The organism is Kineococcus terrestris (assembly GCF_041020755.1).
Lineage (GTDB): Bacteria > Actinomycetota > Actinomycetes > Actinomycetales > Kineococcaceae > Kineococcus > Kineococcus terrestris.
The window spans coordinates 1-55,306 of sequence record NZ_JBEUEI010000026.1; the positions used below are offsets into that span (position 1 = coordinate 1).

48 protein-coding genes and 2 tRNA genes are annotated in these 55,306 nt (G+C 78.4%); 24 read left to right on the top strand and 26 right to left on the bottom strand.

All coding sequences use genetic code 11. The features are described 5' to 3' along the window. Positions 1 to 160: 160 nt before the first annotated feature. Positions 161 to 937 (top strand): YflT domain-containing protein, encoded by a 777-nt coding sequence (locus AB8M62_RS14920; protein WP_373694958.1) that lies wholly within the window; start codon positions 161 to 163, stop codon positions 935 to 937. Positions 938 to 998: 61 nt separating this feature from the next. On the opposite strand, the gene AB8M62_RS14925 is transcribed toward AB8M62_RS14920, so the two are convergent. Further along, complete coding sequence (locus AB8M62_RS14925) at positions 999 to 2,522, bottom strand: aminopeptidase P family protein (protein WP_373694959.1); 1,524 nt, start codon at positions 2,520 to 2,522, stop codon at positions 999 to 1,001. A gap of 192 nt (positions 2,523 to 2,714) precedes the next feature. Here AB8M62_RS14925 and AB8M62_RS14930 point away from each other — a divergent pair, with 192 nt between their 5' ends. From AB8M62_RS14930 to AB8M62_RS14940, 3 genes are all read left to right on the top strand, one after another. Further along, complete coding sequence (locus tag AB8M62_RS14930; protein WP_369056347.1) at positions 2,715 to 3,392, top strand: DUF6758 family protein; 678 nt, start codon at positions 2,715 to 2,717, stop codon at positions 3,390 to 3,392. A gap of 89 nt (positions 3,393 to 3,481) precedes the next feature. Further along, positions 3,482 to 4,345, top strand: a complete 864-nt coding sequence (locus AB8M62_RS14935; RefSeq protein WP_369056346.1) for a PHP domain-containing protein — start codon at positions 3,482 to 3,484, stop codon at positions 4,343 to 4,345. After that, positions 4,342 to 4,947 carry a MarC family protein gene (locus AB8M62_RS14940; RefSeq protein ID WP_369056345.1) on the top strand — a complete coding sequence of 202 codons (606 nt, stop codon included), beginning with the start codon at positions 4,342 to 4,344 and terminating at the stop codon, positions 4,945 to 4,947. Before AB8M62_RS14935 ends, AB8M62_RS14940 begins: the two co-directional genes overlap by 4 nt. Before the next feature lie 9 nt (positions 4,948 to 4,956). Here the strand turns inward: AB8M62_RS14940 and AB8M62_RS14945 are convergent, their stop codons facing one another. From AB8M62_RS14945 to AB8M62_RS14955, 3 genes are all read right to left on the bottom strand, one after another. Further along, positions 4,957 to 5,715 carry a hypothetical protein gene (locus AB8M62_RS14945; protein ID WP_369056344.1) on the bottom strand — a complete coding sequence of 253 codons (759 nt, stop codon included), beginning with the start codon at positions 5,713 to 5,715 and terminating at the stop codon, positions 4,957 to 4,959. Between the two features lie 72 nt (positions 5,716 to 5,787). Beyond that, on the bottom strand, positions 5,788 to 7,617 hold the full coding sequence (locus AB8M62_RS14950) for a DEAD/DEAH box helicase (RefSeq protein ID WP_369070073.1): 1,830 nt from the start codon (positions 7,615 to 7,617) through the stop codon (positions 5,788 to 5,790). A 342-nt stretch (positions 7,618 to 7,959) separates the two neighbouring features. After that, positions 7,960 to 8,184 (bottom strand): DUF3107 domain-containing protein, encoded by a 225-nt coding sequence (locus tag AB8M62_RS14955; RefSeq protein ID WP_369056348.1) that lies wholly within the window; start codon positions 8,182 to 8,184, stop codon positions 7,960 to 7,962. Between the two features lie 162 nt (positions 8,185 to 8,346). On the opposite strand from AB8M62_RS14955, the gene AB8M62_RS14960 reads away from it, so the two are divergent. The 5 genes from AB8M62_RS14960 (at position 8,347) to AB8M62_RS14980 (ending at position 17,635) form a co-directional block, all read left to right on the top strand. Beyond that, the gene (locus AB8M62_RS14960; RefSeq protein ID WP_369056342.1) at positions 8,347 to 9,189 is read left to right on the top strand and encodes a DUF3152 domain-containing protein; all 843 of its coding nucleotides are present in this window, start codon (positions 8,347 to 8,349) and stop codon (positions 9,187 to 9,189) included. A gap of 87 nt (positions 9,190 to 9,276) precedes the next feature. Beyond that, positions 9,277 to 9,723 carry an MGMT family protein gene (locus AB8M62_RS14965; protein ID WP_369056341.1) on the top strand — a complete coding sequence of 149 codons (447 nt, stop codon included), beginning with the start codon at positions 9,277 to 9,279 and terminating at the stop codon, positions 9,721 to 9,723. Further along, on the top strand, positions 9,720 to 10,661 hold the full coding sequence (locus AB8M62_RS14970; RefSeq protein ID WP_369056340.1) for a methylenetetrahydrofolate reductase: 942 nt from the start codon (positions 9,720 to 9,722) through the stop codon (positions 10,659 to 10,661). The genes AB8M62_RS14965 and AB8M62_RS14970 overlap by 4 nt, the downstream gene beginning before the upstream one ends. Before the next feature lie 93 nt (positions 10,662 to 10,754). Next, a complete protein-coding gene (locus AB8M62_RS14975) occupies positions 10,755 to 14,078 on the top strand; it encodes an ATP-dependent helicase (protein ID WP_369070074.1) in 3,324 nt (1,107 codons plus the stop codon). Continuing rightward, positions 14,075 to 17,635, top strand: coding sequence for an ATP-dependent helicase (locus tag AB8M62_RS14980; protein ID WP_369070075.1), 3,561 nt, complete (start codon positions 14,075 to 14,077; stop codon positions 17,633 to 17,635). The genes AB8M62_RS14975 and AB8M62_RS14980 overlap by 4 nt, the downstream gene beginning before the upstream one ends. A 44-nt stretch (positions 17,636 to 17,679) precedes the next feature. Here AB8M62_RS14980 and AB8M62_RS14985 read toward each other — a convergent pair whose 3' ends face one another. Further along, positions 17,680 to 18,528, bottom strand: a complete 849-nt coding sequence (locus tag AB8M62_RS14985; protein ID WP_369056337.1) for an endonuclease/exonuclease/phosphatase family protein — start codon at positions 18,526 to 18,528, stop codon at positions 17,680 to 17,682. After that, positions 18,525 to 19,442, bottom strand: coding sequence for a macrolide 2'-phosphotransferase (locus AB8M62_RS14990; RefSeq protein ID WP_369056336.1), 918 nt, complete (start codon positions 19,440 to 19,442; stop codon positions 18,525 to 18,527). The genes AB8M62_RS14985 and AB8M62_RS14990 overlap by 4 nt, the downstream gene beginning before the upstream one ends. A gap of 114 nt (positions 19,443 to 19,556) precedes the next feature. Here AB8M62_RS14990 and nudC point away from each other — a divergent pair, with 114 nt between their 5' ends. Next, positions 19,557 to 20,555, top strand: a complete 999-nt coding sequence (nudC, locus tag AB8M62_RS14995; protein ID WP_369056335.1) for an NAD(+) diphosphatase — start codon at positions 19,557 to 19,559, stop codon at positions 20,553 to 20,555. A gap of 64 nt (positions 20,556 to 20,619) precedes the next feature. Here the strand turns inward: nudC and AB8M62_RS15000 are convergent, their stop codons facing one another. Together AB8M62_RS15000 and AB8M62_RS15005 are read right to left on the bottom strand one after the other, a co-directional pair. After that, the gene (locus AB8M62_RS15000) at positions 20,620 to 21,282 is read right to left on the bottom strand and encodes a nucleoside/nucleotide kinase family protein (protein ID WP_369070076.1); all 663 of its coding nucleotides are present in this window, start codon (positions 21,280 to 21,282) and stop codon (positions 20,620 to 20,622) included. A gap of 40 nt (positions 21,283 to 21,322) precedes the next feature. Next, positions 21,323 to 21,577, bottom strand: a complete 255-nt coding sequence (locus AB8M62_RS15005; RefSeq protein ID WP_369056333.1) for a mycoredoxin — start codon at positions 21,575 to 21,577, stop codon at positions 21,323 to 21,325. A 166-nt stretch (positions 21,578 to 21,743) separates the two neighbouring features. On the opposite strand from AB8M62_RS15005, the gene AB8M62_RS15010 reads away from it, so the two are divergent. From AB8M62_RS15010 to AB8M62_RS15025, 4 genes are all read left to right on the top strand, one after another. Beyond that, positions 21,744 to 23,852, top strand: coding sequence for an ATP-dependent DNA helicase UvrD2 (locus tag AB8M62_RS15010; protein WP_369070077.1), 2,109 nt, complete (start codon positions 21,744 to 21,746; stop codon positions 23,850 to 23,852). A 175-nt stretch (positions 23,853 to 24,027) separates the two neighbouring features. After that, positions 24,028 to 24,261 (top strand): hypothetical protein, encoded by a 234-nt coding sequence (locus AB8M62_RS15015; RefSeq protein ID WP_369056331.1) that lies wholly within the window; start codon positions 24,028 to 24,030, stop codon positions 24,259 to 24,261. 110 nt (positions 24,262 to 24,371) lie between these two features. Next, positions 24,372 to 24,740 (top strand): WhiB family transcriptional regulator, encoded by a 369-nt coding sequence (locus tag AB8M62_RS15020; protein ID WP_369056330.1) that lies wholly within the window; start codon positions 24,372 to 24,374, stop codon positions 24,738 to 24,740. A gap of 26 nt (positions 24,741 to 24,766) precedes the next feature. Then, the gene (locus AB8M62_RS15025; protein ID WP_369070078.1) at positions 24,767 to 25,006 is read left to right on the top strand and encodes a hypothetical protein; all 240 of its coding nucleotides are present in this window, start codon (positions 24,767 to 24,769) and stop codon (positions 25,004 to 25,006) included. Positions 25,007 to 25,029: 23 nt separating this feature from the next. Here the strand turns inward: AB8M62_RS15025 and AB8M62_RS15030 are convergent, their stop codons facing one another. Both AB8M62_RS15030 and AB8M62_RS15035 read right to left on the bottom strand, forming a co-directional pair. Then, positions 25,030 to 26,070: a TOMM precursor leader peptide-binding protein gene (locus tag AB8M62_RS15030; protein WP_369070079.1), complete on the bottom strand. Its 1,041-nt coding sequence runs from the start codon at positions 26,068 to 26,070 to the stop codon at positions 25,030 to 25,032. Positions 26,071 to 26,201: 131 nt separating this feature from the next. Then, positions 26,202 to 26,360 (bottom strand): DUF5679 domain-containing protein, encoded by a 159-nt coding sequence (locus AB8M62_RS15035; RefSeq protein WP_369053671.1) that lies wholly within the window; start codon positions 26,358 to 26,360, stop codon positions 26,202 to 26,204. Between the two features lie 72 nt (positions 26,361 to 26,432). Between AB8M62_RS15035 and AB8M62_RS15040 the strand changes: the two genes are divergently transcribed. Then, positions 26,433 to 27,227, top strand: coding sequence for a M48 metallopeptidase family protein (locus tag AB8M62_RS15040; protein ID WP_373694956.1), 795 nt, complete (start codon positions 26,433 to 26,435; stop codon positions 27,225 to 27,227). 16 nt (positions 27,228 to 27,243) lie between these two features. On the opposite strand, the gene AB8M62_RS15045 is transcribed toward AB8M62_RS15040, so the two are convergent. Continuing rightward, the gene (locus AB8M62_RS15045) at positions 27,244 to 28,920 is read right to left on the bottom strand and encodes a zinc-dependent metalloprotease (protein ID WP_369053673.1); all 1,677 of its coding nucleotides are present in this window, start codon (positions 28,918 to 28,920) and stop codon (positions 27,244 to 27,246) included. 182 nt (positions 28,921 to 29,102) lie between these two features. Here AB8M62_RS15045 and AB8M62_RS15050 point away from each other — a divergent pair, with 182 nt between their 5' ends. Then, positions 29,103 to 30,458 carry a YlbL family protein gene (locus tag AB8M62_RS15050; RefSeq protein ID WP_369053674.1) on the top strand — a complete coding sequence of 452 codons (1,356 nt, stop codon included), beginning with the start codon at positions 29,103 to 29,105 and terminating at the stop codon, positions 30,456 to 30,458. A gap of 19 nt (positions 30,459 to 30,477) precedes the next feature. Here the strand turns inward: AB8M62_RS15050 and AB8M62_RS15055 are convergent, their stop codons facing one another. Continuing rightward, entirely contained in the window at positions 30,478 to 31,110 is a 633-nt protein-coding gene (locus tag AB8M62_RS15055) for a PPA1309 family protein (RefSeq protein ID WP_369053676.1), read from the bottom strand. Between the two features lie 169 nt (positions 31,111 to 31,279). Between AB8M62_RS15055 and AB8M62_RS15060 the strand changes: the two genes are divergently transcribed. From AB8M62_RS15060 to AB8M62_RS15070, 3 genes are all read left to right on the top strand, one after another. Next, positions 31,280 to 34,369, top strand: coding sequence for a UPF0182 family membrane protein (locus AB8M62_RS15060; protein WP_369053678.1), 3,090 nt, complete (start codon positions 31,280 to 31,282; stop codon positions 34,367 to 34,369). Positions 34,370 to 34,625: 256 nt separating this feature from the next. Then, positions 34,626 to 34,699, top strand: a tRNA-Met gene (locus tag AB8M62_RS15065). A gap of 131 nt (positions 34,700 to 34,830) precedes the next feature. Then, positions 34,831 to 34,904, top strand: a tRNA-Met gene (locus AB8M62_RS15070). A gap of 53 nt (positions 34,905 to 34,957) precedes the next feature. Here the strand turns inward: AB8M62_RS15070 and AB8M62_RS15075 are convergent. The 6 genes from AB8M62_RS15075 to AB8M62_RS15100 form a co-directional block, all read right to left on the bottom strand. Continuing rightward, positions 34,958 to 37,330, bottom strand: coding sequence for an ATP-binding cassette domain-containing protein (locus AB8M62_RS15075; protein WP_369070080.1), 2,373 nt, complete (start codon positions 37,328 to 37,330; stop codon positions 34,958 to 34,960). A gap of 40 nt (positions 37,331 to 37,370) precedes the next feature. Further along, positions 37,371 to 37,802: a VOC family protein gene (locus tag AB8M62_RS15080; protein ID WP_369070081.1), complete on the bottom strand. Its 432-nt coding sequence runs from the start codon at positions 37,800 to 37,802 to the stop codon at positions 37,371 to 37,373. Positions 37,803 to 37,807: 5 nt separating this feature from the next. Further along, a complete protein-coding gene (locus AB8M62_RS15085) occupies positions 37,808 to 38,254 on the bottom strand; it encodes a helix-turn-helix transcriptional regulator (protein ID WP_369070082.1) in 447 nt (148 codons plus the stop codon). A 76-nt stretch (positions 38,255 to 38,330) separates the two neighbouring features. After that, positions 38,331 to 39,845, bottom strand: a complete 1,515-nt coding sequence (locus tag AB8M62_RS15090) for a flotillin family protein (RefSeq protein WP_369070095.1) — start codon at positions 39,843 to 39,845, stop codon at positions 38,331 to 38,333. 58 nt (positions 39,846 to 39,903) lie between these two features. Then, the gene (locus AB8M62_RS15095; protein WP_369070083.1) at positions 39,904 to 40,395 is read right to left on the bottom strand and encodes an NfeD C-terminal domain-containing protein; all 492 of its coding nucleotides are present in this window, start codon (positions 40,393 to 40,395) and stop codon (positions 39,904 to 39,906) included. A 64-nt stretch (positions 40,396 to 40,459) separates the two neighbouring features. Next, positions 40,460 to 42,448: an anthranilate synthase family protein gene (locus AB8M62_RS15100; protein ID WP_369070084.1), complete on the bottom strand. Its 1,989-nt coding sequence runs from the start codon at positions 42,446 to 42,448 to the stop codon at positions 40,460 to 40,462. A gap of 229 nt (positions 42,449 to 42,677) precedes the next feature. On the opposite strand from AB8M62_RS15100, the gene AB8M62_RS15105 reads away from it, so the two are divergent. Beyond that, a complete protein-coding gene (locus tag AB8M62_RS15105) occupies positions 42,678 to 44,102 on the top strand; it encodes a glucose-6-phosphate dehydrogenase (protein ID WP_369070085.1) in 1,425 nt (474 codons plus the stop codon). An 85-nt stretch (positions 44,103 to 44,187) separates the two neighbouring features. Here the strand turns inward: AB8M62_RS15105 and AB8M62_RS15110 are convergent, their stop codons facing one another. From AB8M62_RS15110 to hisN, 4 genes are all read right to left on the bottom strand, one after another. Then, complete coding sequence (locus tag AB8M62_RS15110) at positions 44,188 to 44,877, bottom strand: SemiSWEET family sugar transporter (RefSeq protein WP_369053689.1); 690 nt, start codon at positions 44,875 to 44,877, stop codon at positions 44,188 to 44,190. Positions 44,878 to 44,987: 110 nt separating this feature from the next. Then, positions 44,988 to 46,151 (bottom strand): mechanosensitive ion channel family protein, encoded by a 1,164-nt coding sequence (locus tag AB8M62_RS15115; RefSeq protein WP_369070086.1) that lies wholly within the window; start codon positions 46,149 to 46,151, stop codon positions 44,988 to 44,990. A gap of 115 nt (positions 46,152 to 46,266) precedes the next feature. Beyond that, on the bottom strand, positions 46,267 to 47,046 hold the full coding sequence (locus tag AB8M62_RS15120; RefSeq protein WP_369070087.1) for a CPBP family intramembrane glutamic endopeptidase: 780 nt from the start codon (positions 47,044 to 47,046) through the stop codon (positions 46,267 to 46,269). 26 nt (positions 47,047 to 47,072) lie between these two features. Then, on the bottom strand, positions 47,073 to 47,885 hold the full coding sequence (gene hisN / locus AB8M62_RS15125; protein ID WP_369053693.1) for a histidinol-phosphatase: 813 nt from the start codon (positions 47,883 to 47,885) through the stop codon (positions 47,073 to 47,075). A gap of 108 nt (positions 47,886 to 47,993) precedes the next feature. Between hisN and AB8M62_RS15130 the strand changes: the two genes are divergently transcribed. Beyond that, positions 47,994 to 48,647 carry a vitamin K epoxide reductase family protein gene (locus tag AB8M62_RS15130; protein ID WP_369070088.1) on the top strand — a complete coding sequence of 218 codons (654 nt, stop codon included), beginning with the start codon at positions 47,994 to 47,996 and terminating at the stop codon, positions 48,645 to 48,647. Between the two features lie 16 nt (positions 48,648 to 48,663). On the opposite strand, the gene rsgA is transcribed toward AB8M62_RS15130, so the two are convergent. The 4 genes from rsgA to AB8M62_RS15150 all read right to left on the bottom strand — a co-directional run bounded on the left by rsgA (position 48,664) and on the right by AB8M62_RS15150 (position 53,017). After that, complete coding sequence (gene rsgA, locus AB8M62_RS15135) at positions 48,664 to 49,740, bottom strand: ribosome small subunit-dependent GTPase A (RefSeq protein ID WP_369070089.1); 1,077 nt, start codon at positions 49,738 to 49,740, stop codon at positions 48,664 to 48,666. 8 nt (positions 49,741 to 49,748) lie between these two features. Further along, positions 49,749 to 51,185 carry a 3-phosphoshikimate 1-carboxyvinyltransferase gene (gene aroA, locus AB8M62_RS15140; RefSeq protein ID WP_373694957.1) on the bottom strand — a complete coding sequence of 479 codons (1,437 nt, stop codon included), beginning with the start codon at positions 51,183 to 51,185 and terminating at the stop codon, positions 49,749 to 49,751. Between the two features lie 84 nt (positions 51,186 to 51,269). After that, on the bottom strand, positions 51,270 to 51,797 hold the full coding sequence (locus AB8M62_RS15145) for a DoxX family protein (protein ID WP_369053698.1): 528 nt from the start codon (positions 51,795 to 51,797) through the stop codon (positions 51,270 to 51,272). A gap of 26 nt (positions 51,798 to 51,823) precedes the next feature. Continuing rightward, positions 51,824 to 53,017, bottom strand: a complete 1,194-nt coding sequence (locus tag AB8M62_RS15150; RefSeq protein WP_369070091.1) for an amidohydrolase family protein — start codon at positions 53,015 to 53,017, stop codon at positions 51,824 to 51,826. Between the two features lie 164 nt (positions 53,018 to 53,181). Between AB8M62_RS15150 and AB8M62_RS15155 the strand changes: the two genes are divergently transcribed. Genes AB8M62_RS15155 through rsrA form a run of 3 tightly spaced genes read left to right on the top strand, consistent with a single transcriptional unit; the run spans position 53,182 to position 55,150 of the window. Further along, on the top strand, positions 53,182 to 54,000 hold the full coding sequence (locus AB8M62_RS15155; protein ID WP_369070092.1) for an SOS response-associated peptidase: 819 nt from the start codon (positions 53,182 to 53,184) through the stop codon (positions 53,998 to 54,000). Positions 54,001 to 54,050: 50 nt separating this feature from the next. After that, positions 54,051 to 54,866, top strand: coding sequence for a sigma-70 family RNA polymerase sigma factor (locus tag AB8M62_RS15160; RefSeq protein ID WP_369070094.1), 816 nt, complete (start codon positions 54,051 to 54,053; stop codon positions 54,864 to 54,866). After that, positions 54,863 to 55,150, top strand: coding sequence for a mycothiol system anti-sigma-R factor (rsrA, locus tag AB8M62_RS15165; RefSeq protein WP_369053702.1), 288 nt, complete (start codon positions 54,863 to 54,865; stop codon positions 55,148 to 55,150). The genes AB8M62_RS15160 and rsrA overlap by 4 nt, the downstream gene beginning before the upstream one ends. Positions 55,151 to 55,306: the final 156 nt, after the last annotated feature.

Consider the following 55,306-nt stretch of genomic DNA (forward strand, 5'->3'; position numbering starts at 1 on the left):
CCGGGCCCCCCCCCCCCCCCCCCCCCCGCCGGACCCGCCCCACCACCCCCCCCCCCCCCCCCCCCCCCCCCCCCCCCCCCCCCCCCCCCCCACGCCGCCCCAGGGGGAGGCGATCGGGCGCTACGGCACCTACGCGGAGGCGCAGCGCGCCGTCGACTTCCTGTCCGACGAGCAGTTCCCCGTGCAGAACGTCACCATCGTGGGCACCGGCCTGCAGATGGTCGAGCGGGTGACCGGGCGCCTGACGTACGCGCGCGCCGCCGGTGCCGGGGCCGCCTCCGGCGCCTGGTTCGGCCTGCTCATCGGCCTGATGCTCTCCGTCTTCGGCAACGCCGGGACGCCCGGGCTGCTGACCGGCCTGCTCATCGGCGCCGGCTTCGGCATGCTCTTCGGCGTCATCTCCTACGCCCTGACCGGCGGGCGCCGCGACTTCACCTCCGCCAGCCAGATCGTGGCGGGGGAGTACACCGTCCTGTGCCAGCCGCAGATGGCCCAGCAGGCGCGGCAGGTGCTGTCCAAGCTGCCCAACGGCTTCGGCCGCGAGGGCGCGCCCGGCCCCGGGGAGCAGCGCTCGCCGTGGCAGGCGCCGCCCCCGCCGCCCGCCGGCCCGGAGGGTCCCGGCTCCCGCTGGGGCGCGCCCTCGGGGCAGTGGGCCCCGCCGCCGCCCGGGTCCGGCCCGGCCGGTGCGCCGCCGCCCCCGCCGGCCCCCTCCGGCGCCTCGCCCGCGAGCGCGACGGCCACCGGGCCGGAGCGCGAGCCGGAGGTGCAGCACGACCTGTCCGGCCCGACCTACGCCGAGAAGGTCGCCGAGCAGCGCCGCGCCCGCCGCGAGGCCGAGCAGCGCGCCCGCGAGGAGGCCGACGCCGGTGGGGCCGGCGCGGCCGGTGACCGGCCCGTCGGGGGCGGGGGGCCGGACGAGGGGCGCGAGCAGCGCTGACGCGCGCGGGGGCGGGAGACCCACCGGGTCCCCCGCCCCCGCGCGTGCCCCGGTGGTCCGCTCAGCCGCGCAGCGAGGCCATCCACGCCTCGACGGCGTCCGGGTCGCGCGGCAGCGCGGCGGTGAGGTTCTCCACCCCGTCCTCCGTCACCAGCACGTCGTCCTCGATGCGCACGCCGATGCCGCGCAGCTCCGCGGGCGCCAGCTCGTCCTCCGCCTTGACGTACAGGCCCGGCTCGATGGTGAAGACCATCCCGGGGCGCAGCTCGGCGTCCAGGTACATCTCCCGGCGCGCCTGCGCGCAGTCGTGCACGTCCAGGCCCAGGTGGTGGCTCGTGCCGTGCGCCATCCAGCGCCGGTGGTACTGCCCCTCCGGGTCCAGGGACGCCTGCGCGTCCACCGGCAGCACGCCCCACTCGGCCAGGCGGTGGGCGATCACCCGCATCGCCGCCTCGTGCACGTCGCGGAAGCGCACCCCGGGGCGGGCGGCGGCGAAGGCCGCGTCGGCCGCCTCCAGCACGACCTCGTAGACGCGCCGCTGCGCGGGCGTGAAGCGACCGTCCACGGGCAGCGTGCGGGTCACGTCGGCGGTGTAGAGGGAGTCGACCTCCACGCCGGCGTCCAGCAGCAGCAGGTCACCGGGCCGCACCGGGCCGTCGTTGGTGATCCAGTGCAGGGTGCAGGCGTGGTCGCCGGCCGCGGAGATCGTCTCGTAGCCCACGCCGTTGCCGCGCACGCGCGCCGTGCCGTCGAAGGCCGCCTCCACGACGCGCTCGCCGCGCGGGTGGCCGACGGCGGCGGGCAGGGCGCGCACGACCTGCTCGAAGCCCTCGACGCTGGCGGCCACCGCCTCGCGCAGCTGGGCGACCTCCCACGCGTCCTTGACCAGCCGCAGCTCCGACAGCGCCGTGACGAACTCGTCGTCGGCGCGCTCCAGCGCCTCCGCGTCCGGGTCGCGCAGGGGCTCCAGCAGGGACGTCACGGCCGGGTCGGCGTCGGGCACCACGCGCGTGCCGGCCGAGCCGGCGGCCGCGACCGCGAGGTCGTCGGCCATCGCGGCCACGTCGCGCACCTCCAGGCCCGTCGTCGCCGACAGCGACGCCAGGCCCGGGCGCGGGCCCACCCACAGCTCGCCGTAGCGGGCGTCGGCGTAGAACTCCTCCGCGTCGCGCGGGGCCTGCGGGCGCAGGTACAGCAGCGCCCGGTGCTCCCCGCCGGCCGAGGGGTCCAGCACGAGGACGGCGTCCGGCTCGCGGTCGGTGCCCAGGCCCGTCAGGTGCGCGAAGGCCGAGTGCGGGCGGAAGCGGTAGTCGGTGTCGTTGGAGCGGCGCACCAGGGGCCCGGCGGGCACCACGAGCAGCTCGCCGGGGAAGAGGGCGCCCAGCGCCCGGCGGCGCTGCGCCGCCCAGCGCGACGGCTCGGCCAGCCGGTCGTCCTCGGGCGGGCGCGGGCCCCAGCCCTGGGCGATGAAGCGGCGGAAGGCCTCCGAGCGGGGGGTGGTGCGGTGGGACTTCGGGTCCTCCCCGGCCTCCTGCGCGGCGCCGGGGGAGGCCACCGCGGGCGGCACCGTCTCGGGCGCGGCCACGACGGGCTCCGCGGCCCCGTCGGGGGAGGCGGTCGGGGCGTCGGGGTGCGTCGTGCTGGTGTCCACCGCCCCATCATCCCCCCGCGGGCGGTGCGGGGCGGAGCGGTGGGCCGCGCGGTCGCGCACGCACCGGTGTGCACCCAGCGTGACCGCTCTGTTGACGGCGCGGGTGGCGGCGGGGCACGGTGGAGCATGGGTGGTACGGCGTTGTGCCCCCGCTGCGACGGCGCGGTGCGGGCACCCAGCATCTGGCACAGCTCGGCGACCTGCGCCGCCCACGGCGAGGTCGTCCCCCTGCAGCCGCCCCTGCCGGCGGACGCCGACCACCTGCGCTGGGTGGCCGAGCGCTCCGACGTGCCGGTGTGGGTGCCCTGGCCCCTGCCGACGGGCTGGCTCCTGACCGGCACCCGCTGCGTGCGCGACGAGCGGCACGACGCCCAGGCCGTCGCCGTGGCCGTCAGCGGCCCGCGCAGCGCCGCCCCCGGCGGCCCGCCCGGCCTGGCCGAGCTCCTCCTGGTCGCCGAGCAGCCGGGCACCGGGCTGGGCGCGCACCTGGCCGGGCTCAGCGACGTCGACCCCGGCGAGGACCCCTGCCGCGGCGCGCCCGCCGCGCGCGTGCACGCCGACGACGCCGCCGCCCCGCTGTGGACCGTGGCCCGCGACGCCGAGCGCACGGTGCTCGTCGGCGAGGCCGGGGGGGTCTGGCTGTGGGTGCTGCTGTGGCCCGGCGCGGGTGCCGGGCCCGAGCCGCGCGAGGTGCTGGAGGACCTGCGGCTGGTCGACCTGCGCGACCCCGCGCACGCCCTGGACCTGCCCTGCGGGGCGCTGTCGCCGCGGGTGCGCTGGGAGGCCGCCGGCGTCGGCGCCTGAGCCCGCTCCCGGCCGCGCGTCCCCGGGCGCGGGGGCGTCGGCGCAGGTCAGAGCCGGAGGACCCCGCGCCAGGCCGTACGATCGACGCCGTGCGCATCGACCTGCACACCCACTCCAACGCCTCGGACGGCACGCAGCCGCCCGCGGACGTCGTCGACTCCGCCGCCCGCGCGGGGCTGGACGTCGTGGCCCTGACCGACCACGACACCCACGCCGGCTGGGACGACGCGCTGGCCGCCGGCGAGCGCCTCGGGGTGCGCGTGGTGCCCGGGGTGGAGATCAGCTGCCTGCGCGGCGGGGTGTCGGTGCACCTGCTGTCCTACGGCCACGACCCGCACGACACCCACCTGGGCGCGATGCTGGGCGCCTCCCGCACCTCCCGCGAGACGCGGGCGCGCCGGATGGTCGAGCGCCTGGGCCCGGTCACGGGCCTGAGCTGGGAGGACGTGCTCGGCCAGGTCCACGGCGACGCCACCATCGGGCGCCCGCACATCGCCGACGCGCTCGTGGCCGCCGGGGTCGTCGCCGACCGCGACGAGGCCTTCGGCACGCTGCTGTCCGGCCGCAGCCCCTACTTCGTCCCGCACACCGCGCCCGACCCCGTCGAGGCCGTGCGCCGCGTCGTGGCCGCCGGCGGGGTGCCGGTCCTGGCGCACCCGGCCGCCTCCAAGCGCGGCAGCTGCATCACCGACGCCGACGTCGAGACGATGGCTGCCGCCGGGCTGGCCGGCCTGGAGGTCGACCACCGCGACCACTCCGACGCCGAGCGCGCGCACCTGCGCGACGTGGCCCGGCGGCTGGACCTGCTGACGACGGGGTCCAGCGACTACCACGGCACGGGCAAGCGGAACCGGCTGGGCGAGAACACGACCGACCCGGACGTCCTGCAGGCGCTGGACCGGGCGCTGGAGCAGCGGCGGACCGCGAGCGCCGGGCGGGCCCGCGGCGCGTGAACCTGCAGCTGTTCGGCGAGACCTTCGTCACCCTGTTCGTGATCATGGACCCGGTCGGCACCGTGCCGATCTTCCTCGGCCTGACCAGCCCCTTCACCGCCCGCCAGCGCGTGCGCGCCGCCCGCCAGGCCGTCCTCGTCGCCCTCGGCGTCATCGTCGCGTTCGCCGTGTTCGGCCAGCAGATCCTGGACTACCTGTCCATCAGCCTGCCCGCCCTGCAGGCCGCCGGCGGACTGCTGCTGCTGCTCGTCGCGCTGGAGCTGCTCACCGGCAAGAGCGACGAGCCGACCTCCAGCGTCGGCACCAACGTGGCGCTGGTGCCCCTGGGCACCCCGCTGCTCGCCGGGCCCGGCGCCATCGTGGCGACCATGGTCTTCGTCCAGCGCTCGGAGACCACCGCCGACCACGTCGCCGTGGCGGCCGGCATCGTCGCCGTGCACGTCACCCTGTGGCTGTCCATGCGCTTCGCCGGCCTGGTGCACCGCGTCCTGGGGCAGAGCGGCGTCCTGCTCGTCACCCGCGTCGCGGGTCTGCTGCTGTCGGCGATCGCCGTGCAGCTGGTCGCCGACGCCGTGCGCGCGTTCGTCACCGGCGAGGGCTGAGCCCCCCGGTCACCGCGCGCGCCCGCGTCCGGTGCCCCCGCCCGCCGCGAGGGCCGCGGCCGCCCACCGCGCCAGCTCGGCGCGGGCCTCCTCGGCGGTGGCGGCGGCCGGCGCGGGCAGCCGGGCGCGGGCCCAGCCGGGCAGCACGTGCGGGGCCAGGCGCGCCGCGCGCGCCCAGCCCGGGTCGGGCCCGCGGGCGCCCGCCAGGGCGGCGCCCGGCAGGCGCGGGCCGGCGGCGGTCGCCTCGACGTCGGCCCGCACCGCCTCCAGCACGGCGTCCACCGCCGCGGGCGAGGCGGGCAGCTCGTCGGGCTCGGCGCCCAGCAGCACGCCGACGGCCACCTCCTCGCGCACCCAGCGCTCGGCGACCCCGCGCCCCGGCGCCGAGCCCGCCGCGGCGGCCGTCGCCAGCGCGCAGCTGACGCGCAGCGCGTGGCGGGCGCCGTGGACGGCGGAGGGGTCGTGCACGGCGGGCACCGGGAAGAGGGCCAGGGCCCGCTCGCGGGCGGCCAGCACCAGGGCGCGAGCCGGGTCCTCGCGGCGCGCCCGCACCAGCCGCGCGGTGTCCCGCACGCGCTGCCACGGCGTGCGCGGGTCCCCGGCCGACACCGCGCCCAGCACCGGGTGGACCTCCTCCACGGCGGCCGCCGCCAGCAGGGCCACCTCCAGGAGCACCGGGGCGCGCAGCACGGCCGACGCGTCCGGCCGGGGCAGCACGAGCGGTCCCGGGACCCGGGCGCCCGGACCGGACGGGGGCTGGTGCGGCACCCGACCAGCGTCGGGTCGGGCACGGGTGATCGCAGCCCGGCGCGCGGCGGGAGCCGCCGCGCGCCGGCCCGCTCAGGCTCCGGCCGCGTCCTGCGGGCTCGCGCCGTCCCCGGCGTCCTGCGCCGCCGGGGTCCCGGCCCCGCGGCGCCGGCGCCGGCGGCGGGGTGCGGTGTCCGCGCCGGTGTCCGCGCCGGTGTCCGCGCCGGTGTCCGCGCCGGTGTCGGCGTCCGCGGGGGCCTCGGCGCTGTCGCCGCCCTCGCCGGGCCGGGCCGCGCCGTCCGCGCTCACCGACTGCCCGCTGCGGGTGCGCCGGCGGCGACGCGGCCGGCGGGCCGAGCCCTCCGAGCCCTCCGGGACCTCGGAGCCGTCGGCGCCGTCCGGGGTGCCGTCGGGGGTGTCCTCCGCGGTGGCCGTCGCGGTGGCCCGGGCCGGACCGCCGGCGTCCCCGCCGCGGTCGCGACCGCGCCCGCGACCACCCCGGTCCTCCTCGCCGCCGCGGGCACCGCCGCGCCGCCCGCCGCGCCGGCCCTTGGCCGCGCCGACCTCGCCGAGGTCCTCGACCTCCTCGGCGTCCAGACCGGCCCGCGTGCGCTGCGCTCGGGGCAGGCGGCCCGTCGTGCCCTCGGGGATCCGCAGGTCCTCGAACAGGTGCGGGGAGCTGGAGTACGTCTCGACCGGCTCCCCGAAGCCCAGGCTCAGCGCCTTGTCCACCAGCGCCCAGCGCGGCAGGTCGTCCCAGTCCACGAACGTCACCGCGGTGCCCGTGTTGCCCGCCCGGCCGGTGCGGCCGATGCGGTGCAGGTACGTCTTCTCGTCCTCGGGGCACTGGTAGTTCACGACGTGGGTGACGTCCTCCACGTCGATGCCGCGCGCGGCGACGTCGGTGGCCACGAGGACGTCCACCTTGCCGGTGCGGAACGCGCGCAGCGCCTGCTCGCGCGCCCCCTGGCCCAGGTCACCGTGGATGGAGGCCGCGGCGAACCCGCGCTCGGCCAGCTGCTCGGCCACCGAGGCGGCGGTGCGCTTGGTGCGGCTGAAGACGATCGTCAGCCCGCGGCCCTCGGCCTGCAGGAGGCGGGAGAGCAGCTCCACCTTGTCCAGCGCGTGCGTGCGGTACACGAACTGGGTGATCGCGGCCACGGTGGCGCCGTCGTCGGTGGGGTCCACCGCGCGGATGTGCGTGGGCTGGCGCATGTACGAGCGGGCCAGGGCCACGACGGCGCCGGGCATGGTCGCCGAGAACAGCATCGTCTGGCGGGCCGGGGAGGTCTGGCCCAGCAGGCGCTCCACGTCGGGCAGGAAGCCCAGGTCGAGCATCTCGTCGGCCTCGTCGAGCACCGCGCACGTGACGTGCGACAGGTCCAGGTGGCGCTGCTGCGCCAGGTCCAGAAGGCGGCCCGGCGTGCCGACGACGACGTCGACGCCGCGCGCCAGCGCCTCGATCTGGGGCTCGTAGGCGCGGCCGCCGTAGACGGTGAGGATGCGCGCGCGCCGCACGCGGCTGGCGGTCTCCAGGTCACCGGCCACCTGCACGGCCAGCTCGCGGGTCGGCACGACCACGAGGGCCTGCGGCTTGCCGGGGGCGGCCAGCCGCTCGTACGCCTCCTCGCCGGGCACCGCGGTGCGCTGCAGCAGGGGGATGCCGAAGCCGAGCGTCTTGCCCGTGCCGGTCTTGGCCTGGCCGATGATGTCGTGCCCGCTCAGCGCCACCGGCAGGGTCATCGCCTGGATGGGGAACGGGGTGGTGATGCCGGCGCCGGCCAGCGCGCTGACGATGCGCTCGTCGACGCCGTGGTCGGCGAAGGAGGGGGCGGGCCGCTGCGGCGCGGCGGCGCCCTCGACGCCGTCGGTGGCGCCCGCGGTGGTGTCCGGCGCGTCGGGGGTGCTGGTGTCGGTGGTCATGCGTCTCCCTGGCAGGGGCGACGGCGCAGGCGCACCCCTCGCGCTGGTGCGGCGTCCGGTGCGTGCGGGAGGTCCGTCCCGCGGGACGCGGTCCGGTGGCCCGGGTCGTGGACCCGGCCCCGGACCGGGGCGGTGCGCGCTGCCGCGTCGCGGCGGTCGGCAGCCGATCGTGACTGGCGACCGGGCAACCATGAACGCACCCATGGTAACCGCGGACCCGGTCGCGGGTGGCGAGGCCCGCCGGGGGCCGGGTGCGCGAGGAGGGGGCGGTCCCGCGGGACCGCCCCCTCCCCGCACCGCTCCCGCGGCGCCACCACCGCCCCGGCGGGCCGGGGCCGCGCGTCAGGACAGGCCGAAGCCGACCTTGCCGCGCTCGGGCGCGCCGACGTCCACGTAGCCCAGCGAGGCGACCGGCACGACGAGCAGGCGCCCCTTCTCGTCCTGCAGCTGCAGCGTCGACCCCGAGGACAGCGCCTCGGCGACGGCCGCCTGGACCTGCTCGGCGGTCTGGGCCGACTCGAACACCAGCTCGCGCGCCACGTTCTGCACGCCGATCCGAACCTCCACGCTGTCCTCCACGTCGCTCGAGCGCTCGGCCCGCCGATCGGCGGGCGGCATCGCGTCGAGGCTAACCGGGCCCGCGGCGCGAGCCCCCGCCGGTTCGCCGCGAGCGGACGCGCCGGGGCCGGGCGCTGGGCGCCGCCCGCCGTCGCTGGCACCCTGGGCCCCGTGCCGACCACCACCCCCGCGCGCCCCGCGGTGCGCGCGGCCGCCGCGCTCGCCGCGAGCGTCCTCCTCCTCACCGGCTGCTCCAACGTGGCGGACCCGGAGGCCGGCGCGGGCGCGCCGAGCGCGGCCGCCGGGACCGCCCCCGCCGACGCGGGCGCCGACGGGAGCGGCACCGCCGGCCCCGCGGAGGCGGCGGGCGGCGACGAGGTCGCGGGCGAGGCCCCGGCCAGCTCCGCGCCCGAGCCGCCGCCCGAGCTGCCGCCCGGCGTCACCCTGGCCGACACGGCCGCGGGCGTCCTGAGCCGGGAGGTCCCGCCCAGCGGCAGCGGGGAGCTGAGCACCGTGCCGGGGTCCGTGCCGGCGCCGCCGTCCGCGCGCGTGCGCACGCTGCGCGTCGAGGTCGAGCGCGACCTGCTCGACGCCGGCCTCGTCGACGGCGCGCGCTTCGCCGACTTCGCCCTCGCCACGCTCAACGACCCCCGCGGCTGGGGCGCCGGCGGCGCGCTGAGCTTCGAGCGCACCGACGGCGACGCGGAGTTCCGCCTCGTGCTGGCCACGCCCGAGACGTCCGCCCGGCTGTGCGCGCCGCTGCAGACCTTCGGGCGCCTGTCGTGCCGCAACGGCGACGCGGCGGTCCTGACCGACCTGCGCTGGGTCGAGGGCATCCCCGACTACGGCGAGGACCGCACCGGCTACCGGCAGTACCTCGTCAGCCACGAGGTCGGTCACCTCCTGGGCCACGGGCACGAGCCCAACCCCGGGCCCGGGCGCCCGGCGCCGGTGATGATGCAGCAGAGCAAGGGCCTGGACGGCGCGCTGCCCAACCCCTGGCCGAACCCCTGACCCACCCCTGCCCCGGCCGGCGTCCGCGCGGTGCGGCCCCGCCCGTCCCGGCACGCCCGCACCGCCCGCGGCTGGCACGCTGCCCCGGTGAGCCGGTCCCGCCCGCCCGACCCCGCGCCGCCGTCCGCGTCCCCGCCGCTGCCCCCGCCGTCGCTGCCGGAGCGCGCCGAGGAGGTGCTCGACGTCGTGGCGGCCGTGCCCGCCGGGCGCGTCCTCACCTACGGCGACGTCGCCGAGCTGGTGGGGGACCGCGGCCCGCGGTTCGTGGGCGCGGTGCTGCGCCGCTTCGGCGGGGACGTGCCCTGGTGGCGGGTGCTGCGCGCCGACGGCAGCGCGGCCGAGCCGCTGGCCGCCCGGGCGGTGCAGCGCTGGCGCGCCGAGCGGGTGCCGCTGCGCCGCGACGACGCCGACCCGCGCGCGGTCCGCGTCGACCTGGCGCGGGCCCGCTGGGACGCCGCGCCCCTGCTCGGCGAGCCGGCCGCCGGGGCGGTCCGGGGAGCGGTCCCGGGGACGGCCCGGGGGGCCGCCCGGTGAGCGGCGCCCTCGACGCCGGCGCGCGTCCCGGCCCGCCCGGTCCCGCGGCCCCCGCGGTCCCGCTCGGCGACGTCCTGCGCGCGGCCCGGCGCCGCTTCTCCGTGGAGCTGTCCCCGCCGCACGACGAGGCCGGCGCCGCCCGGCAGTGGGAGGCGGTGCGGCGGCTGGAGCGGCTGCGGCCGGTGTTCGCCTCCGTCACCTACGGCGCGGGCGGCGGCGACCAGGACGGCACCGTCGAGCTGGCGGGCCGGCTGCGGGACGGGACGGGCGTGCGGCCGCTGGCCCACCTGACGGCCGTCGGGCAGCCGGCGGACGCGCTGCGCGAGGTGCTGCGGCGGTTGCGCGCGGCGGGCGTGGGCGACGTCCTGGCGCTGCGCGGGGACCCGCACGGCGACCCGCGCGCGCCGTGGCGCCCGCACCCGGGCGGTCTGCAGCACGCCGACCAGCTCGTGCGGCTGGCGCGGGCCGAGGGGGCCGTGTCCGTCGGCGTCGCGGCCTTCCCGCTGGGTCACCCCGAGTCGCCCGACCTGGACTCCGACACCCGCCACCTGGCCGGCAAGCTGCGCGCGGGCGCCGACTTCGCGATCGCGCAGCTGTGCTTCGACGTGGAGGAGTTCCTGCGGCTGCGCGACCGGCTGGCGCGCACCGCGCCGGACCTGGCGGGGGTGCCCGTGCTGCCCGGGCTGCTGCCGGTGACGAGCCCGCGGGTGCTGGAGGTGACCCGCCGGCTGACCGGCGACCACGAGCCGTCGTGGCTGCAGCGGCGGCTGGCGCCCCTGCTGGACGACCGCGGCGCCTTCCGCGAGGAGGGGCTGGAGGTCGCCCTGGAGGCCGGGCAGCGGCTGCTGGCGGAGGGCGAGCAGGTGCTGCACCTGTACTCGCTGAACTCCTCCGGCGCCGTGGAGCGCCTCGTCGGCGAGCTGGGCCTGGCCGGCTGACGGGCCGCCCGACGGGCCGGCCGACGAGCCGGCCGGTGGCGGGCGGCGCGCGGTGCGGCGAGGTGTGTCGGAGGCGTGTGGTGGCATGAGCGGGTGCTGCTGGAGGACGTCCCCGACCGGACGGGCGGGCGGCCGGGCCGGGAGGACGCGGGACGCCCGCGCGGCGCCCGGCCGGTGCCCGCGCTGCTGCGCGCGGTGCGCCCGGCGCACCCGCGGCTGGACCCCGACCCGGCGCAGGAGCGAGTGCTCGCCACCCGGCCCGGTTCCGGCCCGCTCGTGCTGCTGGGCGCCCCGGGCACCGGCCGCACGACGACGCTGCGCGAGCTGGTCGCGCGCCGCGTGGAGCGCGACGGCCTGGACCCGGACCGCGCGCTGGTCCTGGCCCCCTCCCGCGTCGAGGCCGGCCGGCTGCGCGACGAGCTGTCGGCGCGGCTGCGGCGCACGGCCGGGCAGCCCGCGGCCCGCACCCCGCAGTCGTGGGCGTTCGGCCTGCTGCGGCTGGTCCACGCCCGCGAGGGCGCGCCCCCGCCGCGGCTGATGTCCGGCGCCGAGCAGGACGCCGTGCTCGCCGACCTCCTCGCCGGGCACCTGGCGGCCACCGCGCCGGAGGACGAGCGCGCCCCCGACGCCGAGGACGTGCCCGTGCCGCCGTGGCCGGCGGACGTGCCCCGCTCGGCGTGGGGGCTGCGCAGCTTCCGGAACGAGCTGCGCGACCTGACGATGCGCGCCGTCGAGCGCGGCACCACGCCGGCCGAGCTGGCCGACCTGGGCCGGCGCACCGGCCGCGGCGAGTGGGTGGCCGCCGCCTCGGTGCTGGCCGAGTACCAGGGCGTCAACGCCCTGGGCCGGGCCGAGGCCTACGACCCGGCCGGGGTCGTGGACGAGGCCGTCGCCCGGCTGCTGGCCGACCCGGAGCTGCTGGCCGCCGAGCGCGGCCGCTGGGACCTGGTGGCGGTGGACGACGCCCACGAGCTGTCCGAGGCCGGGCTGCGCCTGCTGGAGGTCGTGGCCGGCGGCGGCCGCGACCTGCTGCTGACCGCGGACCCGGACTCGGTGACGCAGGGCTTCCGCGGCGCCGACGCCCGCGCGGCCGCCGAGCTGCCGTCCCGCTTCCCGCTCGCCGGCTCCGCGCCCGCACCCGTCGTGGTGCTGGGCACCGGCCACCGCCAGGCCCCGGCCCTGCGGGCCGTCACCGCCCGCGCCGCGGCCCGCGTCGGCGCCCTGGGCGGGGCGCCCCAGCGCGCCGCCGTCCCCGCCGAGCGCACCCGCGCCGCCGGGGAGGGGCGGGTGGACGTCGCGGTGCTGCCCTCGGTGACGGCCGAGGCGGCCTGGACGGCCCAGCGGCTGCGCCGCCGGCACCTGCTCGACGGCGTGCCGTGGCACGAGATGGCCGTCCTCGTGCGCTCGGCCGGGTCCACGTCGGCGCTGCGCCGCGCGCTGCAGGCGGCCGGGGTGCCGCTGGCCGTGCCCCTGGCCGAGGTGCCCGTGCGCGACGAGCCGGCGGTGCGCCCGCTGCTGCTGGCGCTGGAGGTGGTCCTGCGCCCGGCGCGCCTGGACCCGGACACCGCCCGCGACCTCGTCACCTCCCCCCTCGGCGGCGCCGACGTCGTCGCGCTGCGGCGCCTGCGCCAGGTCCTGCGCCGCGCGGAGCTCGCCGCGGGCGGCGGGCGCGGCAGCGACGCCGTCCTGGCGGCCGTCCTGGCCGACCCGGCGCGGGCCGAGCGCTCCGACGCCGCGTTCCTGGCCGCCGCCGAGGGCACCGCGGAGGAGGCCCCCCTGCGCCCCGCCCTGCGGGTGGCCGCCGTGCTGGACGCCGGCCGCGCCGCCGCCGCCGAGCACGGCGCGAGCGCCGAGACGGTCCTGTGGGCGCTGTGGGCGGCCTCCGGGCTGGGCGAGCGCTGGCAGCGCTCGGCCCTGGCCGGCGGGGTGGACGGCGCGCGCGCCGACCGCGACCTGGACGCCGTGCTGGCGCTGTTCGAGGCCGCCGGCCGCTTCGTGGACCGCTTCCCCGGCGCCGGCAGCGCCGAGCGCTTCCTCGACGACCAGCTGCGCGCCGAGGTCCCCTCGGACACCCTCGCCGAGCGCGCCCCGGACACCGGCGCGGTGACGCTGACGACCCCGCAGGGCGCCGTGGGCCGCGAGTGGGACGTCGTCGTGGTGTGCGGGGTGCAGGAGGGCGTGTGGCCCGACCTGCGCCTGCGCGGCTCCGTGCTGGGCGCGCAGGACCTCGTCGACGTCCTGCAGGGCCGGGACACCGGCCCCGCGGGGGCGCGCCGCGCCGTCCTGGACGACGAGCTGCGCCTGTTCCACGTCGCCGTCTCCCGCGCCCGCCGCGAGCTGACCGTCACCGCGGTGCGCGACGAGGACGAGCGCCCCTCGGCGTTCCTGGACCTCGTCGACCCGCCCGACGCCCGAGCGCCGCGGGCCGCGGACGGCGAGCGGCCGCTGGCGGCCGTGCCCCGCGCCCTGACCCTGCCCGCCCTGGTGGCCCGCCTGCGCCAGGTGCTGTGCGCGCCGCCGGGCGCCGAGCCGCAGGAGCGGCGCGCCGCGGCCGCCCGCCACCTGGCCCGGCTCGCCGCGGCCGGCGTGCCCGGCGCCGACCCGGACGACTGGTACGGGGTGGGCGGCGTGAGCGACGAGGCGCCCGTGCGCGAGCCCGGCGCCGAGGTGCCCGTCTCGCCCTCGCGGGTGGAGGCGTTCGAGCGCTGCGGGCTGCGCTGGCTGCTGGACGCGGCCGGCGCGCGGCGCGCGGACTCCACCGGCCAGTCGCTGGGCACGCTGGTGCACCGCGTCGCGGCCGAGCTGCCCGACGCCGACGCGGCGGCCCTGCGCGCGCGGCTCGCCGCCCTGTGGCCGACGCTCGGGCTGCCCGCGGGCTGGGTGGCCGACACCGAGCGCCGCCGCGCCGAGCGGATGCTCGACAAGCTGGCCGCCTACCACCGCTCCAGCCGCGACGCCGGCCGCGAGCTGGTGGGCGTCGAGCAGGACGTGGACGTGCGCCTGGGCCGGGCGCGCGTGCGCGGCCGCGTGGACCGCCTGGAGCGCGACGCCGACGGCCGCCTGGTGGTCGTCGACCTCAAGACCGGCCGCGGCCAGCCGCCCGCCGCGGAGATCCCCCGCAACCCGCAGCTGGGGGTCTACCAGGTGGCCGTGTCGGCCGGCGGCGCCGAGGCCGGCGGGGCCGCCCTCGTGCAGCTGGGCGGCACGCAGCGCACCGCCCCCGAGCAGCGCCAGCCGGCGCTCGCGGAGGACCCGGAGCCCTCGTGGGCGGTGGACCTGCTGCAGCGGGCCGCCGACGGCATGGCGGGCGCGCGCTTCGAGGCGGTCGTGGGCCCGCACTGCGCCTCCTGCCCCGTGCGCAGCAGCTGCCCCGCGCAGGACCCCGGCCGCAGCGTGTGCGAGGAGGTGGCCCGGTGAGCGCCGGGACGACGTCGGAGCCCGTGGAGCGCGCCGGTGGCCCGGTGGGCGGCGCGCGCGCCGCGCGCCCGCTCCTGGGCGCCGTGGAGATCGCGGACCTGCTGGGGCGCCCGCGGCCCACCCCCGAGCAGGTGGCCGTCGTCGAGGCGCCCGTCGAGCCGCTGCTCGTGGTCGCCGGCGCGGGCTCGGGCAAGACGGAGACGATGTCCTCGCGGGTGGTGTGGCTCGTCGCCAACGGCTTCGTCGCCCCCGAGGAGGTCCTCGGGCTGACGTTCACGCGCAAGGCCGCCGGGGAGCTGGCCGAGCGCGTGCGCCGCCGCCTGCGGGCGCTGCGCGCCGCCACCGGCGCGCCCGCCGCCCACGCCCCCCACGGGTCGCGCGCGCCGCACGACCCCCACACCCCCCACGGCGGTGCGGAGGCCGAGGGCGAGCCGGTGGTGTCCACCTACCACGCCTACGCGGCCTCGCTCGTGGTCGACCACGGCCTGCGCCTGGGCGTCGAGCCGCGCTCGGTGGTGCTCTCGGACGCGGGCGCCTGGCAGCTGGCCTCCGACGTCGTCGAGCGCTGGCGCGGCGACCTGCCCGACGTGGACGCCGCCCCGTCCACCGTGGCCCTCGCGCTGCTGCAGCTGGCCGGCGAGTGCGCCGAGCACCTGGTCGGCGAGGACGACCTCGCGGCCTTCGTCACGAGCACCGAGGCGCGGGTGCTGGCCCTGCCGCGCGACGAGAAGGCCCTGGCGCGCGGGGGGCTGCCCGGTGCCCCCTACGCGGAGGTGGGCAAGGCGCTGGCGTCGCTGCGCGCGCGCCGCTCGCTGGTGCCGCTGCTGCGCGAGTACACCCGCCGCAAGCGCGACGCCGAGCAGCTGGACTTCGGCGACCAGGTGGTCCTGGCCGCCCGCCTGGCCCGCGAGGTGCCCGCGGTGAGCGCCACCGAGCGCGCCGCGCACCGCGTCGTGCTGCTCGACGAGTACCAGGACACCAGCTACGCGCAGCTGGCCCTGCTGCGCGCCCTCTTCGGCGACGGCCACCCGGTCACCGCGGTCGGCGACCCCCACCAGTCCATCTACGGCTGGCGCGGGGCCAGCGCGGGCAACCTCGTCAGCTTCCCGGCGCACTTCCGGCGCGCCGACGACACCCCGGCGCCGGTGCGCCCGCTGGCGACGAGCTGGCGCAACGACGAGTCGGTGCTGGCCGTCGCCAACGCCGTCGCGGCGCCCCTGACCGCGGGCGCGGACGGTGACGCCGGCGACGGCGGGCTGGTGCGCCTGCGCGCCCGCCCGGGCGCCGGTCCGGGCCGGGTGCGCACCGCGTTCGCGGCGACGGTGGAGGAGGAGGCGGCCGAGGTCGCCGCCCGGCTGGCCGAGGTGTGGGCGGCCGACCGGCCCGAGGGCGGCGCGGGCGGCGGGGGTGCCCCGGGCGGGCGCACCCCGCGGACCGCGGCCGTGCTGTGCCGCAAGCGCAGCCAGTTCCCGGCCCTGCAGCGGGCGCTGCGCGCCGCCGGGCTGCCCGTGGAGGTCGTCGGCCTCGGCGGCCTGCTGTCCACGCCCGAGGTGGTCGACGTCGTCGCCACCCTGCACGTGCTGCACGACCCCGGCCGCGGCGACCACCTCGCCCGGCTGCTCACCGGCGCCCGCTGGCGGCTGGGCCCGCGGGACCTGGACGTGCTGGGCGAGTGGGCGCGCCGCCTGCAGCGGCGGCGCACCTCCCCGGCCGCCCCCGACGACCCGGACGACCCCGACGGGCCCGGTGGAGCCGACCGCCCGTCCGCGGGCGCGGGGGACGAGCCGGTCGTGCTGCCCGACGAGGTGGAGACGGCCAGCCTCGTCGAGGCGCTGGACGAGCTGCCCCCGCCGGGCTGGCGCACCGCCGACGACCGCGGGCTGTCGCCCGAGGCGCACCGCCGGCTGGCCCGGCTGGCCGGCCAGCTGCGCCACCTGCGCTCGCGCACCCACCTGCCGGTGGCCGACCTCGTCGGCGAGGTCGAGCGGGCGCTGCTGCTGGACGTGGAGGTCGCCGCCCGCCCGGGCGCGACGCCCGGCCGGGACCGCGCCCACCTCGACGCGCTCGCCGACGCGGCCGCCTCGTTCGCCGCCTCCTCCCAGCGGCCGGGTCTGGGCGGGTTCCTGTCCTGGCTGGACGCCGCGGAGGTGCGCGAGCGCGGCCTGGAACCGGGTGCCGCGGACGTGTCGCAGGACGCCGTCCAGCTACTGACCGTGCACGCCAGCAAGGGCCTGGAGTGGGACGTCGTCGCCGTGCCGGGCCTGGTCGAGGGGGTGTTCCCGGCCGCGGGGGAGACGTCCGGCGGGTGGCTGGGGGGCTCCTCGGCGCTGGGGGTGCTGCCGTACCCGCTGCGCGGCGACCGCGCCAACCTGCCGCGCTGGGACCTGGACGGCAGCGCGACGCAGAAGGAGCTGGAGGAGGCCCGCAAGGAGTTCCGCGCCGCCTGCGGCGCGCACGAGCTGGCCGAGGAGCGCCGCCTGGCGTACGTCGCCCTCACCCGCGCCAAGGAGGAGCTGCTGCTGTCGGGCGCGTGGTGGGACGACGCGGCCGCCCCGCGCACCCCCTCGCGCTTCCTGCGGGAGGTCCTCGACGCCCCGCCCGGCGCGGTGCCCGGACTGGTGAGCCTGCCGCCCGCGCCCGCCCCGGAGGAGGGCGCGCCCAACCCGCGCACCGCCGAGCCGCAGCGCGTGGCCTGGCCCGCGGACCCGCTCGCCGGCCGGCGCACGGACGTCGAGGCCGGGGCCGCCGCCGTGCGCTCCCTGCTGCGCGACGCGGCGGGCGGCGCGCAGGCCGCCGGGGAGACCGCCGGGGAGACCGCCGGGGAGACCTCCGGGGAGACCTCCGGGGAGGCCGCGCGGTGGGCGGAGCAGGTCGAGCTGCTGCTGGGCGAGCGCGAGCGCTCCCGGCGCGCGCCCGGGGTGCTGCTGCCCGCGCACCTGTCCGCCTCCCGCCTGGTCTCGCTGGCCCACGACGCCGACGCGCTGGCCCTGCAGCTGCGCCGGCCCGTTCCGGGGCAGCCGCGCCCGGCGACCCGGCGCGGCACGGCGTTCCACGCCTGGCTGGAGCAGCGCTTCACCGCCAGCAGCCTGCTGGACCTGGTGGACCTGCCCGGCGCGGCCGACGAGGACGCCGACGAGGACGCCGACCTCGCGGCCCTGCAGCGCCGCTTCCTCGCCTCGGAGTGGGCCGAGCGCGACCCGGTGGCCGTGGAGGTGTCCGTGGAGACGCCCGTGGCGGACCTCGTGGTCCGCGGCCGCGTCGACGCCGTCTTCCGCACGACCGGGCGCGACGCCGACGGGCGCGAGCGCGTCCGCTGGGACGTCGTGGACTGGAAGACCGGCCGCCCGCCGCAGGGCGCGGCCGCCCGCGCCCGCGACGTGCAGCTCGCCGTGTACCGGCTGGCGTGGTCGCGCTGGCGGGACGTGGACCTCGCCGACGTCAGCGCGGCGTTCTTCTACGCGTCCACCGGCGAGACGGTCCGGCCCGTGGACCTGCTGGGCGCCGCGGACCTCGAGGCGCTGGTCCTGTCCGTGCCCGAGGCCACCGGCGAGGTCTGAGACCCGCGCGGGCGGGGGCACGGGCGCTCAGGGGGCACGGGCGCTCAGGGGGAGGGCGTCTCCAGCTCCACGACCAGCCCCAGGTGGTCGCTGCCGCCGACGCGGTGCGCGCCCGCCGCGCGCACCGGCCAGGTCAGCCCGTCGGCGAGGACGTGGTCCAGCTGCACGCGCGGGTCCGGGGCGGGGAACGTCGGCGCGGTGACCAGCGGTGTCATCCCGCTCAGCGGCTGCGCCGCCGCGGGCGGCAGGTTCAGGTCGCCCAGCAGGAACAGCGGCCGCGGGAACGGTGCCAGCCACCGGCGCACCGCGAGCAGCTGGCGCACCGAGCTGGGCGGGCTGAACGACAGGTGGGTGCCGACCACCGTGAACGGCCCGGCCGGGCCGGTCAGGACCGCGGCGACCGCGACGCGCGGCTCGTCGGGGATCCACACCAGCCGCGGCCCGCGCGCGGGCGCCGGCAGCAGCAGCGGCAGCCGGGCGCGGCCGGCCCCCAGGCGCAGCTCGTCGACCCGCTCCACGGGCAGGCGGGTCAGCAGCGCGGTGCCGTAGGACGGCTCGGCCGGGTCCGTGGCGGTTGCCGGGCGCAGGTCCCCCGGGTGGCCGGGGGTGCCGTGGACGGTGGCGGTGAAGCGGTGCCACCAGTCCTCGCCGGGCGTGCGGCGCGCGCAGGCCGCCGCGACGAGCGCCGTCTGGTCCACCGCCCCCGAGCGCGGCAGCAGGTGGTCGACCTCCTGCAGGGCGACGACGTCGGCGGCCAGGTCGGCGACGGCCTCCGCCAGCCGGTCGGCGGCGTACCCGCCGCCGGGGGTGTCCCGGCCCGAGGCGCCGTTGACGGTCGCCAGCCGCAGCCGCGCGGCCCGCGCGCCCCCCGCGCCTCCCGAGGTCCCCGTCACGAGCCGAGCGGTGCCGCGTCGGCGTGGGAGTCCAGCTCGTCGAGCATCCGCCGGGCGTCCTCGACGACCTCCTCGTCCTCGGTGCGCAGCCCCAGCAGCAGCCAGCGGGCCAGGGCCAGCTCCCCGGCCAGGCGGGCCCGCACCAGCAGGTCCGGGTCGGGAGCCTCCACCCGCGCGTGGGCGTACGCCTCCAGGACGGACTCCAGCGCGTCCGGCTCGGCGCCCACCGCCAGCCAGGCGAAGTCGTCGGCGGGGTCGGCGACCTTGGCGTCCACCCAGCCCAGCACGCCGGTCAGCCGTTCGCCGTCGGTGCGCACGTGCTCGGCGACCAGGTCGCCGTGCACGGGGGTGGCGGCGAAGCGCCAGCGCGCGACGTCCTCCATCGCCGCCTCCCAGCGCGTCAGCAGCCGCGGGGGCACGAAGCCGGTGGCGGCCGCCCGGTCCAGCTCGGACAGCCGCCGGCGCCGGTACTCCTCGGCGTCGTAGACGGGCACGCCGGCGTCGGCGAACAGCGCCGCGTCCAGCTGGTGCACGGCCGCCAGCGCCCTGCCCACCGAGGCCGCCAGGCCGGGACCGGGCCGCAGGTCGTGCGGTTCCAGCGGCACCCCGGGCAGCTCCCGGTGCGCGACGCAGCGGCCCCCGTCGGGCAGGTCGACGGTGCCCACGACGGCCGGCACCGCGAACGGCACCCGTCCCTGCAGCCCGCGCAGCAGGCCCGTCTCGGCGTCCAGCGCGGCCGCGGCGGCGGTGCGCCGGGACGCCCGCACCGTCCAGCGGCCCTGCGCGGCGTCCACGACGACGGCCACGTCGAAGTCCGCCCCGTCGGCCTCCGCGCGGCCGCAGGCGACGACGTCCAGGCCGCGCACGGCGGCGGTCGCGAGCGCGGCGAGCTTCTGGGGGGAGCGGTCGGGCACGCGCCCACGGTATTGCCCGCCCCCGGACGGCGCCCGCGCCCGCCACCCCACGCCGTCACCCCGCCGCCACCCCGCCGCCGGGTGGGCGCACCCCCGCGCCCCTACAGTGCGCTGGTGAGCGCTCACCCCGACGTGACCACGGCCAAGGTGCCCCTGCCCACCGGCCCCCTGCGCGCGCTGGCCCTCTCGCGCCAGCAGCTGGACCGCGCCGGTGAGCGGCGCGGCGGCCAGGAGCTGCTGGAGCGGCTGTGGGCCTCCCCGGCCACCCGCGTGCTGCAGGTGCACGCGGGCCGCGCGCCCGTGGTGCCCACCCGCCGCGGCCTGGAGCTCGTGCTGCGCTCGCCGGTGGAGGTGCCCGCGCCCGGTCCGGACGACCTGCGCCTGTACCTGGGCACCGACGGCACCCTCGACTACGTCGCGGTGGTCTCCAGCGACGCCGAGCCGGAGAGCGCCGACGGGTCGGCCGGCGGGGAGGAGTGGCGGGGCCTGCGCGAGGTGGGCGCCGAGCTGGGCGCCCGGGACGCGGGGCTGTTCACCGAGGCCCTGTCGATGGGCAACTGGCACGCGGTGACGCGCTTCTCCCCGCGCACGGGCAAGGCGCTGACCGCCACCGCGGCCGGCTGGGTGAAGACGGAGCCGGACGGCAAGGAGCACTTCCCCCGCACCGACGCCGCGGTGATCATGGCGGTGGTGGCGCCGGACGACCGCCTGCTGCTGGGCCACCAGCCGGTGTGGCCGGAGAACCGGTACTCGGTGCTCGCCGGCTTCGTGGAGCCGGGGGAGTGCTTCGAGGACACGGTGCGCCGGGAGGCCTTCGAGGAGGCCGGGATCGTCGTGGGCGCCGACGCGGACGACGTCGTCTACCTCGGCAGCCAGCCGTGGCCGTTCCCCGCCTCGCTCATGGTGGGCTTCGCGGCCCGGGCGACGACGACGGACATCCGCGTCGACGGTGACGAGATCGCGCTGGCGCGCTGGTTCACCCGCGAGGAGCTGGCCGAGGAGGTCGCGGCCGGGCGGGTGCTGCCCCCGCCGGAGGTGTCGATCGCCCGCCGGCTCATCGAGGCGTGGTTCGGCGGCCCGCTGCCCGTCCCGGCCGGCGGCGAGTGGGCGTGACGCCCGCGCTCTGACGCCCGCGCTCTGACGCCCGCGCTCTGACGCCCGTGGTCGGCGTCCGGTCTCAGCCGGGGAGGACCTCGGCGGGGCGGCGCGGGTCCTCGCAGCGCAGGACGAGCACCCGCGGGCCGGCGCCCGGGTGCGGGCCGGTGGGCTCGGCGGCGCCGGTGGCGGCCAGCTCCTCGCAGTACAGGCGCCAGGCCCCCAGGACGCGCTCGGCCTCGTCCTCGCCGGCGCGGCGGCGCACCGCGGCGTCGGAGGTCAGCAGGTGCCAGACGGCGTCCAGGCCCCAGCGCACCTCGTCGCGCAGCAGGAAGGAGCCCGTCAGCAGCAGCACCGCCCCCGGCGGCACCGCCTCGCGGTCGGCGCGGGAGGAGCGGTCGCTGACCGGGTCGTACAGGGAAGGGACCCACGAGCGCTCCGCGCTCCCCGGGTCGAGGGGCTCGAGCACCTCGCGGTGCAGGCCGGCCACGTCCAGCCAGCCGGCCAGGTAGGCGTCGGGGTCGTCGCGGCCGTGCTCCAGGCGCAGCGAGCGGGGCCGCCAGAAGGCCGACCAGTCGGTGCGCAGCACCGGCCGCGCCTCCTCGCGCAGCGCCCGCTCGAGGTGGTCGGCGTACCAGGCGGTGTCCGCCGCGACGGCCCCGTCCACGCCGACGCGCGCCCCCGCGGGCAGCTCCCGCGCCCAGCGTCGCGCCAGCTCGGCGGGCGTGGTGGGGCGGAAGGGCACGGGGGAGCTGTCCGGGACGCGGTCGGCGGGGCGGGCGGGCTCAGACGCCCAGGCGGGACTTCACCTCGGCCAGCGAGGGGTTGGTCGCCGAGCTGCCGTCGGGGAAGAGCAGGGTCGGCACCGTCTGGTTGCCGCCGTTGACGCCCATGACGAACTCCGCGGCGTCCGGGACCTCCTCGATGTTGACCTCCGAGTAGCTGACGCCCTCGCGGTCCATCTGGCTCTTCAGGCGGCGGCAGTACCCGCACCAGGTGGTGGTGAACATCGTGACGCTGCCGGCGGCCGGAGCCTGCATGGTGACCTCTCCCTCGGGTGCGCGGCGCGGTCCGCGCCGCCAGCGGTGTCAACCGCGCCCGCCGCCGCGCTCTTCCCGGGTCCACAGCCGCGCCGGGCACCCGCTGCGCACACGCCGGGCGGGGCGGCCCGCCGCGGGCCCGGGAGTTGAGAGGATGGGGCTCGCCATGACGACCGCGCCCGCCACCCCCGCCCCCACCGCGGACTCCGTCCTCGACGGCCTGGACCCCGAGCAGCGCCAGGTGGCCACCACGCTCGACGGTCCCGTCTGCGTCCTCGCCGGTGCCGGGACCGGCAAGACGCGCGCCATCACCCACCGCATCGCCTACGGCGTCCACTCCGGCGCCTACGTGCCCAACCGGGTGCTGGCCGTCACCTTCACCGCGCGCGCCGCGGGGGAGATGCGCACCCGGCTGCGCGACCTCGGCGTCGCCGGCGTGCAGGCGCGCACCTTCCACGCCGCCGCGCTGCGCCAGCTGCAGTTCTTCTGGCCGCAGGCCGTCGGCGGGGCGCTGCCCCCGCTGGTGGAGCACAAGGCGCCGCTGGTCGCCGACGCCTGCAACCGGCTGCGGCTGCCCGCCGACCGGGCCCGGGTGCGCGACCTCGCCGCCGAGGTCGAGTGGACCAAGGTCATGCTCGTCGACCCCGACGACTACGTGCGCGCCGCCACCCGCGCCGGGCGCGGGGAGCCGGGCGGTCTGGACCTGGCGACCGTGGCCCGCCTGGTGCGCACCTACGAGGACGTCAAGAGCGACCGCGCGGTCATCGACTTCGAGGACGTCCTGCTGCTGACGGCCGGCGTCCTCGACGAGCGGCCCGAGGTCGCCGCCACGGTGCGCCAGCAGTACCGCCACTTCGTCGTCGACGAGTACCAGGACGTCTCCCCGCTGCAGCAGCGCCTGCTGGACCTGTGGACCGGCGGGCGCCAGGACCTGTGCGTGGTCGGGGACGCCAGCCAGACGATCTACAGCTTCGCCGGCGCCACCCCCGAGCACCTGCTCGACTTCCCCCGCCGCCACCCCGGCACCACGCTCGTCAAGCTCGTGCGCGACTACCGCTCCACGCCCGAGGTGGTCGGCCTGGCCAACTCGGTGCTCTCGCAGGCCACCGGCCGGCACGCGCGCGCCCGCCTGGAGCTCATCGCCCAGCGCCCCTCCGGCCCGCCGCCCAGCTTCACCGCCTACGACGACGACGTCGCCGAGGCCTCCGGCGTCGCCCACCGCATCGCCGCGGAGGTGCGCGCCGGCCGCTCGGCCAAGGACGTGGCCGTGCTCTTCCGCACCAACGGGCAGTCGCAGGCGCTGGAGGCGGCGCTGGCCGACGTCGGTGTCGGCTACGTCCTGCGCGGCGGGGAGCGCTTCTTCGCCCGCCGCGAGGTGCGCGACGCGCTGGTGCTGCTGCGCGGCGCCGCGCGCGCGGCCCTGCCCGGGCACGACCTGGGCGCCGAGGTGCGCGCCGTCCTGACCTCCGCGGGCTGGGCCGAGCGCCCGCCGGCCGGCGGGGGCGCCGTCCGCGAGCGCTGGGAGTCGCTGCAGGCGCTGGTGGTGCTGGCCGACGAGCTGGCGGAGAGCCGCCCCGGCGCCGGGCTCGCCGACCTGAGCGCCGAGCTGGAGGAGCGCGCCTCCGCCCAGCACGCCCCCACGGTCGACGGCGTCACGCTGGCCTCGCTGCACGCGGCCAAGGGCCTGGAGTGGGACGTCGTCTTCCTCGTCGGCGTCAGCGAGGGCCTGCTGCCGATCTCCTTCGCCGAGACGGCCGACGAGGTCGAGGAGGAGCGCCGCCTGCTGTACGTGGGCGTCACCCGCGCCCGCGAGGCCGTCCACCTGTCGTGGGCGGGGGCCCGCACCCCCGGCGGGCGCGCCGGGCGCAAGCCGTCGCGCTTCCTGGACGGACTGCGCCCGCAGACCGCCGGCGCGGGCCGCCGCTCCGGTGCGAACGCGACGTCGGGCACCTCGCGCCGCGGCGCGGTCGTCTCGCGCTGCCGCGGCTGCGGCGCCGTCCTCGCCGCCGGCGCCGAGCGCAAGACCGGCCGCTGCTCGAACTGCCCGCCCACCTACGACGAGGCGGTCTACGAGCGGCTGCGCGAGTGGCGCACCGGGGTGGCGCGCGCCGGAGCCGTCCCGGCCTACACCGTGTTCACCGACGCGACGCTCACCGCGATCGCCGAGGCCGCGCCCGAGGACCTCGACGGCCTGAGCCGGATCGCCGGCGTGGGCCCGGCGAAGCTGGAGCGCTGGGGCGCCGACCTGCTCGCACTGCTGCATCCCGACGACTGAGACCCGCTGCGCCGCAACGCCTGCGCCCGGACCGACGACGGTCCGCGCGCAGGTGCGCAGGACGCGCGGAAAAAACCGTTGTCCCGCGCCGCCCGGGCGCCCTACAGTCTGTGATCAGTCGCGCGGGAGGACCCGCGCCGCACGCGGGGAGGAGGGGATCACGGTGGAGAGCACGATGAGCACCGCGACGGGCGCGAACCCGTTCGAGCTGGTGGCCGCCGCGCCGCGCACCGCCGCGTCCGTCCCCGTCGCCGCCCCCGCGTCCCGCGCCTGGGAGCGCACCCGCGCGTCCATCGCCGCCCCCACCGGGGGACAGGTGCGTCCGCGCACGGGCGACGTGCGTCCCGGCCACCTCGCCACCCCCACCACCCCGCTCCGCGGGACCCCGACCTCCAGACCACCGGACTGACCTCACCGGTGCTCTCACGGCCGCGGATCCCGTACTCGGGTCCGCGGCCGTTCTGCGTCCGCGGGCCTCTCACCCGGCACGGCACCACCAGCACGAGAGAGACCCGAGCAGTGACGCAGCACCGCCACCCCGCCGCCCGCCCCGCCGCCCGCCCCGACGACCGACCGAAGGAGGTGAGCGGCGTGCAGCGCCGCCACCAGGCACACCCGACGGCCCGCCCGACGGCCCAGCGCCAGCGCCCGCAGGCACCGGCGTGCCGCCGCTACGACGCCGAGCTCTGGTTCGCCGAGAAGCCCGAGGACGTGGAGCTGGCCAAGGAGCTGTGCGCCGGCTGCCCGCTGGCCGCCGCCTGCCTGGCCGGCGCCCTCGAGCGCGCCGAGCCCTGGGGCGTCTGGGGCGGCCAGCTCGTGCTGGCCGGTGTCGTCGTCCCCCGCAAGCGGCCGCGAGGCCGTCCCCGCAAGCACCCCGTCGCCGCGTGAGCGCGGCCGGACCCAGGAGGAACACCGTGTCGTACGTCGAGGAGGCGCTCCTGCGCGAGCGCCTCGCCGAGCTGCACCGGCGCTCGGCCCGCGCGCGGCTGGCCCGCGCCGTGCGGGCCGAGCGCCGCGCCGAGGTGGCCGTCCGGCGCGCCGAGCGGCTGAGCGCGCTGGCCGCGTCCCGGCTGGCCGCCGTCGCGGCGGTCGCCGACCACGGCCCCGAGGTCGTCGACCTCGCCGGGGTCCGCGCCCTGCGCGCCGCTCGCTGACCCGCGGGCCGGCCGTCCCGGTCTCAGGGCGCCAGAGGCAGGTCGCCGCACCCGCACTGCGGGTGCGGCGACCACCGCCGCTGTTGCACCAGGCCCTCGGGCAGCAGCACCTCCAGCGTGCTGCCCACCGCGGTGGGCCGCGCCCCGTCCAGGTGGGCGAGGACCTGCAGCGCCGCCAGGCCCGCGACCGCACCGGCGGCCGCCACCGGTTCGCGCCGGGTGGCGGCCGGGGCGCGCACCAGCTGGTCGCGCACGGCCGGCCAGCCGGGGTCGGCGTCCGCGCGGTGCAGGTCCAGGCACAGCAGGCAGGCCGTGCGGCCCGGCAGCACGAGGGGACCGACGACCGCGTCGGAGTCGCGCAGCACCACCGACAGGTGCGGGACGCCGTCGGCCACGCACCCGGCGGCCGCCTCGGCGCGCGCGGCGTGGTGGTCGACGAGCACCACGAGATCCACGCCCGCGTTCCCGGCGGACCGGGCCGCCGGCCGGGCCGCGCCCTCCGGATCCTCCGTGCCCGCCGCGAGGTCCGCCCGCCAGCGCCGCGCGCCCTCCTCGGCCGCCGCACCGCGCCGCCGCCCCAGCGACGCCGCCGCGTGCGCGCCGGGCGCGAGGTCGTCCGGCCCGACGAGCCCCGGGTCCTCGACGACGACCCCGCCGACGCCCGCGGCCCCGAGCAGGGCCGCCAGCCCGGCGCCGGTGCGCCCCGCGCCGACGACCGCGACACCGCGCGCCGCCCGCGCCGCGCGCCGCTCCTGCTCGGGCACCGCGGGCAGCGCCCCCTCGGCCGCCAGGTGCGCGGCGAGCTCGCGCGCCCGGCGCGCCGCGGCCCGCGGGCTGCGGGTGCCGCCGGTGCGGGCGAGGTCCAGCAGCGCGAGCGCGTCCGCCTCGGCCAGCGGGCCCACCACGGTCCCGCTGCGCGGGGACGAGCCGACCTGCACCGCGCCCCCGGGCCGGACGGCCAGCGGGACGACGGCCCACGCGGGCACCGCCGGGCGCGCGGACGGGTCGGTCACGGACGGGTCGGGCGCGGGCGGGACGGTCTGCTCGGCGGGGGTGGGCGGCACGGCGTCACCCTGCCGGAGCAGCGCTCCCGCCGGCCGCCGCCGTCCACAGGCCCGGGTCCCGCGCGGGCCGGTGCGCCGGCCCGCGGGCCGCGACGGGGCGCCCCGCGCGCAGCCGCGGGCGCCCCGCGGCGTCAGGACGCCTTGCCGAGGATGCGGTTGAGGTTCGTCCCGCACACGGGGCACTGCCCCTTGGCCATGCGCCGGCCGTTGGTCTCCACGACCTGCCCCTCGGCCTCGCGCTTCTCCTTGCACTTCACGCAGTAGAACTCGCCCTGCCAGGTCTCGGCCACGGTGCCTCCTCTCGCGGGGCCCGCCGGCCCCCGGGCCGCGCCGCGGGACCGCGGCGCGGGTCTGCGCTGGGAATGGTCCCGCGCCCGGGGCCGCGGGGCGCGCCGGGACGGTCGCGGGCGGTGCTGGACCGGTCGCGGGCCGGTCACGGGCCGGACGGGCACCCCGCGACCCCTCCCGCGGACGGGGGTGCGCAGGGTAGCGTGCCCGAGGTGGAGGACGACACCGCGGGTGCCGTCGAGGTCCGTCGCAGCCGTCGGCGGACGCGGACGGTGTCCGCCTACCGCGACGGCGACCGGACCGTCGTCCTCATCCCTGCCCGCTTCTCCCGGGTGGAGGAGCGCGAGTGGGTCGAGCGCATGGTCTCCCGCCTCCAGGCGGCCGACCGCCGGCGCAACCCCGCCGGCGACGCCCTCCTCGAGCGGGCCCTGGAGCTGTCCCGCCGGCACCTGTCGGGCGCGGCGCGGCCCACCTCGGTGACGTGGGTCGCCAACCAGCACCACCGCTGGGGCTCGTGCACCCCCGCGGACGGCACCGTCCGCGTCTCCGACCGCCTGCAGGGCGTGCCGGGCTGGGTGCTCGACTACGTCCTGCTGCACGAGCTGGCGCACCTGCTCGTGCCCGACCACTCGCGCACGTTCTGGTCGCTGCTGGAGTCCTACCCGCGCACCGAGCGGGCCCGCGGCTTCCTGGACGGCCTGGACTTCGCCGCCGGCCGCGCCGTCGACCCGGACGGCGCGGAGGACCTGGACCGCGCGGCGAGCGGCGCGGACGTGGACCGGCGCGCCGACGTGCTGCGCGAGGACCCCGGCACCGGCCACCGCGAGGTGGCGCTGCCGCGGGGCAGGCCCCGGCGCACCGGCCGCTGACCCGCCCCGCGCACCGTCAGCGCGCCGGCCCGTCCCCCTCGCCGGGGGAGTCCCCGTCGCCGGAGTCCCCGTCGCTGGAGCGGCCGGAGCCGCCCGACCCGTCGGGGTCGTCGAGCAGGGCCCGCAGCGCGGCGTCCATGTCGTCCAGGTCCCCGTCGCCGCCCGCGGCCGCCGACCCGCCGCCGAGGCGGCGCTCGACGAAGGCGGACAGGTCGTCGAGGTCCTCCGGGACGGGCAGCAGGTCCGGGTGGTCCCAGACGGCGTCGCGGGCCGACTGCCCGCCGCGGCGCAGCAGCTCCTCCCACATGCCGGCCGCGTCCCGCGCGCGCCGCGGCCGCAGCTCCAGCCCGACGAGCACCGCGAAGGCGTGCTCGGCCGGGCCGCCGGTCGCCCGGCGGCGGCGCACCGTCTCGCGCAGCGCGGCCGCGTGCGGCAGGACCTTCGCGGCGGCCTCGTCGACGACGTGGTCGACCCAGCCCTCCACGAGGGCCAGCGCCGTCTCGAGGCGGGCCAGCGCCGCCTTCTGCTGCGGGGTGCTCTCCGGCTCGAAGATGCCGGAGGACATCGCCTCCTGCAGCGACTCGGGGTTGGTCGGGTCCACCGAGCGCGCGGCCTCCCCGATGCGCTCGACGTCCACCGAGATGCCGCGCGCGAAGCTCTCCACGCTGCCCAGCAGGTGCGCGCGCAGCCACGGCACGTGCGCGAACAGCCGCTGGTGGGCGGCCTCGCGCAGCGCCAGGTAGCGGCGCACCTCGTCCAGCGGGACGCCGAGGCCGTCGGCGAAGGCGCCCACGGCGCCCGGCAGCAGCGCGGCGCGGCCGGCGGGCGCCAGCGGCAGCCCGACGTCGGTGGTGCTGAGCACCTCGCCGGCCAGCTGGCCCAGGGCCTGTCCGACCTGCATGCCGAACACGCCCCCGCCGACCTGGCGCAGCATCGCCCCGGCCGAGCCCATCAGCGCGGCCATCTCCGGCGGCGCCTGCGAGGAGATCGCGTCGCCCATGGCCGCGGCCACGTTCGCCGCGACGGGCTCGACGAGCTGGCGCCAGACCGGCATGGTCCGCTCGACCCACTCCGCGCGGCTCCACGCCTCGGCCGTCGTCGGCGCCTGCTCCAGGTCGGTGACCCCGTCCAGCCACAGGTCGGCCACGCGCAGGGCGTCCTCGACCGCGCGCTGCTCCGCGGCGCCCGGGACGGGGTCGCCGGACTGCGCGGCGGCCTGGCGCGCCAGGTCGTGGGCGACCTGCCAGTTGACCGGCCCGTCGCCGGGGGTGGACAGGAACCGCTGCAGCTGGGCGAGGACCTGGCCCATCACCTGCGGGTCCAGACCGCCCTGGCCGCCCAGCGCCTCGGCCAGCCCGGGCGGCAGGTTCGGCGGCAGGCCGCCGGGGAAGCCGCCGGGCAGGCCGCCGCCCAGCCCCCCGCCCAGCAGGGGACCCAGCAGGTCCTCCAGCGGGTTGCCCGAGCCGGACCCGCCGGAGCCCGACGGGCCGGGGGACCCGGGCGGCTGGAAGCCGGCCCGCCCGCGCGCGCCCTCGCCGCCGGACCCCGCGCCGGACCCCGCGCCGGACCCGCCGCGCCGGTCCGGGTCGCGCCGGTCCGGGTCGCGGCCGGGCTCCTGCCCGGAGCCGTGACCGGCCTCCTCGGGCCGCTCGTCCGGGCCCTCGTGCGGGTCCTGGTCGCCTCGCTCGTCCACGTCGGCTCCTTCCCGTTGCCCGCGACAGGTCGCCGTCGGTACGACGAGCCCATCATGACGTGTCCGTGGACGGACGAACCGGGCGCGGGTGGTGTTCCGCGCCCCGGGACGTTCCGCTCTCGGCGGACGGCCCGCGCGAGCGCTCCCAGCGGGCGCCCAGCGCGCCGCCGTAGCCTGCCGGAGTGCCACGCCCGACGCCGCCGGTGCCCGACGACCCCGCCGGGACCCCCCTCCGGCCCGCCGGCGCGGTCCCCGCGGCGCCCGGCGGCCCCGGCGCCCCCGGCGCCCCCGGCGCCCCCGGCGCCCCCGGCGCCCCCGGCGAGGCCGAGGACCCCGGCGCGCGCGACGCGGTAGCGGCTCGCACGGTCCTGCTGGCCTCCTCCTCGCTGGTGGCGGTCCTGCTGCTGTCGCTGCTGAGCCTGGTCCCCGTGCCCTACGTGGCGCTCTCGCCCGGGCCGGTGCGCGACGTGCTCGGCGGGCAGCCCGGCGCCGACGCCACCGCGACGGCCACCGCGACGGCCACCGCGACGGCCACCGCGACGGCCACCGCGACGGCCACCGCCACGGGCACCGCCACGGCGGGCGCGGAGACCTCCCCGCCCGCCCCCGCGGGCCAGGAGCCGCTCATCCGCATCGCCGGCGCCGAGACGTACCCGACCGGGGGGCGCCTGGACCTGACCACCGTGTCGCTGCGCGGCGGCCCCGGCTACGAGATGTCGCTGGGGGAGGTCCTGGTGCACTGGCTGGACCGCGACACCAGCGTCCTGCCGCGCTCGCTGTACTTCGGGGCCGGCACCACCCGCGAGGAGGCCGACCGGCGCAGCGCCGCGGAGATGACGGGCTCGCAGGAGGCCGCGAAGGTCGCCGCGCTGACGCAGCTGGGCATCGACGTGCCCAGCACCACGACGCGGCGGGTGGCGGCCGTCGACCCCGCGGCCCCGGCCGCGGGCGCGCTGCGCGCCGGCGACGAGATCACCGCGGTGGACGGCGAGCCCGTGCCCACCTTCGAGGACCTGCGCGCGGCCGTCAGCGCCCTGCCGGCCGACGCCGAGGTGGTCCTGGCGGTCCGGCGCGAGCAGGAGGACGGGGACGGGGAGGTCGAGGTCCGCACCCGCACCTACGCCCAGCGGGGCGCCACGCTGCTGGGCATCGTCCCCGAGGTGCGGTACGAGTTCCCCTTCGACGTCGACATCTCCATCGACGACGTCGGCGGCCCGAGCGCCGGCCTGGTCTTCGCCCTGGGCGTCGTCGACGAGCTGACCCCGGGCGCGCTGACGGGCGGCGAGCACGTCGCCGGCACGGGCGCCATCGCCGTCGACGGCACGGTGCTGCCCATCGGGGGCCTGCGCCAGAAGGTCGTCGGCGCGCGCGCGCAGGGGGCGGAGTGGTTCCTGGCCCCGGCCGAGGAGTGCTCGCAGGTGCGCGGGGCGGTCCCCGACGGCATCACGGTGATCGGGGTGTCGACGCTGGCCGAGGCGGTCGCCGCCGTGGAGGCCGTCGGCACCGGCCGCGGCGGGACGCTGGCGGCCTGCGGCTGAGCCCGCGCCCGCGGGCCGGTCAGTCCTCCAGCGTCGCCTGCAGCGCGCCGACCAGGCCGGGGACCAGGTCGGTGCCCGTGCGCACCTCGCCGTCGGAGTCCTTCGACCGGCTGCGCACGGCGCACTCGTGGCGCCCGTCGCGCAGCACCCCCACGGCGATGCGCACGTCCTCGGCGGCCGGGTGGGCGGCCAGCGCCCGGGTGCGGCCCTCCTCGTCGTCGGGGGGGACGCTCGCGCGCACCTCCGCCTCGGCGTCCGGCGGCACGAGCAGGCGCTCGACGACGAGCGCGGCCCCGTCCACGCCCGCGGGCCAGGCGAGGCGACCGAGGAACTCGTCGAGGTCGCCGACGTCGGGCAGGCCGTCCTGCTCCACGGACGTCAGGTGGCCGGCGTCGGCGCGCGCCTCCTGCAGGACCGCGGCGGGCAGCCGCCCGGCCAGCGCGGGGTCGCGGCGCAGCGCCTCGCCGGTGCGCACCAGGGCGAACAGGCGCAGCGGCGCGCCCCACCCGTCGGCGGCGACGTGCCGCTCTATCTCCGCCACCGCGCGCCACAGGCCGCCGGTGGCCGTGGGGGCGGTCGGCGTGCCGGTGACGGCGGGCGCGGTCGCGCTCCGGTCGTCCGTGCTCGGGCGGTCCCTGCGCTGCTCGTCCACGGTGCTCGATGCTCGCACGGACGCGGCGCTGCCCGGCGACGTCGCCGGTGCGCCGTGAGCGGGGCCACGTCGGCAACGGTGAGGTCACGATCGGTCGCGCCGGGCACCCGCGAGGCGTTTCGTGAGTTGCGCTTGCGTGAGCTTCCCTCCACGCCGCCCCTCCAGGCCGGTGCTGCAACGACGCCGTCGTGGACCCCTGCTGCCCACGCTGCTGGTCCTGGCCGGTGTGCTCGTCGCCGTCCTGCTCGGTTCGCGCCTCCTGACCGACGTGTGGTGGTACGACCACCTGGGCTTCCTGCAGACCTTCACGACCCGCCTGTGGCTGCAGGCCGCGCTGTTCGTCGTCGGCGCGCTGCTGCTGGCCGCCGCCGTCGGCGCCTCGTTGACCGTCGGCTACCGCTCGCGGCCGGTCTACGCGCCGATCTCCTCCGAGCAGGCGGGCCTGGACCGCTACCGGGAGTCCCTGGAGCCGCTGCGCCGCCTCGTGGTGGTGGTGCTGTCGGCGGCCGCGGGCCTGTTCGGCGGCTCGGTGGCGATGGCCCAGTGGGAGACGCTGCTGCTGTGGTGGAACCGCCAGCCGTTCGGCACGGACGACCCCCAGTTCGGCCTGGACCAGGGCTTCTACGTCTTCACGCTGCCGTGGCTGTCCTTCGTCGTCGGGTTCCTGTCCGCGGCCGTGGTGCTGGCCGGCATCGCCGGCCTGGCGACGCACTACCTGTACGGGGGCCTGCGCCTGTCGGGCCCGGGCCCGCGCACGACGCGCGCGGCGCGCGTCCACCTGTCGGTGCTCGCGGCCCTGTTCCTGCTGCTGCGCGGCGCCGGCTACTGGCTGGACCGCTACGAGGTCATGACCACAGTCAACGACCGCATCCCCGTCGCGGGCGTCGTGGGACCCTCCTACACCGACGCGGCGGCCGTGCTGCCGGCGCGGGCGATCCTCGCGGTCGCGGCCGTCGTGGTGGCGCTGCTGTTCGTGGCCTCGGCCGTGGGCGCCTCCTGGCGGGTGCCGGCCATCGGCACGGGCCTGCTCGTCGTCAGCGCGATCGCCGTCGGCGGGATCTTCCCGTGGGCGGTGCAGTACTTCCAGGTGCGCCCCAACGCGCAGTCCGCCGAGCGCGAGTACCTGGAGCGCAACATCGAGGCCACGCGGCAGGCGTACGACGTGGCCGACACCGAGGTGACGCAGTACGCGGCGCGCACGGAGGCCGAGCCGGGCCAGCTGCGCGAGGACGCCGCGACCATCCCGGGCATCCGCCTGCTGGACCCCTCGGTCGTCTCCAACGCCTTCCGCCAGACCCAGCAGGTGCGCCCGTACTACGCCTTCCCGGACGTCCTGGACGTGGACCGCTACCGGCTGGACGAGGACGGGAACATCCAGGACACCGTGGTGGCCGCCCGCGAGATCTCGCTGGCCGGTCTCAACGAGTCGCAGCGCAACTGGATCAACGAGCACACCGTCTACACCCACGGCTTCGGCGTGGTGGCCGCGCGCGGCAACGAGCGCGCGCCGGACGGGCGCCCCGCCTACTTCGAGGGCGGCCTGCCCACCACCGGTGAGCTGCCCGAGTACGAGCAGCGCATCTACTTCGGCGAGCAGTCGCCGGAGTACTCGATCGTCGGCGGGGGTGACGACCCGCGGGAGCTGGACTACCCGACGAGCGAGTCCGAGGGCGGCTTCGCGCGCAACACCTACGACGGCGAGGGCGGCGTGGCCGTCGGCAGCCTGTTCCAGAAGCTGGCGTACGCGGTGAAGTTCAGCGACGCCAACATCCTGCTGTCGGACTCGGTCCACCCCGAGTCGGTCATCCTGTACGACCGCCAGCCGCGCGAGCGGGTGCAGAAGGTCGCCCCGTGGCTGACCCTCGACGGCGACGCCTACCCGGCCGTCGTCGGCGAGCGCGTGGTGTGGATCCTCGACGGCTACACCACGTCCTCGACGTTCCCGTACTCGGCGCAGACGCAGCTGGGCGACGTCACCGAGGACACGCTGACGCAGGGCCAGGCCGTGCAGGCGCTGCAGGAGCGGACGGTCAACTACGTGCGCAACTCCGTCAAGGCCACGGTCGACGCCTACGACGGCACCGTGCGCCTGTACGCCTGGGACGAGGAGGACCCGGTCCTCATGGCGTGGATGAGCGCCTTCCCCGGCGCGGTGACGCCCGTGTCGGAGATCGACGGCGAGCTGATGTCGCACCTGCGCTACCCGCAGGACATGTTCAAGGTGCAGCGCGACGTCCTGAGCCGCTACCACGTCACCGACCCGGGCGCGTTCTTCACCCAGCAGGACTTCTGGCGCACCCCGGACGACCCGACGCAGCAGGTCCCGCCGTCCGGCGAGGCCAACGCGCTGCAGCCGCAGCCGGCGCGCAACGCGCCGCTGCAGCCGCCGTACTACCTGACGCTGCAGATGCCGGGTCAGGAGGAGCCGTCCTTCAGCTTGACGTCCTCCTACGTGCCGAACGCGGCGGCGCAGGGCGCGGGGTCGGGCAGCCAGGTGCTCACGGGCTTCGCGGCCGTGGACGCCGACGCCGGCACGACCTCGGGGCAGGTGCGCGAGGGCTACGGCACGATCCGCCTGCTGCAGCTGCCGCAGGAGAACGCGGTGCCGGGCCCGAACCAGGTGCAGAACAACATCAACTCCGACCCCACGGTCGGCAACGCGCTGCGCCTGCTGAACCAGGGCGAGTCGGAGGTCATCTACGGCAACCTGCTGACCCTGCCGGTCGGCGGCGGCCTGCTGTACGTGGAGCCCATCTACGTGCAGTCGCGCAGCGGCGCCTCCTTCCCGGTCCTGCGCAACGTCGTCGCGGTCTTCGGCGACCAGATCGGGTTCGCCCCGACGCTGGACGAGGCGCTGAACCAGGTGTTCGCCGGGGACTCGGGCGCCGCGGCCGGCGACGAGGGCGCCGCGCCGGTGGACGACGACCTGCTGCCCGACGACGCCGACCCGACCCAGACGCCGTCGCCGACGGCCACGCCGTCGCCCACGGCCCCCGGGGACGGCGGCGGGGCCACGGGCACGCCGCAGGGCGACCTGGACGCGGCGCTGAGCACGGCGCGCCAGGCGCTGCTGGACTCGCAGGCGGCCCTGGAGGCCGGCGACTTCGCCGCCTACGGCGAGGCGCAGCAGCGGCTGGCCGACGCCGTCGAGCGGGCCACCGACGCCGAGGCCCGGCTGGAGCAGTCCGGTGCGGCGGGCGCGCAGGCCGCGCCGGACGCGGCCGCCGCACCGCCGGACCCGGGGGAGGCCACCCCGTGACGGGCGGCTGAACCGCGGGGGCCCGGGCGCTGCGGCGTCCGGGCCCCCGCGCGTCCGGGCCCGCGTCCGGGCCCGCGTCCGGGCCCGCGTCCGGGCCCGCGTCCGGGCCCGCGTCCGGGCCCGCGTCCGGGCCCGCGTCCGGTCCCGCGGCCGGACCCCGGGATCCGGTCCCGCGGCCGGACCCCGCGATCCGGTCCCGCGGCCGGACCCCGCGATTTGGTGCCGGGGCCACCGTGGCGTAACCTCGTCGACGCGACGCGGGGTGGAGCAGCTCGGTAGCTCGCTGGGCTCATAACCCAGAGGCCGCAGGTTCAAATCCTGCCCCCGCTACTCGGCACGGAGGGCCCGGACCACACGGTCCGGGCCCTCCGTCGTCCCCGGGGCGGTCGCGGGGGTCGTGCCCCGCGCTCCCGGTGCCGATTTGGTCCGGCGGCCACCGTGGCGTAACCTCGTCACCACGACGCGGGGTGGAGCAGCTCGGTAGCTCGCTGGGCTCATAACCCAGAGGCCGCAGGTTCAAATCCTGCCCCCGCTACTCGGCACGGGAGGCCCGGACCACACGGTCCGGGCCTCCCGTCGTCTCCGGCCTCAGGCGCCCACGTAGTCGGCCAGGTGCCGGCCCGTCAGCGTGGAGCGCGCCGCCACCAGCTGCGCCGGGGTCCCCTCGAAGACGACCCGGCCACCGGCGTGCCCGGCGCCCGGGCCGAGGTCCACCACGTGGTCCGCGTGCGCCACGACGGCCTGGTGGTGCTCGACCACCAGCACCGAGGTGCCCCCGTCGACCAGGCGGTCCAGGAGCCCCAGCAGCTGCTCGACGTCGGCCAGGTGCAGGCCGGTCGTCGGCTCGTCGAGCACGAGCAGCCCGCCGCGCTGGACGGGGCGGGTCGCCAGCTTCAGGCGCTGGCGCTCCCCGCCGGACAGGGTGGTCAGCGGCTGCCCGAGGGTCAGGTAGCCCAGGCCGACGTCGGCCAGCCGCTCCAGCACCGCCAGGGCGGCGGGCACCCGGGCCCCGCCGGAGGCGAAGAACTCCAGCGCCCCGCTCACCGGCATGGCCAGGACCTCGCTGATGTCGCGCCCGCCCAGCCGCAGCTCCAGCACCTCCTCCCGGTAGCGCCGGCCCCCGCAGTCCTCGCAGGTGCTCTCCACGCTCGCCAGCACGCCCAGGTCGGTGACGACGACGCCTGCCCCGCCGCAGCCGGGGCAGGCGCCCTCGGAGTTGGCGCTGAACAGGGCGGGTTTGACCCCGTTGGCCTTCGCGAACGCCTTGCGCACCGGCTCCAGCAGCCCGCTGTACGTGGCCGGGTTGCTGCGCCGCGAGCCGCGGACCGGCGACTGGTCCACGACGACGACGCCCTCGCGGCGGGCGATCGAGCCGTGCACCAGCGAGCTCTTGCCCGAGCCGGCCACGCCCGTGACGGCGACGAGCACGCCCAGGGGCACGTCCACGTCGACGTCGCGCAGGTTGTTCGTCGACGCGCCCCGGACCTCCAGCACGCCGGTCGGGGTCCGCACGGACGTCTTCAGCCGCGCCCGGTCGTCGAGGTGGCGGCCGGTGGTCGTGCCGCTGGCCCGCAGCCCGGCCACGGTGCCCTGGTAGCAGACGGTGCCGCCGTCCGCGCCGGCGCCGGGGCCGAGGTCGACGACGTGGTCGGCGGCCTCGACCACCTCGGGCTTGTGCTCGACGACGAGCACGGTGTTCCCCCCGTCGCGCAGCTGGCGCAGCAGACCGGTCATCCGCTCCACGTCGTGCGGGTGCAGGCCCGCGGTGGGCTCGTCGAAGACGTAGGTGACGTCGGTCAGCGCGGAGCCGAGGTGGCGGATCGTCTTGGTGCGCTGCGCCTCCCCGCCGGACAGGGTGCTCGCGGGCCGGTCCAGGGACAGGTAGCCGAGCCCGACCGCGTCGAAGGAGTCCAGCAGGTGCTGCAGCCCGCGCACCAGCGGCGCGACCTCCGGCTCGTCCACCCCGCGGACCCAGGCGGCCAGGTCGGTGATCTGCATCGCGCACACCTCGGCGATGTTCAGCCCGCGCACCCGCGAGGAGCGCGCCTCCGGACCCAGCCGGGTGCCGTCGCACTCCGGGCAGGTCGTGAACGTCACCGCCCGCTCGACGAAGGCGCGCACGTGCGGCTGCATCGCCTCGACGTCCTTGGACAGGATCGACTTCTGGATCTTCGGGACGAGGCCCTCGTAGGTGAGGTTGATCCCGTCGACCTTGACCTTGGTCGGCGCGCGGTGCAGCAGGTCGTGGCGCTCGCGCTCGGTGTAGTCGCGGATCGGCTTGTCGGGGTCCAGGAACCCGCTACCGGCGTAGATGCGCCCGTACCAGCCGTCGTTGCCCCACCCGGGGATCGTGAAGGGCCCCTCGTTCAGGGACTTGCTGTCGTCGTAGAGGGCGCTCAGGTCGAGGTCGGTGACGCGGCCGGTGCCCTCGCAGCGCGGGCACATGCCGCCCAGCCGGGTGAACGTCGCCTTCTCGGTGCGGGTGCGGCCCTCACCGCGCTCCACGGTGATCGCGCCGCTGGCCCGCACGGACGGCACGTTGAAGGAGTAGGCGCTCGGCGGGCCGATGCGCGGCTCGCCCAGCCTGCTGAAGAGGATGCGCAGCAGCGCGTGGGCGTCGGTGGCGGTGCCGACGGTGGAGCGCGGGTCGGCGCCCATCCGCTCCTGGCCGACGACGATCGCGGTGGTCAGGCCCTCCAGCAGGTCCACGTCGGGGCGCGCCAGGGACGGCATGAACCCCTGCACGAAGGCGCTGTACGTCTCGTTGATCAGCCGCTGCGACTCCGCGGCGATGGTGGCGAAGACGAGCGAGCTCTTGCCCGAGCCGGACACGCCCGTGAACACCGTGAGGCGGCGCTTGGGGATGTCGACGCTGACGTCGCGCAGGTTGTGCTCGCGGGCGCCGACGACCCGGAGCACCTCGTGGACGTCGGCGGGGTGCTGGGCGGGGTGCTGCGTCACGGGGCCTCCGGTGCGGGCGGGTCGGGGGTCGCGGCGGCCCTCACGCGGGCCGCTCCTGCACGCGCAGGAGGTTCCCGGCGGGGTCGCGGACGGCGCAGTCGCGCACGCCCCAGTCCTGCTGCACGGGTTCCTGCACGACGTCGGCGCCCGCGGCCACCAGCCGCTCGAACGTCGCGTCGAGGTCGTCGGCGGCCAGCAGCAGCCCGGCGAAGGTCCCCTTGGCCATCATCGCGGTGACGGTGCGGACCTCCTCGGGCGTGCGGCCCGGGTCGGCCGACGGGGGTTCCAGGACGACGGACGGGCCGGCGCCGCCGGGCGGGCCCACGGTGATCCAGCGCAGCTCGCCGTAGCCGACGTCGCCGCGGACCTCGAAGCCGAGGACGTCGCGGTAGAACGTCAGCGAGGCCTCGGGGTCCTCGTGCGGCAGGAAGACGGAGTGGACGCTGATCCCCGTGCCTGTGCTCGTGCTCATGGCCGTCATGCTGCTCCCGCGCGCGCCCGCGCGGCTTCTCCGTCCCTGACCGGTCGCGTCACCCGCCGGGCCACGCACCCCGGCAGGCGGTCGGCCGCCCCGCCGCGCGCCCGGCGCCGGTAGGTGGCCGGCGGCACCCCGACCAGCTCGGTGAAGCGGGTGGTGAACGAGCCCAGCGACGTGCAGCCGACCGCCAGGCACACCTGCGTGACGGGCAGGTCGGTCGAGCGCAGCAGCGCCATCGCGCGCTCCACGCGCCGCGTCATGAGGTAGCGGTGGGGCGGCTCGCCGTAGGCGCGGCGGAACTCGCGGCTGAGGTGCCCGGCCGACAGGTGCACCCCGCGCGCCAGGGCCTCCACGTCCAGCGGCCGGGCGTGCTCGCGGTCGATGCGGTCGCGCACGCGGCGCAGCAGGCGCAGCAAGCGCAGCTGCTCGTCGGCGGCGGTGCTCACCCCGGCATCGTGGCGAGCGGCGCCCGTGCCGTCCAGACCCCGGCGGGCGCGGGGGAGGGCGGCGCGGGCGGGTCCGTCAGTCGGAGCGGCCCGTGGTCGTCACGGTGGCCGGCCCGGTGGTCGTGGGCTCCTCGCTGCCGGGGGCGACCCGCACGGTGCGCGGGCCCGCGGCGGAGGCGCCGGTCGCCCCGTCGCGCGGGGTCAGCCGGCCCAGCAGCTCCTGCAGGTCCAGGCCGGTGGTCCGCTTGACCACCTCCAGCGTCTCGGTGAGGTTGGTGCCGACGCTGCGGGCCAGCTGCGAGGCGCCGTCGGTGGAGATGACGGTCAGGTCGTCGATGGCCGCCATCGGCGCGGCCAGCTCGCGGGCCACCTGCGGCAGCACGTCGGTGACCATCTGCGCCACCGCCGCGTCGCCGTACTTCTCGAACGCCTCGGCGCGCAGGCGCATCGTCTCCGCCTCGGCCTCACCGCGGGCGCGGATCGCGGCGGCCTCCGCCTCGCCCTCCAGGCGGGTCGCCTCGGCCAGCGCCCTGCGGCGGTCCAGCTCGGCCTGGCCGGCCACGCGCACCCGCTGGGCGTCGGCCTCGGCGGCCAGCGTGATGCGGTTGGCCTCGGCCTCCGCCTCGAAGATCTCCGAGTTGCGGCGGGCCTGGGCCTGCTGCTCGGCCTCGTAGCGGCGGGCGTCGGCGGGCCGGCGCACCTCGGTGTCCAGCTGCCGCTCGGTCAGCTCGGCCTGGCGCTGGGCGACCCGCTCCTGCTCGACGAGGACCTCCTGGTCGCGGGCGGCCTTGGCCAGCACGCCCGCGGCGTCGGCGCGCGCCTGCGCGGTGTCCGTCTCGGCCTTGAACTCCGCCTGGCGCAGCGACAGGTCGCGCTGGGCGGCGGCCACCTGCGCCTGCGCGCGCGCCTCGGCCTGCTGGGACTCCTGCAGCGAGTTCGCCTCGGCGATGGCGGCGTTCTGCGCGGCCACGGCGGCCTCGGGCCGGCCCAGGTCGCGCAGGTAGTTCACGTCGTCGCTGACGTCCTGGATCTGGAAGGTGTCCAGCACCAGGCCCTGGTTGGTCAGCGAGCTCTCGGCCTCCTCGGCCACCCGGGAGGCGAACGCGGCGCGGTCGCGGATGATCTCGTCGACCGTCAGCGTGCCGACGATGGAGCGCAGCGACCCGGCCAGGACCTCCTGCGTGAAGCTCTCGATCTCGTCCTGCTGCTGCAGGAAGCGCTGCGCGGCCGCGCGCACGGAGTCCTCGGTGCCGCCGACCTTGATGATGGCCACGCCGTCGAGGTTCAGCCGGATCCCCTTGGCGGACACCGCCCCGCGGATCTGCACGGAGATGCGCCGCGAGGCCAGCGACAGCGAGTACGACTGCTGCACGAACGGCAGGACGAACACGCCGCCGCCCATGACGACCTTCTGCCCGGACAGGTCGGTGCTGACCCGCCCGGTCTCCGGGTTCGTCACCGGCTTGCCCTTGCGGCCGGTGACGATGAACGCCTCCGACGGCCCGGCGATCTTGTAGCGGCGCACGAGGGCGACCACGAGGATCAGGACGACGAGGACCGCGGCGGCGATCGCCACCACGGACGGGGTCAGGTCGAGCACGAGGCCTCCCGGGCTGGGGCTGGGGCTGGGGGCGCGCCGGTGCCGGGCCTCACCCGGCGTCCAGCGGGCGGACGCGGACGGCGGTGGGGGAGATGAGCTCGACGACCTCGACGGCGTCCCCGCGGCGCAGGTCGCCGTCGGCGACGGCGGTCCACTTCACGGTCGTGCCGTGCAGCTGCAAGTGGACCTCGCCGTAGCGGCCGGCGCTGGCGGGCGTGGTGACGCGGCCGCGGGCGCCGAGGACCGTCTGCGACGTCTCCGGCCCGCTGCGCCGCAGCGAGCGCACCAGCAGCCCGGCGGCCAGCAGCGTCACGACGGCCACGCCCGCGCCCAGGGCGCCGGCCGCGCCCGGGCCCCAGCCGAGGCCGGAGACCGCGACGATCCCGCTCAGGCCGAACAGGGCCGCGGCCGCGGACACCGAGGTCAGGGACAGGAACCCGCCGCCGAGGTCGAGGTCGAGCGCGTCCAGCAGGCCGTCGAAGAGCACCGACAGCACGCACAGCGCGCCGCCCACGACGGCCACGACGACGAACGCGGTCATCCGCTGACACCCCCCGCTGCGGACCCTACCCGCCGTGATCGCCGCCGCGGGGGACGTCGGCGGCTCAGCGCGGCAGCAGCGGCTCGACGACCGAGCGCAGCAGGTCCGGGCCCTGCAGGGTCAGGACCGACTCGGGGTGGAACTGGATGCCGGCGAACCCGGGCCCGCGCACCGCCACCACCTCGTCGGCCGGGCCGGTGGCCACCTGCACGTCCTGGGCGGCCAGCCGCTCCAGCGCCGCGGCGTCCACCCGGGCGGTGAAGGAGTTGTAGAACCCCACGGTCGCGCCGCGGCCGAACAGGTCCACCTCCAGCTGGGCGCCCTGGTGGGGGGAGTCCTTGCGGCGCAGCGGCAGGCCGAGCTCACCGGCCAGCAGCTGGTGGCCCAGGCACACCCCCAGCAGCGGGTTGCCGCCGTCGCGGGCCGCGGCCACCGCGCCGCGCGCCAGCTCCTGCAACCGCAGCAGGCGAGGGTCGGAGCCGTCGCGCGGGTCGCCCGGGCCCGGGCCGAGGACGACCAGCCCGCGGTGGGCGGCGAGCGCGCCGTCCAGGGCGGGGTCGTCGTAGCGCAGGACCCGCGCGCGCAGCCCCGCCGAGGCCAGCAGGTGCGCCAGCATCGCGGTGAAGGTGTCCTCGGAGTCCACGACGAGCGCCTCGCCCAGCGGGGCCCCCGCCGCCGGGCGCTGCGGCTCCAGCCAGAAGCGGGCCAGCCGGTCGCGGCGGGAGGCCAGCAGCCCCGCCACCCGCGGGTCCGCCGACAGCGGCACCCGCCGGGCCGGCGCGCTGCCGGAGGCCGTGCGCGGCGCGGCCGGCAGCGCGCCCAGCGCCCGCAGGACGCCCGCGGACTTGGCGTGCGTCTCGGCGACCTCGCCCTCGGGCGTGGAGCCGCGCACCAGCGTCGCCCCCACGGACACGCGCGCGTGCGCCGAGCCGTCCGGGCGCGGGCGCAGGTCGGCGGTGCGGATGAGGATGGGGGAGTCCAGCGTCTGCGTCCCGTCGGCGTCGCGGCCCAGCAGCGCCAGCGCCCCGGCGTAGTAGCCGCGCCCGGACGGCTCGAAGCGACGGATGACGCGGCAGGCGCTCTGCAGCGGCGAGCCCGTCACGGTGGCCGCGAACATCGTCTGGCGCAGCACCTCGCGCGCGTCCAGGGTGCTGCGCCCGCGCAGCTCGAACTCGGTGTGCGCCAGGTGCGCCATCTCCCGCAGGTACGGGCCGTGGACGGTGCCGCCCAGGTCGCCGACGGAGCACATCATCTTCAGCTCCTCGTCGACCACCATGAACAGCTCCTCGACCTCCTTGGGGTCGGTGAGGAACTCCACGAGGCCGTCGGGGTCCGGGCCGCCCGCGGGGTAGCGGTAGGTGCCGGAGATGGGGTTCATGACGACCTCGCCGCGGGCCATCCGCACGTGCACCTCGGGGCTGGCGCCCACCAGGGTGCGCCCGCCGCCGGCCTCGCCGGTGTGCACGACGAACGTCCAGTACGCGCCCTGCTCGGCCAGCAGCAGCCGCCGGAACAGGCTCAGCGCCGTGGCCGGGCCGAATCCGTCGACGACGGCGTCCACGTCGCGGCGGATGACGAAGTTCGCGCCGGTGCCCTCGGCGATCTCGGTCTCGACGACGCGGCGCACCACGTCGGCGTAGGCGGCGTCGTCCAGGTCGGGGGCGACGTCGCGCAGCGCCACCTCCTCGTCGGGCAGCTCGTCCAGCAGGTCCTCCACGGCGAACTCGTCGGCCCGCTGCACGGCCAGCACCAGCAGCGGGGTGCCGTCGTCGTGGACCTCGAACCCGCGCTCGCGCAGCTGCCGGAACGGCACGAGGGCCAGCGCGTCGCGCACGGGCCCGGTGGCCGGGCCGGTGGGCGCCCCGGCGGGCAGGGGGACGTCGGCCAGGCGCTCCACCTCGGTGACCGGCCCGCGCAGCACCTCCACCGGACCGGGCAGGCCGGTGGCCGGGTCCAGGCGGCGCAGCAGCGCGAACGGGCCCGCGCCGGGGGCCAGCAGGTCGGCGACGACCTGCGCCGGGGACGCGGCGGGGGAGGGGGGCGCGGTGCTCACGGGTTCTCCTCGGGGTTTCGGCGGGGCCGACCGGCGAGGGACCCGCGGTGCCGGCCCCTCGACGAGGCGACCACCGCAGGACGGAGCGTCAGGCGGTCGCCGACACCCACCACCACGCAGCGCGCAGCACCCGCGGGGCGCGGGGCAGCGGCTCGGCGGTGGTCACGGGCGCCACCCTAGCCCGTGGCCGCGCCGGGCGGGCGGGGACCGTCCCGGTAGCGTCGCCCGCGTGACCGCAGAGCAGCCGCACCACAGCACCGACGACGCGCCCGTCGTCCTCGTCCTGCACGGCGCCTCCGGCGACCTGTGCCGGCGCCTCGTCCTGCCCGCCCTCTTCGAGCTGGCCCGCCGCGAGCTCCTGCCCGCCGACTGGCGCGTGGTGGGCGCCGGGCGCGGCGAGTGGTCGCGCGAGGACTTCGTGCGCCACGTGCGCGAGGCCCTGGAGGAGTTCGGGCCGCGGCCGTCCGAGGGCCCCTGGGACGAGGTGGAGCAGCGCCTCATGGCCGCCGGCGGCGGCTTCGCCGTCGAGGACGCCGGCGAGCTGCCCGGCGTGCTCGAGCGGGCGCAGGAGGAGCTGGGCGGTTCCGCGCGCGTCGTGCACTACCTGGCGGTGCCGCCGTCGGCGTTCCTGCCGATGACGCGGGCGTTCGAGGCGCACGGCCTGGTCGAGGGCGCCACCGTCGTCTACGAGAAGCCCTACGGCACCTCCCTGGACAGCTTCGAGGAGCTGGACGCCGAGGTGCAGCGCGTCTGGGACGAGGAGCAGGTCTTCCGCATCGACCACTTCCTCGCCTTCGAGGCCATGCAGGACGTCATCCACGCCCGCTTCGCCAACCCGTGGCTGGCGGCGATCTGGAACCGCGAGCACGTCGCGCAGGTGCAGGTCGACGTCGCCGAGACCCTCGACGTCGCCCAGCGCGCCTCCTTCTACGACGCCACCGGCGCCTTCCTCGACATGATCGTCACCCACCTGTTCCAGATGGCGGCGACCGTGGCCATGGAACCGCCCGCCGACCTGGGCCCCGGCGCCCTGCAGGAGGCCCGCGACGCGGCGCTGGAGCGGTTCCGCCCGCTGCAGCCCGAGGACGTCGTGCTGGGCCGCTTCGACGGCTACCTCGACATCGACGGCGTGCCGGAGGACTCCACCACCGACACCCTCGCCGCCGCGCGCGTGTGGATCGACACCGACCGCTGGCGCGACGTGCCGTTCCTGCTGCGCAGCGGCAAGAAGATGGCCGCCGACGAGCAGCGCGTCACCCTGATGCTCAAGCCCGCGACCGAGGGCCCGTACGCGGGCACCGAGCTGGGCGAGCCCGCGGCCGTCAGCTTCTCCCTGCTGGAGGGCGGCGCGCTCGACGTGCGCCTGACCGTGCGCACCCCCGGCGTGGAGGGCGGGCTGTCCCAGGGCACCGCGACGCTGCCGCTGGACGGCCTGGACGGGCAGCGGGAGGCCCCGCCCTACACGCACCTCGTGCGCCACCTGCTCGACGGCGACCGCTCCCTGTTCACCGGGGTGCCGGGGCTGCGGGCGGCGTGGCGGGCCATCGAGCCCTTCGCCGCCGACCGGCCCGCCGTGCAGCCGTACGCGCCGGGCACCTGGGGCCCGGCCGAGGTGGACCGGCTGGCCGAGCCCGGCCGCTGGTTCCTGCGCTGAGCCGAGCCGCGCGCGCGACGAGGCCCCCACGACCGCGCGGTCGTGGGGGCCTCGTCCTCGTCCGGGACCGCTGCCGGGGGAGCGCTCAGAGCACCACGCAGGCGGCGGGGCGGCCCCAAGCCGCGACGGGCCGCACGAGCGCGCGGCCCGCGTCGCCCCAGCGGCCGTGGTGCAGCACGTGCACGAGGTGGCGCGGGGGGCAGCGGCGCGACAGCACGACCCCGGCCAGCAGCGCGGAGACCAGCGAGCAGACGACCACCGACTCCTGGCTCGTCGCCGCGCCGTAGACCGTCCACAGCAGCGCCGAGAGCTGGGTGAGGGCGAAGCCGGCGGGCGCGAGGCCGTTCAGCGGGGCGCCGGAGCTCAGCACCGTGCGCACCTGCGGCACCATCCGCACCAGCGAGACGACGGTGGCGGCGACCCCCACCGCGGTGGCGCCGGCCACGACGGCGGTCACGGCCACGGCCGCCGACCAGGCGCCCACCGCCAGGAGGGTCGGGCCCGGGCGCACGCCCAGGCGGCGGGCGGCCAGGACCGCGGTGAGCACCGCGCACGCCAGACCGGGCACGTTGGCGACCAGCTGGGCGGGGTCGAGCAGCATCAGGCCGTACGTCAGCCACGTCCCGGCGCCCAGCACGCCCAGGACGGTCGAGGGGTAGGACAGGCCGCTGGCGTCGGGGCTGCGCAGCAGCCGCAGGGCCTGGGGGACACCGGTGACGATGCCGATGGAGGCGGCCACGAGGCCGAGGGCGGAGATCAGCGGAGCGACGAGCACGTGCCTGTGCATCGGGCGCCGCGCCGGTGCCCCTGAGCCGGCTCCCCGGCGGCCCGGGTGTGGGGTCCGCCACACCCGGGCGGGTGCGCCGGGAGGTCAGCGTCGGGAGGTCAGCGCCGGCGCGCGCCGTCCACGCCGACGCCGTCCTGGCGGGGCAGCACGACGTGGTGCGGGGCGGCGGGGACCTGCCCGGCCCCGCCGGCCCCGCCCGCGTCCTCGACCCGCACCCGCGGCAGGGCCCGCGGGTGGCGGTCGCGCAGCAGCGCCACGAGCTCCTCGCGCACCGCGCAGCGCAGGTCGAACAGGCGCCCGGCGTCCGCGGCGCTGACCAGCACCCGCAGCCGCACGAACGAGCCGACGGCGTCGGTGACCTGCAGGGCGTACGTGCGCCCGTCCCAGTTCGGGTGCGCGGCCACGAACGACTCCAGGTGCTCGCGCACGCGGTCCACGGGCACGTCCCAGTCGACGTCGGCCTCGACCGCGCCGACCACCTCCGCGCTGCTGCGCGTCCAGTTCTGGAAGGGCGTCGTCGTGAAGTACGTCGAGGGCAGGATCAGCCGCCGCTGGTCCCACACGCGCACCACCACGTACGTCAGGGTGATGTCCTCGATGTTGCCCCACTCGCCCTCGACGACGACCACGTCGTCCACGCGCAGGCCGTCGGTGAAGGCGATCTGCAGGCCGGCGAACACGTTCGCCAGCGACGTCTGGGCGGCCAGGCCCGCCACCACCGACAGCAGCCCGGCGGAGGCCAGGACGCTGGCGCCCAGCCCGCGGGCGCCCGGGATCGTCAGCATCATCGAGGCGACCGCCACCACGACGATCGCCACGACGACGATCCGCTTGAGCAGCGTCACCTGGGTGCGGCGCTGGCGCGCGCGCCGGTTGTCGGCCACGCCCACGTCGTAGCGGCGCAGCAGGACGTCCTGGGCGGTGTTGACGGCCACGACGAGCAGCCAGGCCACCATCGCGACCACCAGCAGGCCGATGACCTGCAGCGTCGGGTCCCGCCAGTCGGCCGGGCGCGTGTATACCTGCAGCGCGGTGCGGGCCGCCAGCAGTCCCAGCAGCGCGGCCAGCGGGCGGCGTCCGCGCTGGCCGAGGCGGCAGAGGATCTCGCGGCGGCGGCCGAGGCGGCGCACCGCGAGGGCGGCCAGCTCGCCGACGGCGATGGCGACGGCGGCGGACACGGCGGCGACGGCGAGCGTCAGCCACACGGAGGTCTCGATCGTGGGCACGGGGTGCGGCTCCTGCGGGGTGTCGAGGGTGGACATCGACGTCCTGCGGACCGGCCCACCGTAGGGGCGCGCGGCGCGGGCCCGCAGCCCGGCGGCGGGGCCGTCCGGGTTCCCTGCACACGACCCGCACACCCGCCGGCCCGGCCACCGCTCAGCCCGGCAGCCACCCCACGCGCCCGGCCAGCGCGGCGTACCCGACGAAGGCCACCACGTCGATGGCGGTGTGCGCCACGACCAGCGGCGCCACCCGGCCCCAGCGCCGGTACACCTCGGCGAACACCAGCCCCATCAGGACGTTGCCGACGAAGCCGCCCAGCCCCTGGTACAGGTGGTAGGAGCCGCGCAGCAGCGCGCTGACCGCGAAGGCGGCGGGGACGCGGACGCCCAGCTGCGACAGGCGGTGCAGCAGGAAGCCCACGACGAGGACCTCCTCCAGGATCCCATTGCCCGCGGCGTTCAGGACCGCCACGGGCACCGTCCACCAGGCGCCCGACAGCGACGAGGCCTGCACCTGGGTGTTCGCGCCGACGGCGACCGCCCCCAGGTACAGCAGCAGCCCGCAGCCGCCGATCACCGCGGCCAGGCCCAGGCCGCCCAGCAGGTCGCGGCCCGGCCGGGTGCGGTCGAAGCCCACCGTGCGCAGCGACCCGCCCTCGCGGGCCAGCAGGTAGGCCACGAGCAGGACCGGGGCCAGCAGCTGGGCGATCCGCACGAGCTGGAACGCCAGGTCCAGCCACGGCCGGTCGGGCGCGTAGCTGCCCAACACCGTCGACGTCTGCGCGTTCAGCGGCACCGGGGCCGTCAGCGCCCCCACCAGGCTCACCAGCGCCCGCACCCCGCTCAGGCCCAGCGAGACGGCGAAGACGGCCACGACCTCCCACACGAGCAGCCGCCGCTCGCGCGGGTCGGTGACGACCTCGACCCCCCGCACCGCTCCGCCCCCGCGCCGGCGCGCCCTCAGGCGCCCAGGTGGCGCAGGACCGCCTCGTGCAGCAGCCCGTTGGTGGCCACGGCGTCCCCGCCGTGCGGGCCGTCCACGCCGGCGCGGGAGGTGAACCGGCCACCGGCCTCGGTGACGATCGGCACGAGGGCCGCCATGTCGTGCAGCGCCAGCTCCGGCTCGGCGGCCACGTCGACGGCGCCCTCCGCCAGCAGCGTGTACGACCAGAAGTCCCCGTAGGCGCGGGTGCGCCACACCCGCCGCGACAGCGCCAGGACGTCCTCCAGGCGCCCGGCCTCCTCCCAGCCGGTGAGGGAGGAGTACGAGAACGAGGCGTCGGCCAGGTCCGCGACCGAGCTGACGCGGATCCGGGTGGCCGAGGACAGGCTGCGGCCCGTCCACGCCCCCGACCCCTTCGCCGCCCACCAGCGCCGCTGCAGCGCCGGCGCCGAGACCAGCCCGACCACGGGCTCGCCGTCGTCGAGCAGCGCGATGAGGGTCGCCCACACCGGCACCCCGCGCACGAAGTTCTTCGTCCCGTCGATCGGGTCCACGACCCACTGCCGCTGCCCGTGCCCGACGAGGCCGAACTCCTCGCCCAGCACGGCGTCGCGGGGGCGGGTGCGGGCCAGCTGCGCGCGCACGACCTCCTCGGCCGTGCGGTCCGCGTCCGTGACGGGCGTCAGGTCCGGCTTGGTGTCCACCGCGAGGTCCTGGGCGCGGAAGCGGGCCGTCGTCACCGCGTCCACCTGGTCGGCGACGACGTGCGCCAGGCGCAGGTCGTCGTCGTAGCGGACCGCGCGGGCGGGGGGACTGGCGGGGACCGTCACGCCGCGAACCTACCGCCCGCGCGGACCGGGACCTCCGGCCCGTCCAGGTCCCTCCCAGGTGCGCCGACGATGATGGGGACGGAGCACGAGCGCGCGCGAGGGGGACGGATGACGCAGGTCGGCCACGAGCGGGACGCCGCGGCGCCCCGGCGCCCGGAGCACCTGTCCGCCCTGCCGGTGACCCCCCGCGCCCGCGGGCTGCTGATGACCGTCGGCGGGCTGGTCGGTCTCGTGGCGGCGTTCACCCTCACCGTCGAGCGGATCCGGCTGGCCCTGGACCCCTCCTACGTGCCCAGCTGCTCCTTCAACCCGGTGCTCAGCTGCGGCTCGGTCATGGTCACCGAGCAGGCGCGGGTGTTCGGCTTCCCCAACCCCCTCATCGGCATCGCCGCCTTCACCGTCACCACGACGCTGGGGGTGCTGCTCCTGTCGCGCGTGGCGCTGCCGCGCTGGGTCGAGCGCGGGCACCTGCTCGGCGTGAGCCTCGGCGCCGTCTTCGTGGTCTGGCTGATCAGCCAGAGCCTGTGGTCGATCCGCGCGCTGTGCCCGTACTGCGTCGTCGTGTGGGCGGTCGTGGTGCCGCTGTTCTGGACGAGCCTGGCCGACGCGCTGGACCGCTCCCTGCTGCCCGTCCCGGCGGCCCTGCGGCCGCTGGCGCGCGCCGTCGTCGACTACCGGCTGCTACTGGTGCTGCTGACGTACGTGGCGGTCGCCGCCGCCGTCGGGCAGGCGTTCTGGGCGTACTGGAGCTCGCTGCTCTGAGCCCGCCGCGGCGGCCTCAGCGCGCCCGGCCCGCCCGCTCCTCGCGCTCGCCGCGGTCCTCCTCGCCGCGGCGGGCGGCCAGCAGGCGGCGGAAGGACGCCAGCCGCGCCGGGCCCGCTGCCCCCGCGCGCCCGGCGGCCACCCACGCGTCCAGCGCGCAGTCCGGCTCGTCGTGCGTGCACCCGCGCGGGCACTCCCGCTCGCCCGGCGCCAGGTCGGGGAAGGCCGCCAGCACGGCGCCGGGCTCCACGTGCGCCAGCCCGAAGGAGCGCACGCCGGGGGTGTCCACGACCCAGCCGCCGCCGGGCAGCGCCAGCATCGCCATCGACGTCGACGTGTGCCGCCCGCGCCCGGTCACGGCGTTCACCGCGCCCGTGGCGCGCCCCGCGTCCGGCACGAGCGCGTTGACCAGCGTCGACTTGCCCACCCCCGAGTGCCCGACGAGCACGCTGGTGCGCCCCGCCAGGCGCTCGCGCACCGCGTCCAGCCCGGCCAGCGCACCGTCCTCGCGGCGGGTCACCACGGCGTCCAGGCCCAGCGGCGCCCACGTGGCCAGCACCTCCGCGGCCGGTCGCAGGTCGCCCTTGGTCAGGCACAGCAGGGCGTCCATGCCCGCGGTGTACGCCGCGACCAGGCAGCGGTCCACCAGCCGCGAGCGCGGCTCGGGGTCGGCCACGGCCGCCACGACGACGAGCTGGTCGGCGTTGGCGACGACCACCCGCTCCACCGGGTCGGTGTCGTCCGCGGTGCGCCGCAGCACCGTGCGCCGCTCCTCGATCCGCACGATCCGCGCGAGGGTGTCCACCCGGCCGGAGGTGTCGCCCACGAGGGCCACCCGGTCGCCGACGACCACGCCCGTGCGGCCCAGCTCGCGCGCGCGCATCGCCGTGACCCGCCGCCCGCCCGGGTCGTCCCCGGCCGCCGCGGGCCCGGTGACCAGGCACGTGGAGCGGCCGCGGTCCACGGCCACCACCAGCGCCGGCACGGCGTCGGCGTGCGCGGGGCGCTCCTTGGTGCGCGGGCGCGAGCCCTTCGAGGGGCGCACCCGCACGTCGTCCTCGTCGTAGCGGCGCTGGCGCGCGGGACGGGCCACGGGCGCCCTCAGCGCCCGGCCGGCGCGCCGGCCCCGCCGCCCGGCCCGCCCACGTCGCCGCCGGCGAGCATCCCCGCCCACATGCCGGGGAAGTCCGGCAGCGTCTTGCGGGTCGTGGCCACGTCCTCCACGAGCACCCCCCGCACGCGCAGGCCCAGCACCGCGGCCGCGGTCGCCATCCGGTGGTCGTGGTACGTGCGCACCACGCCCCCGTGCAGGGGGCGCGGGCGCACCAGCAGCCCGTCGGCGGTCTCCTCCGCGTCCCCGCCCAGCGAGTTCACCTCGGTGACCAGCGCCTTCAGCCGGTCCGTCTCGTGCCCGCGCAGGTGCGCGATCCCGCGCAGCCGCGACGGCGAGCTGGCCAGCGCCGCCAGCGCCGTGATGACGGGTGCCAGCTCCCCGGCCTCGTGCAGGTCCAGGTCCAGCCCGTACAGCTCGTCGCCGCCCTCCACGAGCAGCCCGTCGCGGTCGAGCGTCACGTCGGCGCCCATCTGGTCCAGCACGTCGCGCAGCAGGTCGCCCGCCTGCGTCGTGGACTGGGGCCAGCCGGGCACCCGCACCCGGCCGCCCGTCACGGCCGCCGCGGCCAGGAACGGGCCCGCGTTGGACAGGTCCGGCTCCACCTGCACGTCCAGGGCGTTGACGGTGCCCGGCTCCACGGCCCAGCGGCCCGGGACGGCGTCGTCGACGACCACGCCGACGTCGCGCAGGACCTCCACCGTCATCCGCACGTGCGGCTCGCTGGGCAGCGGCGGGCCCTCGTGGACGACCTCCAGGCCCTCGCGGGTGCGCGCCCCCACCAGCAGCAGCGCCGAGACGAACTGGCTGGAGGCCGAGGCGTCGATGCGCACCGTGCCGCCGCGCAGGCCGCCCGCCGGGCCGCTCACCTCGAACGGCAGCGTGCCGCGGCCGCCGTCGTCGACCACCGCGCCGAGCTGGCGCAGGCCGTCCACCAGCGCGGCCATCGGGCGCTCGCGGGCGCGCTCGTCGCCGTCGAAGCGCACCGGCTCGCCGGCCAGGGCCGCCACGGGCGGCAGGAAGCGCATGACGGTGCCGGCCAGGCCGCAGTCGACCCGCCCGCCGCCGCGCACGGGCGCCGGGCGCACCACCCAGTCGTCGGGGCCGGCGCCGGACTCCTCGCGCGCGGCCGGGTCCGGGCAGCCCTCCTGCACGTCGGCGCCGAGCTGGCGCAGCGCGTCGGCCATCAGCCGGGTGTCGCGCGAGACGAGCGGGTCGCGCAGCAGGGAGGGGCGGTCGGCGAGGGCCGCGACGACGAGGTAGCGGTTGGTCAGCGACTTCGACCCGGGCACGCGGACCACGGCGTCCAGGGGGCCGTCCGCGGTGGGGGCGGGCCACAGCTCGCCGGCGGCGCCCGGCGTCGTCGCCGGGGAGGTGCCGGGGGAGGTGCTCGCGGGGGTCGGTCGAGGCGCGGGTGAGGGCGTCACCGCACCATCCTGGCAGCCGTCCCCGACACCTCCCACCCGGCTCCCGCTCGTCCGGCGGGGGGCGGGAGGGGCCGGGCGGGCGCCTCAGGCGACCTTGGCGGCGGCCAGCTGCAGCTCGCGGCGGCCGGCGTGCGCGGCGCGGCCGGCCTCGCGGGCGGCCAGCTTCGCGGCGCGCTTGGCGTCGCGGCCGGCGCGCTGCGAGCGCCACAGCGCCCCCGGCTTGCCGGCGGTGTCCACGGCGGCCAGCAGGGCGCCGCCGAGCAGGCCGACGTCCTTGAGGAAGTCCTCCAGGACCCCGGCGCGCACGGCCTTGTCCTTCTCCGTCCAGAACGGGTGGGCGACGTAGGCGGTGGGGGCGGCCGTGACCACGAGGGCGATCGAGGCCAGGCGCGGTGCCCGGCCCAGGGCCAGCAGCACGCCGGCGCCGGCCATCACCGCGCCGTTGAGGCGCACCAGCAGCACCGGGTCGTCGGGCAGGCCCAGGCCGGTCGCCGCGTCGGTGATCGGCTCGGCGGCCGGGGCGATGTCGGCGGCGCCCCGGACCTGGTCGATGCCGGTCTTGACGAAGGCCGCGGCGAGCATCGGGCGGGCAAGGCGTCGCACCAGAGTCATGGGAGTTGCCTACCGCATCGGGGTGATCACCGCACGGGGGAGGGGCGGGGGACCGCAGGCAGCGGCGAGCACTCGACCCGCACCGGGCGCAGGTGCTCGTCCAGCAGGACGAGGTCGGCCAGGGCCCCCGGCGCGAGGCGGCCGGCGTCGCGCAGGCCGAGCGCGCCGGCGGGCACCGAGGTCAGCGCGCGCACGAGCTCCGGCAGCGCGAGGCCGGCGGCCGCCCCGACGCGCAGCGCGCGGTCCTGGGTCAGCGTGGAGCCGGCCAGCACCGCGGTGCCCGCCACGACCGCGCGCCCGCCGCCGACGTCCACCTCCACGCCCCCCAGGCGGTAGCGCCCGTCCGCGGCGCCCGCCGCGGCGACGGCGTCGGTGACCAGCGCCACCCGGCCGGGGGCCGCGGCCAGCAGGAGCCGGGCCACGAGCGGGTGCACGTGCTCGCCGTCCAGGACCAGCTCGCACACCACGCGCGGGTCGGCCGCCGCGACCGGCACGGGGCCGGGGTCGCGGTGGTGCACGCCCGGCACGGCGTTGAAGGCGTGCGTCAGCAGCCGCGCCCCGGCGTCGAAGGCCGCCCGGGCCGCGTCCGCGCCGGCGTCGGTGTGCCCGAGGGCGACGACCGCGCCGGCGTCCAGGAACCGGGCCGCCGCCCGCGCCGCCCCCGGCCGCAGCGGGTCCAGGGTCACCTGGCGCAGCGTCCCGCGGGCGGCGCGCACGAGCCGCTCGACGGCCTGCGGGGCCGGGTCGCGCAGGTGCCGCTCGGCGTGCGCGCCGCGGCGGGCCGCGCCGAGGAACGGGCCCTCCAGGTGGCTGCCGAGCAGGTGCGGGGCCCCGGGCAGGAGGTCGGCCACCCCGGCCAGGCGGCCCGCGAGGACGTCGACGTCGTCGGAGACGAAGCTGACCACCCCGCGCGTGGTGCCGTGCGCGCGGTGCAGCTCCGCGGCGGCCAGGACGGCGTCCGGGCCGTCCTCGTGCGCGTGCCCGCCGCCGCCGTGCCGGTGCAGGTCGACGAAGCCCGGCACCAGCCACGCCCCGGCGGCGTCGACGACCTCCGCGCCGCGCGCGTGCGCGCGCCAGCCGCCGCCCGCGCCGACGGCCGTGACGCGCCCGCCGCCGGCGGCCGCCCACCCGTCCTCGCGGACCGGGCCGCCCAGGCCGTCCAGCAGCCGGGCGCCGTGCACGACGAGCGGCCCGGCGCCGACCCGCACCCGGGCGCTCACGCGGGAGCCCGGCGGCGCGGTGGCCGGGCGGGCGTGGTGGGCGCAGCGGGCACGGCGTCCTCCGGGCGGGTCGGCGAGGTCCCGACGCTAGGGGCGCGGGCCGGTGCCGGGCGGCCGGGCGCGCCGGGGGGCCGCGTGTCGCACCCGGGTGCTGGACTGTCCCCATGTGCGGCCGCTACGCCCTGCGCCGGGACCTGGACGACCTCGTCGAGGAGTTCGAGGTGGACGACGACACGCTCTCCGGGGCGCCGGAGGGGACGGTGACGCGCTCGCTGAACACCGCGCCCACCACCACCCCGCCCGTCGTGCTCGAGCGCGCCCGCAAGGAGGACCCGGACGGCCCGCCGACGCGGTCCCTGCGGGCGCTGCGCTGGGGCCTGGTGCCCGGCTGGTCCAAGGACGCCACCGGCGGCCCGCGGATGGTCAACGCCCGCGTCGAGACCCTGCTGGACAAGCCGTCGTTCTCCCGCGCGGCCCTGGCCCGCCGCTGCCTGGTCCCGGTGGACGCCTGGTACGAGTGGCAGGTCAGCCCCGTGGAGCCGCCCGCCGGCGGCAAGCCGCGCAAGCAGCCGTTCGCCGTCGGCGCCCGCGACGGCTCCGTCCTCTCCCTCGGCGGGGTGTACGAGTTCTGGCGCGACCCGCAGCGCGCCGACGACGACCCGGCCCGCTGGCTGGTGTCCTTCGCGATCGTCACCAAGGCCGCCGAACCGGGCCTGGACCGCCTGCACGAGCGCATGCCGCTGGTCGTGCCGCGCGACCTGCGCGACGCCTGGCTCGACCCGGCCCTGGACGAGCGCGAGGACGTCGAGGCGCTGCTGGACGCGGTGCCCGGCGACCTGTTCGAGCACTTGCTGGACGCCCACCCCGTCTCCCGCCGGGTGGGCGACGTGCGCGCGAAGGACGAGCACCTGCTCGACCCCGCCGCGCCGGAGGAGCTGGAGGGCGTCGTCGACCTGCGCACCGGTGAGCTGCTGGGCGCCTGAGCGCCCGCCCGCGCCGGAACAAGCCCCCGCGGGGGCGTGTTGGGACGGTCATGCTGCTGGCACTGCGAACCCCGGCCGCGCCGGGCGTCCCGGGCGCGGCGGACCGGACCGCCCCGGCGGGGACCCGCCCGCCGCGGGACCCCGCTCGCCGCACCGCGCCGGGCCCGGCGGGCCGCCCCCGCACCGGCCGCGCCGGGCTCCGCGGACGCCCCGGAGCCCCCCAGCGTCTAGGCTCGGCCGCGATGACCGAGCAGACCTCGCGGGCCCCGTCGGAGGAGACCGCGGACGACCGGGCCGCGCGCTTCGAGCGCGACGCGCTGCCCTTCCTCGACCAGCTGTACTCCGCGGCGCTGCGCATGACGCGCAACCCCGCCGACGCCGAGGACCTGGTCCAGGACGCCTTCGCGAAGGCCTACGCCGCCTTCCACCAGTACGCGCCGGGCACCAACCTCAAGGCCTGGCTGTACCGGATCCTCACCAACACGTACATCAACACCTACCGCAAGAAGCAGCGCGAGCCGCAGCAGTCGCACTCGGACGAGATCGAGGACTGGCAGCTCGCGCGGGCGGAGTCCCACACGTCCTCCGGCCTGCGCTCGGCCGAGACCGAGGCGCTGGACCACCTGCCGGACACCGACGTGAAGCGGGCCCTGCAGCAGGTGCCGGAGGACTTCCGGATGGCGGTGTACCTCGCCGACGTCGAGGGCTTCGCCTACAAGGAGATCGCCGAGATCATGGGCACCCCCATCGGGACGGTGATGTCCCGCCTGCACCGCGGCCGTCGCCAGCTGCGCGAGCTGCTGCGCGACTACGCCGTCGACCGCGGGGTGTCGGGGGCCGTGCGGGAGACGGAGGGCGCGTCGTGAGCGGGACCACCGAGGGCACGCAGGAGTCGCGGGAGCACGCCGTCGACCGCTGCCGGGAGGTGCTGGACCGGGCGTTCGAGTACCTGGACGGCGAGATGGCCGACCTGGACTGCGACCGGCTGCGCTCGCACCTGGCCGAGTGCGCCAGCTGCGTGCAGCAGCTGGCCGAGGACGAGCAGCTCAAGCGGGCGATCCGCGACGGCTGCCCGTGCGAGAGCGCGCCGGAGCAGCTGCGCGCGCGGATCCTCGTGCAGATCACCGAGGTGCGCGCCGTCATCTCCTGACGGCCGCCCCCGCCGTTGACGGCCGCCCCCGCAGCGCCACCGGCACGACGAGGGGCCCCGGCGCGCGCGGGCCGGGGGCCCCCGGCGTGGGGGGCCCGGGGGGGTCCCCGCGCGCGGCTGTCGAGGGGGGTGGGGTGGGGGTTTGTGTTGGTGGTC

Bases quoted from the DNA above. Each gene is read 5' to 3' on its own strand.
- AB8M62_RS14930 (WP_369056347.1), top strand. From the start codon at position 2,715: ATGGGTGGTACGGCGTTGTGCCCCCGCTGCGACGGCGCGGTGCGGGCA.
- AB8M62_RS14950 (WP_369070073.1), bottom strand. From the start codon at position 7,617: ATGACCACCGACACCAGCACCCCCGACGCGCCGGACACCACCGCGGGC.
- AB8M62_RS15005 (WP_369056333.1), bottom strand. From the start codon at position 21,577: ATGCAGGCTCCGGCCGCCGGCAGCGTCACGATGTTCACCACCACCTGG.
- AB8M62_RS15010 (WP_369070077.1), top strand. From the start codon at position 21,744: ATGACGACCGCGCCCGCCACCCCCGCCCCCACCGCGGACTCCGTCCTC.
- AB8M62_RS15015 (WP_369056331.1), top strand. From the start codon at position 24,028: ATGAGCACCGCGACGGGCGCGAACCCGTTCGAGCTGGTGGCCGCCGCG.
- AB8M62_RS15040 (WP_373694956.1), top strand. From the start codon at position 26,433: ATGGTCCCGCGCCCGGGGCCGCGGGGCGCGCCGGGACGGTCGCGGGCG.
- AB8M62_RS15080 (WP_369070081.1), bottom strand. From the start codon at position 37,802: ATGAGCACGAGCACAGGCACGGGGATCAGCGTCCACTCCGTCTTCCTG.
- AB8M62_RS15095 (WP_369070083.1), bottom strand. From the start codon at position 40,395: ATGACCGCGTTCGTCGTCGTGGCCGTCGTGGGCGGCGCGCTGTGCGTG.
- AB8M62_RS15115 (WP_369070086.1), bottom strand. From the start codon at position 46,151: ATGTCCACCCTCGACACCCCGCAGGAGCCGCACCCCGTGCCCACGATC.
- AB8M62_RS15130 (WP_369070088.1), top strand. From the start codon at position 47,994: ATGACGCAGGTCGGCCACGAGCGGGACGCCGCGGCGCCCCGGCGCCCG.
- AB8M62_RS15145 (WP_369053698.1), bottom strand. From the start codon at position 51,797: ATGACTCTGGTGCGACGCCTTGCCCGCCCGATGCTCGCCGCGGCCTTC.
- AB8M62_RS15155 (WP_369070092.1), top strand. From the start codon at position 53,182: ATGTGCGGCCGCTACGCCCTGCGCCGGGACCTGGACGACCTCGTCGAG.
- AB8M62_RS15160 (WP_369070094.1), top strand. From the start codon at position 54,051: ATGCTGCTGGCACTGCGAACCCCGGCCGCGCCGGGCGTCCCGGGCGCG.